This window comes from Streptomyces sp. NPDC002867 (genome assembly GCF_053591895.1).
This window is the reverse complement of record NZ_JBSFUR010000052.1, coordinates 1-41,244: the sequence shown is the minus strand read 5'-3', so window position 1 is coordinate 41,244 and position 41,244 is coordinate 1. Positions and strand designations below refer to the sequence as shown.

General features: G+C 73.6%; 35 protein-coding genes and 4 pseudogenes. 29 read left to right on the top strand and 10 right to left on the bottom strand.

The window, feature by feature from the left end; genetic code table 11:
• Nucleotides 1-44: 44 nt before the first annotated feature.
• Nucleotides 45-1,518 (bottom strand): annotated as a pseudogene (locus tag ACWD0A_RS30365) (amino acid permease).
• Between the two features lie 501 nt (nt 1,519-2,019).
• Between ACWD0A_RS30365 and ACWD0A_RS30360 the strand changes: the two are divergent.
• From ACWD0A_RS30360 to ACWD0A_RS30310, 11 genes are all read left to right on the top strand, one after another.
• Entirely contained in the window at nt 2,020-3,492 is a 1,473-nt protein-coding gene (locus ACWD0A_RS30360; RefSeq protein ID WP_451303278.1) for an NAD-binding protein, read from the top strand.
• 630 nt (nt 3,493-4,122) lie between these two features.
• The gene (locus tag ACWD0A_RS30355) at nt 4,123-5,085 is read left to right on the top strand and encodes a UDP-glucuronic acid decarboxylase family protein (RefSeq protein ID WP_451303276.1); all 963 of its coding nucleotides are present in this window, start codon (nt 4,123-4,125) and stop codon (nt 5,083-5,085) included.
• Nucleotides 5,086-5,160: 75 nt separating this feature from the next.
• Nucleotides 5,161-6,825: a carbamoyltransferase family protein gene (locus ACWD0A_RS30350; RefSeq protein WP_451303274.1), complete on the top strand. Its 1,665-nt coding sequence runs from the start codon at nt 5,161-5,163 to the stop codon at nt 6,823-6,825.
• The gene (locus ACWD0A_RS30345; RefSeq protein ID WP_451303272.1) at nt 6,822-7,895 is read left to right on the top strand and encodes a glycosyltransferase family 2 protein; all 1,074 of its coding nucleotides are present in this window, start codon (nt 6,822-6,824) and stop codon (nt 7,893-7,895) included. The genes ACWD0A_RS30350 and ACWD0A_RS30345 overlap by 4 nt, the downstream gene beginning before the upstream one ends.
• The gene (locus ACWD0A_RS30340) at nt 7,892-8,545 is read left to right on the top strand and encodes a D-glycero-alpha-D-manno-heptose-1,7-bisphosphate 7-phosphatase (protein ID WP_451303270.1); all 654 of its coding nucleotides are present in this window, start codon (nt 7,892-7,894) and stop codon (nt 8,543-8,545) included. Before ACWD0A_RS30345 ends, ACWD0A_RS30340 begins: the two co-directional genes overlap by 4 nt.
• Nucleotides 8,542-9,627 (top strand): glycosyltransferase family 9 protein, encoded by a 1,086-nt coding sequence (locus ACWD0A_RS30335; RefSeq protein WP_451303268.1) that lies wholly within the window; start codon nt 8,542-8,544, stop codon nt 9,625-9,627. The genes ACWD0A_RS30340 and ACWD0A_RS30335 overlap by 4 nt, the downstream gene beginning before the upstream one ends.
• Nucleotides 9,624-10,589 (top strand): glycosyltransferase, encoded by a 966-nt coding sequence (locus tag ACWD0A_RS30330; RefSeq protein WP_451303266.1) that lies wholly within the window; start codon nt 9,624-9,626, stop codon nt 10,587-10,589. The genes ACWD0A_RS30335 and ACWD0A_RS30330 overlap by 4 nt, the downstream gene beginning before the upstream one ends.
• Complete coding sequence (locus ACWD0A_RS30325; RefSeq protein ID WP_451303264.1) at nt 10,586-11,830, top strand: glycosyltransferase; 1,245 nt, start codon at nt 10,586-10,588, stop codon at nt 11,828-11,830. Before ACWD0A_RS30330 ends, ACWD0A_RS30325 begins: the two co-directional genes overlap by 4 nt.
• A gap of 115 nt (nt 11,831-11,945) precedes the next feature.
• The gene (locus tag ACWD0A_RS30320) at nt 11,946-12,578 is read left to right on the top strand and encodes a D-sedoheptulose-7-phosphate isomerase (protein ID WP_451303262.1); all 633 of its coding nucleotides are present in this window, start codon (nt 11,946-11,948) and stop codon (nt 12,576-12,578) included.
• Nucleotides 12,575-13,978, top strand: coding sequence for a D-glycero-beta-D-manno-heptose 1-phosphate adenylyltransferase (rfaE2, locus tag ACWD0A_RS30315; RefSeq protein WP_451303260.1), 1,404 nt, complete (start codon nt 12,575-12,577; stop codon nt 13,976-13,978). Before ACWD0A_RS30320 ends, rfaE2 begins: the two co-directional genes overlap by 4 nt.
• A 54-nt stretch (nt 13,979-14,032) precedes the next feature.
• Nucleotides 14,033-15,112: a glycosyltransferase family 9 protein gene (locus ACWD0A_RS30310; RefSeq protein WP_451303258.1), complete on the top strand. Its 1,080-nt coding sequence runs from the start codon at nt 14,033-14,035 to the stop codon at nt 15,110-15,112.
• A gap of 84 nt (nt 15,113-15,196) precedes the next feature.
• Here the strand turns inward: ACWD0A_RS30310 and ACWD0A_RS30305 are convergent, their stop codons facing one another.
• Nucleotides 15,197-16,477 (bottom strand): MFS transporter, encoded by a 1,281-nt coding sequence (locus ACWD0A_RS30305; RefSeq protein WP_451303256.1) that lies wholly within the window; start codon nt 16,475-16,477, stop codon nt 15,197-15,199.
• Nucleotides 16,478-16,999: 522 nt separating this feature from the next.
• Here ACWD0A_RS30305 and ACWD0A_RS30300 point away from each other — a divergent pair.
• Nucleotides 17,000-17,746 (top strand): SDR family oxidoreductase, encoded by a 747-nt coding sequence (locus tag ACWD0A_RS30300; protein WP_451303254.1) that lies wholly within the window; start codon nt 17,000-17,002, stop codon nt 17,744-17,746.
• A 12-nt stretch (nt 17,747-17,758) separates the two neighbouring features.
• Nucleotides 17,759-17,977 carry a DUF2795 domain-containing protein gene (locus ACWD0A_RS30295; RefSeq protein WP_451303252.1) on the top strand — a complete coding sequence of 73 codons (219 nt, stop codon included), beginning with the start codon at nt 17,759-17,761 and terminating at the stop codon, nt 17,975-17,977.
• Between the two features lie 103 nt (nt 17,978-18,080).
• Here ACWD0A_RS30295 and ACWD0A_RS30290 read toward each other — a convergent pair whose 3' ends face one another.
• Entirely contained in the window at nt 18,081-19,193 is a 1,113-nt protein-coding gene (locus tag ACWD0A_RS30290; RefSeq protein ID WP_451303250.1) for an MGDG synthase family glycosyltransferase, read from the bottom strand.
• Between the two features lie 242 nt (nt 19,194-19,435).
• Between ACWD0A_RS30290 and ACWD0A_RS30285 the strand changes: the two genes are divergently transcribed.
• From ACWD0A_RS30285 to ACWD0A_RS30275, 3 genes are read left to right on the top strand one after another with little or no spacing between them, the layout of a single operon-like run.
• A complete protein-coding gene (locus tag ACWD0A_RS30285) occupies nt 19,436-20,224 on the top strand; it encodes an SDR family NAD(P)-dependent oxidoreductase (RefSeq protein ID WP_451303248.1) in 789 nt (262 codons plus the stop codon).
• Nucleotides 20,221-21,099, top strand: coding sequence for a DMT family transporter (locus ACWD0A_RS30280; RefSeq protein WP_451303246.1), 879 nt, complete (start codon nt 20,221-20,223; stop codon nt 21,097-21,099). Before ACWD0A_RS30285 ends, ACWD0A_RS30280 begins: the two co-directional genes overlap by 4 nt.
• Nucleotides 21,093-21,845: a polysaccharide deacetylase family protein gene (locus tag ACWD0A_RS30275; protein WP_451303244.1), complete on the top strand. Its 753-nt coding sequence runs from the start codon at nt 21,093-21,095 to the stop codon at nt 21,843-21,845. Before ACWD0A_RS30280 ends, ACWD0A_RS30275 begins: the two co-directional genes overlap by 7 nt.
• 46 nt (nt 21,846-21,891) lie before the next feature.
• On the opposite strand, the gene ACWD0A_RS30270 is transcribed toward ACWD0A_RS30275, so the two are convergent.
• From ACWD0A_RS30270 to ACWD0A_RS30260, 3 genes are all read right to left on the bottom strand, one after another.
• Nucleotides 21,892-22,296, bottom strand: a complete 405-nt coding sequence (locus ACWD0A_RS30270; protein ID WP_451303242.1) for a ChaB family protein — start codon at nt 22,294-22,296, stop codon at nt 21,892-21,894.
• A gap of 154 nt (nt 22,297-22,450) precedes the next feature.
• Complete coding sequence (locus tag ACWD0A_RS30265) at nt 22,451-23,284, bottom strand: SCO2400 family protein (RefSeq protein WP_451303240.1); 834 nt, start codon at nt 23,282-23,284, stop codon at nt 22,451-22,453.
• 224 nt (nt 23,285-23,508) lie between these two features.
• A complete protein-coding gene (locus ACWD0A_RS30260; protein ID WP_451303238.1) occupies nt 23,509-24,117 on the bottom strand; it encodes a TetR/AcrR family transcriptional regulator in 609 nt (202 codons plus the stop codon).
• A gap of 119 nt (nt 24,118-24,236) precedes the next feature.
• Here ACWD0A_RS30260 and ACWD0A_RS30255 point away from each other — a divergent pair, with 119 nt between their 5' ends.
• Nucleotides 24,237-24,983, top strand: coding sequence for an SDR family NAD(P)-dependent oxidoreductase (locus ACWD0A_RS30255; RefSeq protein ID WP_451303236.1), 747 nt, complete (start codon nt 24,237-24,239; stop codon nt 24,981-24,983).
• Nucleotides 24,984-25,352: 369 nt separating this feature from the next.
• On the top strand, nt 25,353-25,715 hold the full coding sequence (locus tag ACWD0A_RS30250; protein ID WP_451303234.1) for a hypothetical protein: 363 nt from the start codon (nt 25,353-25,355) through the stop codon (nt 25,713-25,715).
• Nucleotides 25,716-25,873: 158 nt separating this feature from the next.
• On the opposite strand, the pseudogene ACWD0A_RS30245 reads toward ACWD0A_RS30250, so the two are convergent.
• Nucleotides 25,874-26,242 (bottom strand): annotated as a pseudogene (locus ACWD0A_RS30245) (SDR family NAD(P)-dependent oxidoreductase); the annotation flags it as partial.
• Nucleotides 26,243-26,273: 31 nt separating this feature from the next.
• Here ACWD0A_RS30245 and ACWD0A_RS30240 point away from each other — a divergent pair.
• The 6 genes from ACWD0A_RS30240 to ACWD0A_RS30215 all read left to right on the top strand — a co-directional run bounded on the left by ACWD0A_RS30240 (nt 26,274) and on the right by ACWD0A_RS30215 (nt 33,454).
• The gene (locus ACWD0A_RS30240) at nt 26,274-27,251 is read left to right on the top strand and encodes an MFS transporter (protein ID WP_451303232.1); all 978 of its coding nucleotides are present in this window, start codon (nt 26,274-26,276) and stop codon (nt 27,249-27,251) included.
• A gap of 184 nt (nt 27,252-27,435) precedes the next feature.
• A complete protein-coding gene (locus tag ACWD0A_RS30235) occupies nt 27,436-28,914 on the top strand; it encodes an ABC transporter substrate-binding protein (protein ID WP_451303230.1) in 1,479 nt (492 codons plus the stop codon).
• A 35-nt stretch (nt 28,915-28,949) separates the two neighbouring features.
• Nucleotides 28,950-30,641: an ABC transporter permease subunit gene (locus ACWD0A_RS30230; protein WP_451303228.1), complete on the top strand. Its 1,692-nt coding sequence runs from the start codon at nt 28,950-28,952 to the stop codon at nt 30,639-30,641.
• Entirely contained in the window at nt 30,631-31,569 is a 939-nt protein-coding gene (locus ACWD0A_RS30225; RefSeq protein ID WP_451303226.1) for an ABC transporter ATP-binding protein, read from the top strand. Before ACWD0A_RS30230 ends, ACWD0A_RS30225 begins: the two co-directional genes overlap by 11 nt.
• Nucleotides 31,566-32,246, top strand: a complete 681-nt coding sequence (locus ACWD0A_RS30220; protein WP_451303224.1) for an ATP-binding cassette domain-containing protein — start codon at nt 31,566-31,568, stop codon at nt 32,244-32,246. The genes ACWD0A_RS30225 and ACWD0A_RS30220 overlap by 4 nt, the downstream gene beginning before the upstream one ends.
• Complete coding sequence (locus tag ACWD0A_RS30215; protein WP_451303222.1) at nt 32,246-33,454, top strand: MFS transporter; 1,209 nt, start codon at nt 32,246-32,248, stop codon at nt 33,452-33,454. The genes ACWD0A_RS30220 and ACWD0A_RS30215 overlap by 1 nt, the downstream gene beginning before the upstream one ends.
• Before the next feature lie 418 nt (nt 33,455-33,872).
• On the opposite strand, the pseudogene ACWD0A_RS30210 reads toward ACWD0A_RS30215, so the two are convergent.
• Both ACWD0A_RS30210 and ACWD0A_RS30205 read right to left on the bottom strand, forming a co-directional pair.
• A pseudogene (locus ACWD0A_RS30210) lies at nt 33,873-34,675 on the bottom strand (ABC transporter permease subunit); the annotation flags it as partial.
• Nucleotides 34,676-34,778: 103 nt separating this feature from the next.
• Nucleotides 34,779-35,621 carry a hypothetical protein gene (locus ACWD0A_RS30205; protein WP_451303220.1) on the bottom strand — a complete coding sequence of 281 codons (843 nt, stop codon included), beginning with the start codon at nt 35,619-35,621 and terminating at the stop codon, nt 34,779-34,781.
• 559 nt (nt 35,622-36,180) lie between these two features.
• On the opposite strand from ACWD0A_RS30205, the gene ACWD0A_RS30200 reads away from it, so the two are divergent.
• The 4 genes from ACWD0A_RS30200 to ACWD0A_RS30185 all read left to right on the top strand — a co-directional run bounded on the left by ACWD0A_RS30200 (nt 36,181) and on the right by ACWD0A_RS30185 (nt 39,293).
• Nucleotides 36,181-36,762 carry a hypothetical protein gene (locus tag ACWD0A_RS30200; RefSeq protein WP_451303218.1) on the top strand — a complete coding sequence of 194 codons (582 nt, stop codon included), beginning with the start codon at nt 36,181-36,183 and terminating at the stop codon, nt 36,760-36,762.
• A 54-nt stretch (nt 36,763-36,816) separates the two neighbouring features.
• Nucleotides 36,817-37,182: a phage holin family protein gene (locus ACWD0A_RS30195; protein ID WP_451303216.1), complete on the top strand. Its 366-nt coding sequence runs from the start codon at nt 36,817-36,819 to the stop codon at nt 37,180-37,182.
• Nucleotides 37,158-37,838, top strand: coding sequence for a DUF3618 domain-containing protein (locus ACWD0A_RS30190; RefSeq protein ID WP_451303214.1), 681 nt, complete (start codon nt 37,158-37,160; stop codon nt 37,836-37,838). The genes ACWD0A_RS30195 and ACWD0A_RS30190 overlap by 25 nt, the downstream gene beginning before the upstream one ends.
• Before the next feature lie 711 nt (nt 37,839-38,549).
• The gene (locus tag ACWD0A_RS30185; protein WP_451303212.1) at nt 38,550-39,293 is read left to right on the top strand and encodes a hypothetical protein; all 744 of its coding nucleotides are present in this window, start codon (nt 38,550-38,552) and stop codon (nt 39,291-39,293) included.
• Between the two features lie 19 nt (nt 39,294-39,312).
• Here the strand turns inward: ACWD0A_RS30185 and ACWD0A_RS30180 are convergent.
• Nucleotides 39,313-39,748, bottom strand: a pseudogene (locus ACWD0A_RS30180) (CBS domain-containing protein).
• A gap of 197 nt (nt 39,749-39,945) precedes the next feature.
• On the opposite strand from ACWD0A_RS30180, the gene dnaK reads away from it, so the two are divergent.
• On the top strand, nt 39,946-41,244 hold a 1,299-nt coding region (gene dnaK, locus ACWD0A_RS30175), incomplete at its 3' end, for a molecular chaperone DnaK (protein ID WP_451303210.1).

Below are 41,244 nucleotides of genomic sequence, written 5' to 3'. Positions count from 1 at the left end.
GCACGTCCCTGGCACGTGCGGCGGCGTTGCTGAACATGAGGGCATCACCTTCGGTCGGAGAACGGTCCGTCGTCGCCAACTGCAGGGCGTGGCAGCCGGGTCCTGTCCCGGACCACGCCGATGCCCACGACGAACGCGGCGGCCAGGAGGGACAGCACGACCTGCCGGCGACCGGAGTCGTCGAACAGCATGTAGACGAGCACGAACGAGATCATGGCGATGGTGGCCCAGGTCAGATAGGGGAAGAGCCACATCCGGACGACGAGCCTGTCCGGGACCTCGCGCAGGATGATGCCGCGCATCCGCAGCTGGGTGAAGCAGATGACCAGCCAGACGAACAGGGCGACGGCACCGGAGGCGTTGAGCAGGAACTCGAAGACGGTGTCCGGCCACTTGTAGTTGAAGAACACGGCGAGGAAGCCGAAGGCGACCGAGGAGAGGATGGCGGCCATCGGCACGCCGCGCGCGTTGGTGCGGGCGAAGGACCCGGGGGCGTCACCGCGCTGTCCGAGGGAGAAGGCCATGCGGGAGGCGGTGTAGAGGCCGGAGTTGAGACAGGACAGCACGGCGGTCAGGATGATCACGTTCATGATCTTGCCGGCGTGCGGGATGCCGATGGAGTCGAGGGCCGCGACGTACGAGCCGTCCTCCACGATCGACTTGTCGTTCCACGGCAGCAGTGTGACCACGACGAAGATCGAGCCCAGGTAGAAGACGGCGACACGCCAGATCACGCTGTTGGTGGCCTTGGAGACAGCGCGCTGGGGGTCGGCGGACTCGCCCGCGGCCAGAGTCACGATCTCGCTGCCCATGAACGAGAAGACGACCATCAGGATGCCGGTGAGGATGGCGCCGTAGCCGTTGGGGAAGAAGCCCCCGGCGTCGGTGAGGTGGGCCAGACCGGCACCGGGGTTGTCCGAACCGGGCAGCAGTCCGAACACGGCGAGACCGCCGACGACCACGAACGCCCCGATCGCGACGACCTTGATGCCCGCGAAACCAGAACTCGAACTCGCCGTAGGAGCCGACGGAGACGAGGTTGGTGGCCGTCAGGACGACCATGACGATCAGCGCCCAGCCCCATTGCGGGACGGCGGGCACCCAGCCTTCGAGGATCTCGGCGGCGATGGTGGCCTCGACGGCGAGGACCACGACCCAGAAGAACCAGTACAGCCACCCGATCGAGAAGCCCGCCCAGCGGCCGAGTGCCCGGTCCGCGTAGGCGGAGAAGGATCCGGAGCTGGGGTCGGCCGCGGCCATCTCGCCCAGCATCCGCATCACGAGGACGACCATCAGGCCCACGAGGGCGTACGACACGAGGATGGCCGGTCCGGCGGCGGCGATGCCCTGGCCCGAGCCGGCGAACAGGCCCGCTCCGATCACGCCGCCGATGGCGATCATGGACAGGTGGCGGTTCTTGAGACCGGCCTTCAGACCGTCAGGGGACGCATGGTGCCGTCCGTCCCCGGGATCGCCGCCTGCCGCGGTGGCGGTCGTGGTCGTCGGTTGCGCGCTCATGGGGTTCCTCGACTTTCGCAGGACTGAAGGAGGTGCGTGAAGCAGGCGGATCGGCGGGCCGGCACGGGGAGAGGACGGCACACGCACACCACACGGAGGGGCCGCAGGCTCCCGAGGCTCTGCGGCGGGCTGTCACGGCGCTTCTGCGCTCACAGCCGGAACTGCCGGTTCGGCGGTCCGGATCGTAGGCACAGGTTTGGCCGGACGGCCAGGGCACGGGAGGGATTTCCCGTTACGGGAAGCGAAACGGTCCCCGCTTTGTGCATCTGTCTGACCTGGGCGGATGAGCGTGTGACATTTGTCTGTGGTGCCGCCTGCGGGCCCCTCCTACCTTCGGGAGACACCGAACGACGCGTCAGGGCGACCCCCGCGCTCGTCCTTCGCCTTGCGGCGCCTCTATCGGAGGTCGCTCCCCGCCCTGTACCGGGGCCGCCCCTCGGCGTACTGCCGCAACGCGATCGGCTGGTCCGTGCGGCTGTCCCTGCGACCTCGACGGGATCGATGACTGCAACCACCGCCTCCGAACCCTTCCGCACCGGTGACTTCACGGAGCGGCGCACACTCCACACGGCCGGATCCCCGCTTCCCGAGAGCGGTGAACCGGGTCGGCGTTTCGTCGTGATCGGCAGCGACGTGGCGCGCAAGGTGTGCGGCTCCCTGCAAGCGGCCGGACACGACGTGCACCATCTCACCCAGCCCACGGACGAGGATCTCCGTCGAGCCCTGAAGGAGGAAGTGGCGGGTGTGGCGATCCTGCTCGACGACGACGTCGAGTCCCTGCGCTACGCACTCGCCGTCGAACACATCCGTCCCCGCGTCATGCTGGTGGTCACCGTCTTCGACCGGACCGTCGCCGAGCAACTCGTGCGCGTGGTCCCCAACTGCGAGGTGACCTCACCGGCCGATGTCGCGTCGCCGGTTCTGCTGGCAGCCTGCCTCCAGCCCGAGCTCCTCGCCCTCAACCGCACGCCCTCCGGCCATGCCGGTGCGCACTGGGCGGGGGAGGGCGTACGGCTCGAGCCGTACCGGCCGCCGCGGTCGCTGAGGTACCGGGCGCGGCTGGGCAAGATCCGGGGCCAACTGCGGCCCCACGACGGCAGTTCACGCATCATGCTGACCGGCCTCGCCGGCCTGCTCGCCGTCCTGCTGTCGGACTGGGCCTGGTTGGTGGCCCTGCACCACCGCCCGCCCGTCGAGGCGCTCTTCGAGGCGACGCGCACGGTGTCCACCGTCGGGCCCGTGTCGGTGCACGGCGAGGACGTCGCGTACCCGGTGTTCGCGATCGTCGCGATGCTCGTCACCATGGTGTTCACCGCCGTCTTCACCGCGGGCATGATCGACCGCCTGCTCGCCCCGCGCTCCGTCGGCATCGTGGGGCCGCGGGCGCTGCCGCGCGCGGGCCACGTCGTCGTCGTGGGCCTCGGGCAGGTGGGGCTGCGGCTGTGCACCCGGCTGCAGGCCCTCGGCATCGGTGTGATCGCGGTCGAGCGGGACCCGGAGGCTCCCAACCTGCGTCTGGCCAGGGCGATGGGCCTGCCCGTCGTCGTCGCCGACGCGAAGGACAGGTTCGTCCTGCGCAGGCTCGGCCTGCACAAGGCGCAGGCGATGGCGGCGGTGGCGTCGGACGACCTGGACAACATCGCGGTGAGCGTGGCGGCGTTGGCGGTCGCGCCCGAGCTGCGGGTCGTGATGCGCGCGGGCGACCACGAGGCGATCGCGGAGACCCGTTCGCTGTTCAAGATCGGCATCGTCCACGACCTCGGCAGCCTGAGCGCCGCGTACACGACCGCGAGCCTGACCGGGCTCCGCCCCCGAGGAGTGCTGGCCCACGACGGGAGGCTCCTGGTGGAACGCGGGGACGGTCGCTTCACGCCCTGGCCGCACCCGGGCCGCTGCGACCACCCCCAGGACCACCGTGCCCGGTGGCCTGGCGCGTCCCCGCCGCCGGATCGCGGGCCCGACGCCGACGGCTGAAGTCACCCCGCGCGGGTTCCGCCTCGTTGCGGCGAGGCCGCTCTTGAGGGGTGCTGTGCGCCGGGGGTGTGCTCGTTGCGGGCTCCGGGCGCGGGAGGTGCGGTCGCCGCCTGCTGGGCGGGCGGGCCCAAGCGCGGGAGCGTGGCCGACACGGCTGAGTCGCCCCGCGCGGGTTCCGCCTCGTTGCGGCGAGGCCGCTCTTGAGGGGCGCTGTGCGCCGGGGGTGCGCTCGTTGCGGGCTCCGGGCGAGGGATCGCGGGCCCGACGCCGACGGTTGAGTGGCCCCACGCGGGTCGGGCCCGTTTGGCCCGCCACAGCCGGCGTTCTGCCAGGCGGGCGGACCGGGGCCACCTTTCGTGGACAGCCGACGGCAGTAGCGCACGATCGGCAGGCCGTGACCAAGCCTGTGACCGGCCACAACACAGGGACGGACCTGCGTAAACCAACTCTTCGTCCCGCATTCCTTCACGCACCGTCATTCATCCGAATGCCTCGCCGCCGTGCCGTCCGCGGCGTCGCCCGGCAGGGTGATCGCAGGTCTCGTGACCGGCCCCCCGCCGGTCGGGGCCCCGCGCCGGTCGGCGCCGACGACGGCCCAGGCGATCGCCGCCCATGCCAGAGGAGACGGACATGACCAACGCTTTCTCGCCCCCCTGGGAGCACGCCGTCGTCACCGGCGGCGCGGGGTTCGTCGGTTCGCACCTGTGCACGGCGCTGCTGGAGGCAGGCACTGCCGTCACGTGCGTGGACGACTTCAGCACCGGACGGCCCGAGAACATATCCGAGCTCCGCGACCGCCCCGGATTCACACTGGTGGAGGCCAACGTCTCGGAGCCGCTCACCGTCGACCGGCCGCCCGACCTCGTACTGCACTTCGCGTCGCCGGCGTCCCCAGCGGACTACTTGCGTCTGCCCCTGCACACGCTGGAGGCCGGCAGCCTCGGTACCCGCAACGCCCTCGCTCTCGCCCGCGGCAGCGGCGCACGGTTCGTCCTCGCCTCCACCTCCGAGGTCTACGGCGACCCCCAGCAGCACCCGCAGAACGAGCGGTACTGGGGCAACGTCAACCCCGTCGGCCCGCGCAGCGTGTACGACGAGGCCAAACGCTTCGGCGAGGCGCTCACCACCGCCGAGTACGACGCCCACGGCGTCGACACCGCGATCGTGCGGCTCTTCAACACCTACGGCCCCCGCATGCGCGGCTACGATGGGCGCGCGGTGCCGACCTTCGTCCGGCAGGCGCTCACGGGTCAGCCCCTGACCGTGACCGGCGACGGGCTCCAGACCCGCTCGCTGTGCTACATCGACGACACCGTGCGCGGCATCCTGGCGGCGGCCGCCCACGGGATGCGCGGCCCCGTCAACATCGGCAACCCCGCCGAGATCACCATGCTCGAACTGGCCCGTCTGGTCATCGAGCTGGCGGACTCGACCTCGGAGATCCGCTTCATCGAACGACCGACGGACGATCCCGCCGTGCGCTGCCCGGACATCACCCTCGCCCGCGACAAGCTCCAGTGGGAGCCGCGCGTCGCCGCCGAGGAGGGTCTGCGGCGCACCATCGCCTGGTTCCGCGCCCACACGGACAGTTGATCCGGCCGAGCCCTCCGGCCGCCTCCCCACCGCGCGGCCGGCTCCGCCCCGATCCGCCGAAAGGCCTGGCACTCCATGCGCATTCTTGGAATCAACGCTCTCTTCCACGACCCCGCCGCCGCCCTCGTCATCGACGGCCGATGCGTGGCCGCCGCGGAGGAGGAACGTTTCTCCCGGCGTAAGCACGGCAAGCGACCGGTGCCGTTCTCGGCCTGGGAACTCCCGGAGAAGGCCGCCGCCTGGTGCCTCAAGAGGGCCGGACTGCGCCCCCAGGACCTCGACGCCGTGGCGTACTCCTTCGACCCCGCCCTCGCCCGGCCCGCGGACGCCATGGGCCTGGACGACCCCTGGGACCACCTCAGGCTGACCTACGCCCGCCAGGCACCGGGGTTCCTCGCGGAGGCGCTGCCCGGACTCGATCCGCAGGCAGTGCGATTCGTCCCGCACCACATGGCGCACGCCGCGTCGAGCGCCTTCGCCGCGCCCGGTGCCGAGACGTCCTCGGTGCTGGTCCTCGACGGCCGCGGCGAGCGGGCCTCGCACCTGGCGGCGCACCGCGTGGGCGACCGCATCGAGGCCCTGCACGCACAGGAGCTGCCGCACTCCCTGGGCCTGGTCTACGAGGAACTCACCGAACACCTCGGATTCCTGCGCTCCTCCGACGAGTTCAAGGTGATGGCACTCGCCTCGCACGGCACCCCCCGCATGCTGCCCGAACTGCGCCGGTACGTGTACCCCACCGGTGACGGAGGCTTTCACGCCACGGCCGTCCCCTGGTCCCAACTGTGCGCGCCGCGAGGCCCGGACGAGCCCTGGACCCAGGACCACGCCGACGTCGCGGCCGGCGCGCAGGCCGTCCTGGAGGAGACCCTCCTCGACCTCGTGCGCTGGCTGCACGGACGCACGCACGACAGCGTCCTCACCCTCGCCGGCGGCGTCGCGCTCAACTGCGTGGCGAACTCCCGGATCGCCCGCGAGGGCCCCTTCTCCCGCGTATGGGTGCAGCCCGCCGCCGGCGACGCGGGCACCGCGCTCGGGGGCGCCCTGCTCCTCGCGGCCGGACAGGGCGACGATCCGCAGCCCATGACCGGTGCGGACCTCGGCAGGGACTGGTCGGACGCGGAACTGGGCGCCTGGCTCAAGACGGCGGCCGTTGCTTTCGAGCGGCCCGCGGACATCGCCGCGACCGTCGCCCGGGCACTCGCCGACAACGCGATCGTGGCCTGGTTCCAAGGGCGTTCGGAGTACGGCCCCAGGGCTCTGGGCCACCGCTCGCTGCTGGCCCACCCCGGGCACGCGGGGAACCTGGAACGGCTCAACGACGTCAAGGGCAGGGAGCAGTTCCGGCCGGTCGCGCCCATGGTGCTCGCCGACCGCGCAGCCGACATCTTCGACGGCCCGCTGCCCAGCCCCTACATGCTGTTCGTCCACGACGTGGCGGACGCCTGGAGGGAACGGATCCCGGCCGTCGTGCACGTCGACGGCACCGCCCGTATCCAGACCGTCGATCCCGCGAGCGAGCCGCTGGTCGCCCGCATGCTCGGCGAGTTCGAGCGGCTCACAGGCCTTCCCGTGGTGGTCAACACCAGCCTGAACACGGCCGGCAGGCCCATGGTGGACGACCCGCGCGACGCCCTGGAGTGCTTCGGCTCCGCACCGGTCGACCTGCTGGCCATCGGGCCGTACGCGATCCGGCGCGCCGGTCTCTTCCAGAGCACCGACGAGGGGGCCATGCGATGACCGCCTCCGGACCGCGGTCGTCCGAGACCGCCTACGCCGTGGTCGTCCCGACCATCGGACGCCCCAGCCTGAACGTCTGCCTGCGCGCGCTGGCGGACGCCTCAGGACCGAAACCGGCACGGGTGGTCCTCGTCGACGACCGGCCGGCCGCCGGCGCCACGCCTCTCCTGGTCGAGATACCCGCCGCCCTGCAGCCCGTGACCACCGTCGTCCCCGGCCGCGCGCGCGGGCCCGCCGCTGCCCGCAACACGGGGCGCCAGGCGGCCGGTCCCGTGCCCTGGATCGTCTTCCTCGACGACGACGTGGTGCCCGGGCCCACCTGGGGCGAGGACCTCACGCGCGACCTCGCGGCCACGACGTACCGGACCGCGGGGGTCGCGGCCCGCATCACCGTGCCGCTCCCCGCGGACCGCCGGCCCACGGACTGGGAGCGCAACACCGCGGGTCTGGCCACCGCCCGGTGGATCACCGCCGACATGGCGTACCGCAGGGAAGCCCTGGACGCCGTCGGCGGGTTCGACGAACGGTTCCGCCGCGCCTTCCGCGAGGACGCGGATCTGGCCCTGCGGGTCCTCGCCGCGGGCTGGACGCTGAACACCGGCACCCGCGGCACCACGCACCCCGTCCGCCCGGCCGACCGGTGGGTGTCCGTACGCCTCCAGGCGGGCAACGCGGACGACGTGCTGATGAACCGGCTGCACGGTCCCGACTGGTGGAGCCGCGCGGACGCCCCGCGCGGACGCCTGCCCCGCCACCTCGCCGTCACGGCCGCCGCCGTGGCCGCCCTGTCGTGCGCGGCACTGCGGCGGCCCGCGGCGGCCGCTGGCTGCGCCGCCGCCTGGCTGGCCGGCACCGCCGAACTGGCCGCGGCACGCGTCGCGCCGGGCCCGCGGACCCGCCACGAGATCCTCACCATGGCGCTGACCAGCGTCCTCATTCCCCCCGCCGCCACCTGGCACTGGCTGCGCGGCCAGGTGAGGCACCGCGCCACACCGCCGTTCGACCCGGTGGCCACGACGAGGCCGCCGCGCGCTCCGCGCGAGGCGTTCCGGCAGCGGGTGCTGCCATGACCTCGCCCTCCACGGTGCGCCCCCGGCGGCCCGCGACCGGTCCCTGGCTCTTCTACGGACCAAGGGGCGCACGCCCGCACACCCCCGCGTCACGGCGGGGTACGGGTGCTCACGGCCCCCTTCCGCAGGCCGTCCTCTTCGACCGGGACGGCACGCTCATCGCCGACGTCCCCTACAACGGCGATCCCGCGCGGGTGACACCCATGCCGGCCGCTACGGAAGCCGTCGCCGCCCTGCGCTCGCTGGGAATCCCGGTCGGCGTCGTCAGCAACCAGTCGGGCGTCGCCCGGGGCGTGCTGACGCGGCGCCAGGTCGAGTCGGTACGGCAGCGCGTCGACGCCCTCTTCGGCCCCTTCGCCGTCTGGGCCGTCTGCCCCCACGGACCGGACGACGGCTGCGGCTGCCGCAAACCGGCGCCGGGCCTCGTGCTCGCCGCCTGCGAACGGCTCGGAGCGACCCCCGAACGCACCGTCGTCATCGGGGACATCGGCTCGGACATCGCGGCCGCCCGCGCGGCAGGCGCGCGCGGTGTGCTGGTGCCGACCCCGGCGACGCGGCCCGAGGAGATCACCGCCGCCGGGGAGACGGCCACCGACCTGATCGACGCCGTCCGCCTGGTGCTGGCCCGTTCACGGGGTGGCCGCCGATGACGGCCCCCCGGACCCTCGTCGTCCGCCTGGACAGCGCCGGCGACGTCCTCCTCGCCGGACCCGCCGTGCGCGCGGTGGCGGCGGGCTCCTCGCACACCGCCCTGCTGTGCGGGCCGCACGGCGAGCAGGCCGCGCGGCTCCTGCCCGGCGTGGACGAGGTCCTCGTGTACGACGCGCCCTGGGTCGGGCTGGAACCGGCGCCCGTCTCGCACGAGGAGACACGCGCCCTGCTGACGGCCCTGTCCGCCGGCCGCTACGACCGCGCCCTCGTACTCGTCTCCTACCACCAGAGCCCGCTGCCCGTCGCCCTCCTGCTGAAGCTCGGCGGTGTCCGCTGGACCGCGGCCGACAGCGAGGACTACCCCGGCTCCCTGCTGGACCTGCGCCACCACCGGCTGTCCCGCCGTCACGAGGCCGAGGCCGCCCTCGACCTGGCCCGGGACGCCGGGTTCCCCCTGCCCCCTTCGGACTCCGGGGCGCTGCGCGTCTGCGACCCGCCGGACACCACCCACCTCACGGGACCGGAGCCGTACGTCGTGCTGCACCCCGGGGCGGCGGTACCGGCCCGGTCGTGGAGTGCCGGGCGGGCGGCCCGTGCCGTGGCCGCGCTCACCGCCGCGGGACACCGCGTCGTCGTCACCGGCGGCACCGGGGAGAAGGTCCTCACCGCCCGCGTCGCCGGCGACCACGCCCTCGACCTCGGCGGTGCCACCGACCTCCCTCACCTCGCGGGCGTCCTCGCGCGGGCGAGCGTCGCCGTGGTCGGCAACACCGGGCCCGCGCACCTCGCCGCCGCCGTGGGGACCGCGGTCGCCTGCCTGTTCGCGCCGGTGGTCCCGGCCGAGCGCTGGCGTCCCTACGGCGTTCCGCACGTGCTGCTCGGCGACCAGCACGCGCCGTGCGCGGGCAGCAGAGCCCGCCGCTGCCCGGTCCCCGGCCACCCCTGCCTCGACGCCGTCACCGACAGCGCGGTGCTCGACGCCGTCACCGCGCTCGGCGGCGGCCCGGACACCGGAGCCGCTCCGGCCCGAGCGGCCGTCCCGGGCCGGGCATCCGGAACCGAACGAGGAGCGAGCGTATGAACATCCTGCTGTGGCACGTTCACGGATCCTGGACGACCGCCTTCGTCCAGGGCCCCCACACGTACCTCGTTCCCGTCACACCACGCCGCGACCCGGACGGTCTCGGCCGCGCCCGCACCTTCTCCTGGCCCGACTCGGTCCGGGAGGTGACGCCGGAGGAGCTGGGCGGGACACAGGTCGACCTCGTCCTCCTCCAGCGCCCGCACGAGAGGGACCTCGCCGAACGCTGGCTCGGCGGACGCCGCCCCGGCCGCGATGTGCCCGCCGTCTACCTCGAGCACAACGCGCCCGACGGGAACGTCCCCGACACACGGCACCCCTTCGCCGACCGCGACGACCTGACGCTCGTCCACGTCACCCACTTCAACCGGCTGTTCTGGGACAACGGCTCCACCCGCACCCACGTCGTCGAACACGGCATCGTCGACCCGGGGCACCAGTACACCGGGAACCTGGCCCGCGCGGCCGTCGTCGTCAACGAGCCGGTCCGGCGCGGCCGGTACACCGGTACGGACCTGCTGCCGGCCCTGGCGGACGCGGCCCCCCTCGACGTCTTCGGCATGCGTACCGAGGGCCTCGCCGCACACCTCGGCCTCCCCGCCGACCGGTGCCGCACGGCCGATCTGCCGCAGCAGGAGCTGCACACCGCCCTCGCGGAGCGCCGGCTGTATCTGCACCCGGTGCGCTGGACCTCCCTGGGACTGTCCCTGCTGGAGGCCATGCACCTGGGCATGCCCGTCGTGGCCCTCGCCACCACCGAAGCGGTGGAGGCGATCCCGCCCGGCGCGGGCACGCTGTCCACCCGGCCCGAGGTCCTGGCGCGGGCCGCCCGCCGCTACCTGGCCGAACCGGAAGCCGCGGCCGAGGACGGCGCGCGCGCCCGCCAGGCAGCCCTCGAACGGTACGGGCTCAAACGCTTCCTGACCGACTGGGAGCGTCTGATCACGGAGGTGCGCTCATGACATCCCTCGGCCCTCTCCCCGTCGGCACACTGTCCATCGCGCTCGTCTCCGAACACGCGAGCCCGCTCGCCACCCTGGGTGGCGTCGACGCGGGCGGACAGAACGTGCATGTCGCGCGCCTCGCCTGCGCACTCGCCGACCGGGGCCACAGCGTCACCGTCTACACCCGCCGGGACGCCCCCGACCTCCCGCAGCGCGTCCGGCTGCGCGACGGCGTCGAGGTGCACCATGTGCACGCGGGACCTCAGGAGAAGATCCCCAAGGACGAACTCCTGCCGCACATGCTGGCGTTCAGCCGCCACCTCGTCCGCGAGTGGCAGGCGCGCCCGCCCGACCTCGTGCACTCGCACTTCTGGATGTCCGGCCTCGCCTGCCTGGAGGCGGTCGCGGATCTCCGGATCCCGCTGCTGCAGACGTACCACGCGCTCGGCACGGTGAAGCTGCGTCACCAGAGGCAGTTCGACACCAGCCCGCCGGCGCGCATCGCCTGCGAGAAGGAAGTGGGCCTGGCGTGCGACCGGGTGGTGGCCACCTGCCGCGACGAGGTCGTCGAACTCGGCAGGATGGGCATCCCGGCCCACCGGATCAGCGTCGTTCCGTGCGGCGTCGACACCGATCAGTTCACGCCGCACGGGCCGGTCGCCGACCGGGGCCCGTACCGCCACCGGCTGCTGCATCTCGGCCGCCTCGTGCCGCGCAAGGGCGCGGCGGTCTCCATCGCCGCCCTCAGCCGGCTGCCCGGGGCCGAACTCGTCGTGGTCGGCGGCCCTCCGGCGGACCGGCTCGACGACGACCCGGAGGTCCGCCGGCTGCGCCACATCGCGCAGTCGGAGGGAGTCGCCGACCAGGTCACGTTCACGGGCGGAGTCCCCCCGGAGGAGGTCGCACCGCTGCTGCGGAGCGCCGACGTGGTGCTCTGCCCCGCGGACTACGAACCGTTCGGCATCGTGCCCCTGGAGGCGATGGCCTGCGGCAAGCCGGTCGTCGCCAGCGCGGTGGGCGGCCACCTCGACACCGTCGCCGACCCGGCCACCGGCCGTCTCGTACCGCCCGGCTCGCCCGACGCCCTCGCCCACGCCACGGCCGAACTCCTCGCGGACACCGCCCTGCGGGAGGCGTGCGGGGCGGCAGGCCGCCGCCGTGTGCTCAGCCGCTACGGCTGGCCCAGGATCGCGGCAGCCACCGAGACGGTGTACGCAACGGTGCTCGCCGCCCGCTACGCCGTCACGCGAGCGACCTGAGAGGCGGACAGGAGCGACCTGAGACGCACGCCATGCGAAGACTCGCGCAGCACCGACGCCCGAAGGAGGTGCGGGTCAGGCCGTCGTCCCGTACGACGCGCCGCCCCCGACGACGATGAGCGAACACCTTGCACTCCAGGACGCGCACCAGCACTGCCAGTCGCTGCAGGACGCGCTCGGCCGGTTCCGCCGGCACGGCATCGGCCGGATCGCGGACTGGGCCGCACACCTCGCCGCGGTCCTCCCCGCCGGCGGCCGCCTGCTGGCCGCGGGCAACGGCGGCAGCGCCGCCCAGGCCCAGCACCTGACCGCGGAGCTCGTGGGACGGTACCGGCAGGAACGTCCCGCCTTCTCGGCCATCTCCCTGCACGCGGAGACGTCCAGCGTCACCGCCATCGGCAACGACTACGGGTTCGACCAGGTGTACTCCCGGCAGGTGTCCGCGCACGGCCGCCGCGGCGACGTCCTCGTCCTGCTGTCGACGTCGGGGCGCAGTGCCAACCTGATCTCCGCCGCCGAGACCGGCCGGGCGGCCGGACTGCGCGTCTGGGCGATGACCGGGCCGGGCCCCAACCCGCTGGCCGAGGCGGCCGACGACGCGCTGTGCATCGACGCACCGTCCACGGCGACCGTGCAGGAGGCCCACCTGGTCGCCGTGCACCTGCTCTGCGAATGCTTCGACGCGGCGTCGCCCGTCGCCGGGACGGTCGTGATACGGCCCGTGGCCGTCCACCGGAGGACACCGTGACCGGGCCCGGGCCGCTCGTGGTCGTCGGCGACGTGCTGCTGGACGAGGACGTCGACGGCGTCGCCACCCGCCTGTCGCCCGATGCGCCGGCCCCGGTCGTCGACGTCACCGGCGACCGGCGACGGCCCGGCGGAGCCGGTCTGGCCGCCGCGCTGGCAGCCCGTGCCGGCCGAGACGTGACCCTGGTGACCGCGCTCGGCGACGATCCGGCCAGTGAGGTCGTACGGGCCGCTCTGCGGGACCGCGTACGGCTCGTGGAACTGCCGCTCGAAGGCTCGCTGCCCGTGAAGACCCGCGTTCTGGCGGGCGGCCGGCCCCTCGTACGGATCGACCGCGGCGGCGGCACCCCCGGCGCGCCGGACGGTGCCGTCCGCGACGCGCTGGAGCGGGCCCGTGCCGTCCTCGTCGCCGATTACGGGCGGCACACGGCGCGAGTCGTACGCGACGAGCTCGCCGCCGCGGCCCGTCGCGTACCGCTGGTGTGGGACCCGCATCCCCAGGGGGACGCGCCCGTGCCCGGGGCCCGGATCGTCACGCCCAACGCGGCGGAGACCCGCGCCCTGTGCGACGCCGACACGGGTGACTCGCTGCGCGCGCACGCCCGTCGGGGCTCGGAGCTGGCGGACCGCTGGCGGGCCGCCGCCGTCGCCGTGACGCTCGGCGAGCGGGGCGTGATGCTGACACTGCCGGGCGGCGGGACGCCGATGCTGGTGCCCGTCCCCTACCGGGCCGAGGGCGACCCGTGCGGCGCCGGCGACTGCTTCGCCGCCACGACCGCCGCGGCACTGGCCGACGGCGCCCTCCCCGAGGAGGCGGTGCAGCGGGCCGTGGCCGAAGCGGCCGCGTTCGTCGCGGCGGGCGGCGCCGGGAACCCGGCCCTGTGGCGTACGGCGGCTCCGGCCGCACCCCCGCGGACCCGCGAGACCGACCCGTTCGCCCTGGCCCGCGAGGTCCGCGCCCGCGGCGGCACGGTCGTCGCCACCGGCGGCTGCTTCGACCTGCTGCACGCGGGCCATGTGGGACTGCTGGAGAGCGCGCGGCGGATCGGCGACTGCCTGATCGTGTGCGTCAACTCCGACGCGTCCCTCGCCCGCCGCAAGGGTCCGGGCCGGCCGCTCAACCACCTGGCGGACCGCGTGCGCGTCCTGGCGGCGCTCGGCAGCGTGGACGCGGTCGCGGTGTTCGACGAGGACACCCCGGAGGCGCTGCTGGGCAGACTGCGTCCGGACGTGTGGGTGAAGGGCGGCGACTACGCGGTGGAGGCCCTGCCCGAGGCGGAGGTCCTTCGGACGTGGGGCGGCCAGGCGGTCGTCCTGCCCTACCTCGACGGCCGCTCGACGACCCTGCTGGCCCGCCGCGCGGCGCAGGCCGCCATACGGTCCGGCCCGTCCCCGGCCTGATGGCCCGGGCAGTGCGGGTCCGGGCCGCCCTCACGCGAGAGAGGTGTACGTGACGTGAGTACGCCCCGCAATGCGGCTCCCTGGGACGACGGTGACCGGGCGGCGGCAGCGCGCCCGCGCGTGCTGGTGCTGCGCGCCCTCGGCCTGGGCGACCTGCTGACGGCGGTGCCCGCGCTGCGTGCGCTGCGCCGGCACCTGCCCGGTCACGACCTCGTGCTCGCCGGACCCCGCAGGCTGTCGGCGGCGGCCGCTGCCACCGGCTTGGTGGACCGGCTGCTGCCCACCACGGCGACCGGGCGGGACGTTCCTGCCGAGCTGGCCTGGAGCGGACCGGAACCCGATGTCGCCGTGGACCTGCACGGCAACGGCCCGCCCAGCCACCTGCTCCTCCAGCGGCTCGGCCCCCGACGCCTGTTGGCCTACGCGCACCCCGGCACGCCCGGGATCGAGGGACCGGTGTGGCGGGAGGACGAGCACGAGCGGGACCGCTGGTGCCGGCTGCTCGCCTGGTACGGCATCGCCGCGGACCCCGGCGAGGTGTGGATCCCGCCCGCGCCCGTCCCCTCCCCGGCCCCCGGCGCCGTCGTGGTCCACCCCGGCGCCGACGCGGGCGCCCGCCGCTGGCCGCCCGAGCGGTTCGCGGCCGTGGCGGGAGAGCTGCACCGCTCGGGCCACGACGTCGTGGTGACCGCCGGTGCGGGCGAGGGGCCGCTCGCACACCAGGTGGCGTGCGCGGCGGGCCTGCCGCCCGGGGCGGTGCTGGGAGGCGGGGACGACGTCCCCTTCGAGCGGCTCGCCGCGCTGGTCGGGCAGGCGCGCTGCGTGGTGGTGGGGGACACCGGGCTCGCCCACCTCGCGACGGCGCTGGGCACGCCGTCCGTGGTCCTGTTCGGCCCGGTGGCGCCGCGGCTGTGGGGGCCGCCCGCCGCCGCACGGCACCGCGTGCTGTGGCACCCCGGCGGGTACGACTCGCCCCGCCCGGGGGACGCCCACGGGCGGCTCCCGGACGAACGGCTGCTGAGGATCGGTGTCGACGAGGTCGTCGACGCGGTCCGCGCCCTGCCCGAGCCGGACCCGGCTCGCTCACGCGGGCCGGCGGTGGGGCCCGGAAGGACCCCGGTGGCGCAGGCGTGAGGCCGCCGCCGAGGCGGCGGGCGCCCCGACCGCGGCGGCGGCACGGGCGGCCGGCGGTCGGCGGGGGTGATCAGGCCGTGGTGGTCAGGCGGCGGTGGTCAGGGCCGGACGCTGTTCGGCCGCGGCGGTCTCCTCCGTGCGCAGGACCACGGTCGGAGCCGTACGGCGACGGTGCAGGAGGCGGCCCGCGCCGATCGCGCCCGCGATGAGCAGTCCACCGGTGACGAGCGCGCCCCGCGCCCCGGCGAGCTCCATGAGCAGGCCGAGCGCCGGCGGTCCGGCCAGACCCCACAGGGTGCGGATGCTGCCCCAGACGCCGAGGACACGGCCGCGCAGATGCGCGGGCGGGTCCGTCTGGAGGACGGTCGTCCCGGCGGTGTCCGACACCGATTCGACCACGGCCATGGGCAGGACGAGGACCAGCAGCACGGCCAGCGACGGCGACAGGCCCGCCACCACCTGGAGCAGGGCGCCCGCGGCGGCCAGCGTGCCGACCAGGCGTACGGAGGGCTTGCGCAGCCGGGCGCCGAGCACGGCGCCGACGATGCCGCCCACCGCGAGAACGGTGGACACCGTGCCGAACGCCCCGGCGCCCCCGGCGAGCGGGCCCGTGACGAGGACCGCCAGGGTGAGGCCGTAGTTGCGTCCGAACATGGCACTGATGCCGGTGATGCCGGCGAGCGCGACCAGGCGCGGGCGGCGCATGAAGAACGCCAGGCCCTGACGCACCGTCATATCGTCCTGGGGTGCCGCACCCCCGTCCGCGCGCCGCGGCTCGCGAACTGCTCCGCGTTCCGCGCGCGGCCGCGAGACCGTCTTGTGCACGGGACGCAGGAAAGGGATGACGCAGGCGACGAACACGAACGAGAGCCCGTTGGCGGCATAGGCGGCGCCGGTGCCCAGGAAGCCGACCGTCGCGCCCGCGAGCGCCGCGCCCGCGAGCCGCCCGGCGTTGTGCACCAAGGAACCCACGCCGATGGCGGAGGGCACGTCCTCGGTGCGGACCAGGTCGTTGCCCAGCAGCGCACACGCCGGCCCGTCGACCGTGGCGATCACACCGGTGACGGCGGCGAGCGCCATCAGGATGCCGAGGTTGAGCTGGTCGAAGGCCACCAGGAACGCCGTCAGGAACGCCACGGCACCGAGCAGCGCCTGGCTGGCGGCCGCGGTCAGTTTGCGGGGCCAGCGGTCGACGGCGGCGCCGCCCGCGACGCTCATCAGCAGGCCGGGCGCCGCCTGCACGGACATGGACAGACCCGTCGCCGCAGCGGAGCCCGTGATCTGCAGGACCAGCAGGTTCTGCACGGTCAGCTGCATCCATGTACCGGCGTTGGAGACGAAGTTCGCGACGGACCACCAGCGCATGCTGCGGTACCTGAGGGAACGCCAGGGCGAGCGGTCGGTGGCGGATGCGGACGTGCCGGAGCGGACGGCGGAGGAAGAAGACACAGTGAAGTACCGGGAGGCAGGTGCGGCATACGGCGGACGTCGGACGGCCGGCTGCTCTGCGCGGCTGATCCACCGGATCTGTCGGGTGCCGTGGCGCCCGGGGGCGGTTCACCCCGGGAGACGGCGTCGACCATCGTGGCAGACCGGAACGGACAAGAGCCGCCGCGGGGCGGCGCGGTGACGGCGGCCGGTCCGCCGATCCCTTGTGCCGCCTGGGAACGCGTACTTCTCGTGTGCTTGCTCACAGGGCCGGCCGGGACGGCGGGGCCGGTGCGCCCGGGGCCGGTGAAGGTGACGGCGGCCACTCCCGCGGGCCCCGTGAGGCGGCCTAGTACGGCGTGCCGCGGGCACCCGGCGGCGTCACAGTGAGAGACGGACCGGTTTCCCGGCGCACACGGTGGTTACCGGGGACGGTGCAGTCAAGGAGAGGCAGGGGACATGGGCAGCGCAGTGCAGGTCGATCTTCGGGGCAAGCAGGCACTGGTGACCGGGGGCGCCCGGGGCCTGGGAGCCGCCGTCTCGCGCAGGCTGGCCGGGGCGGGAGCGTCGGTCCTCGTGGCGGACGTACGGAAGGAGACCGCACGGGAGCTGTGCGAGGACCTGACCCGGGCCGGTCACGACGCCCGTTTCGTGGAACTGGACGTCTGCGACTCCGCGATGGTCGCGGACGTCTTCCGCGATCTGGACGCCGAAGGGCAGGCGGTGGACATCCTGGTCAACAACGCCGCCGTCGACGTCTCCAAGCCGATCGAGCACCTGACGGCGGACGAGGTGACCCGCGTCGTCACCACCAATCTCCTGGGCCCCATGTACCTGTGCCTGGAGACGTATCGCCGCATGATCGCGTGCGGCGGCGGACACATCGTCAACATCCTCTCGACGGCGGCGAACCGCACCTGGACCGAGGCCGGACCGTACTCGGCGGGGAAGTCGGGCCTGCGCGCGTTCACACACACCCTCTTCAAGGAGGCGCAGCGGGACTGTCCGGGGATCGGCGTCACGGGCATCATCGCCGGCGGCATGGAGACGCCGTTCATCCTGGAGCGGTTCCCGGACGCGGACGTCTCGATGCTGCAGAGCCCCGACATCGTGGCCGACACACTGCTGTACGCCCTTTCTGTGCCGCCCGGCAGCGCGGTCTCCGAACTGGTCGTCGTTCCGCGCAGGGAGCCGTCCTGGCCCTGACCACCGCACAGCGTGCTCCGGCGCCGGGCGACCGGTTCGTATGGGTCGGAGTTCGCCCGGCACCTCGACCGGACGGTGTTCCCGGCGGACCGCCGTGCCGTGCTGCGCGCCCTGGAGGAGAGCCACGCGCCCGAACCGGTGCTGGAAGAGGCGCGCCGGCTCCCGGAGGACGGCACCTTCCACAACGCGGACGAGATCGTCAGGGCGCTCGGTCACCGGCCCACCACCTGAGGAACCACGAGAAGGACCACGACCCAAGGAGTGCACGACGGCCCCGCCGACCGCCCGCGCACGCCGTCGGCGGCCCCGGTCCGCCCCCACTCGGCGGACCGGGTCACGAAGGGCCGTGGCCCGCGGGCCCGGGGAGGCAGAAGTCACTGATCAGTGCGGCGGCGTCGGCGGTGAACGCCGCCGCGCCGCGGGCGCGCTGCCGGTCCCGGGCGGCTCCGGCGGACGCCAGCCGGTCCACGGCCCGCAGCAGTTCCGGCAGATCCCGGGCGTGGACGGAGAGGCCGGCCGCCGCCATGCTCCGTACGCCCTCGGCGCCGTGGCCCGGGATGGGCCGGTAGCCGATGACGGGAACGCCCGAGGCGAGCGCCTGCACCGCGGTCTGCCCGGCCGCATTGTCGATCAGGACCCGCACCGACGCGAAGAGCTCGGGCATGTCGGGAACCCATCCCTGCCCCAGCACGCCCGGCAGCCGGGCCGTGCGTCGCATCAGGGCACGATCCCGCCCGCACAGGACGACGGGCAGCCATCCGTGGCCCGCGAGTGACCGCGCGGTGTCCGGGACCGCCGAGCCCACACCCCACGCGCCCGTGGACAGCAGCACGGGCGCCCGGCCGGGCGCCAGCCGCGCGAAGTCGGACTCCCAGTGAGAGGGCGTGCGGGCCCTCGTACGGAACCGGGGCGCGACGACCGGTCCCGACACCAGCGCGGTCCGCCCGGTCTCCGCGCGGACCGCCGCCGCGGCCTCCTCGGTGACACACACGTACAGGTCGTTGCCGGGGTGCAGCCACCCCCGGTGCACCGCGAAGTCCGTGAGGAAGACGGCCGCGGGTACCGACAGCGTCCCCTGGGCGCGCAGCCGTCCGGTGATCTCGGCGGCCAGGTGGAACGTGGAGACGACCGCGTCCGGCCGCCACAGCTCCACCAGCTCCATGAGTCTGCGCTCCGCCGCCGCGGCCAGCGGCGTGCTGCTGGGCCGCGGTCCCTCGGCGGGGGACAGGAACAGGGCGTAGATCCCCGCGTACAGCCGGGGAATGTGCCGGACGGTCGCCTCGTAGAAGGAGCGCACGGCCGCGCCCGCGCCCGGGGGAAGGAGCCTCAGCACGTCCCGCACGACGGCGTGGTCGCCGCGCTCGCGCAGCCTGCGGGCCAGCTCGGCGGACACCGCGTCGTGGCCCGCGCCCATGCCGGCGCTGAGGAGCAGGAATCGCCGCCGCATGATCCTCCGGTCCTCCGAGGGAGCGTCCGGGCTTCGTCAGGGGCTCCATGCCGTGGCGGGCGGACACCGAATCGAGCCGTTCGGGTGACTCGGCGCCGGGAGGACCGTTCGTGGACGGGCGGTTGCCCGCCGCAGCGCCGAAGCTGGCAGGGGGCCAGGCCGTCGAGAGATCCGGAGGACTGCCGGTGCGTGGGACGAGGCGCAGGACCAGTTGCCGGGCTCGGCACGGCGCGGGGCAGGGCATGTCGCGGCGCGTCGCCCGCTCGGGCGGGGTGCCGCCGGTCGTTCTCGTCACCGGGGCGTCCTCGGGCATCGGCGAGGCCGTCGCGGCCGCCCTCGCGGCCGAGGGCGGCTGGCGGCTGCTGCTCAGCGGCCGTGACCGCGACCGTCTCGCGGCGGTCGCGGGCCGCACCGGCGGCCACGCGCTGCCCGCCGACCTGGCGGTCCCTGCCGAACGCGACCGGCTGGCCCGACAGGCGCTGGACCACGCGGGCCACGTCGACGCGCTGGTCGCCTCGGCGGGCATCGGCTGGTACGGCCCCTTCACCGCGATGCCCGCCGAGGCCGTCGACCGGCTGCTGACCGTCAATCTCGCCGCGGTGCTCCACATGGTGCGGCTGCTGCTGCCGCAGATGGTGGCGCGCAGGACGGGGCGGGTGGTCCTCATCGGCTCGATGGCCGGATGCGTCGGGGTGCCCAACGAGGCCGTCTACGCCGCCGGCAAAGGAGCCCTGCTGGCCTTCGCCGAGAGCCTGCGCCAGGAACTCGCGGGCACCCGCGTGCGGGTGTCGGTGATCTCGCCCGGTGCCGTGGACACACCGTTCTTCGCCCGTCGCGGGGCCCCGTACCACCGCGCCCGGCCGCGTCCGGTGCCCGCCGAGCGGGTCGCCGACGCGGTCAGGGAGGCACTCGTACGGGGCCGCAGCGACCTGTTCGTGCCCGGGTGGCTGGCCGTGCCGGCGCGGCTGCACGGTGTCGCGCCGGGCTTCTTCCGCTACCTGGCCGGACGGGCCGAACCGGCGGCGCGATGATCGCGGTCTCGATCGTCCTGGCCCTGCTCGCCGCCCTCGGCAACGCGGCCGCGTCCGTACTCCAGCGGCGCGCGGCCGCCGAGGAGGCGGACCCGTCCTCCGAGCCCGCCCGCCCGTGGTCGTGGGCGGTCCGGCTGGTCCGGCGGCCGATCTGGATCTGGGGCGCGGCCCTGCTCGCCGTCTCGGGGCTGTGCCAGGCGGCCGCCCTCGCCACCGGCCCGCTGTCGGTCGTGCAACCCGTCATGACCACGGAACTGCTCTTCACCCTGGCCGTCGGCGGCATCGTGTTCCGCCGCCGCCCCGACGGCCGCACCTGGTGGGCCTTCCTCGCCATGGCCACGGGCCTCGCCGTCTTCCTCGCACTCCTCGAACCGTCCGGCGAGCGGGCGACCGTACCGGGAGTCCGGTGGCTGTGGACGGCCGTCGCCGTCGCGACGGCGGTCGTCGCGCTCGTCGCCGTGTCACCGCGGCTCCCGTCCGCGCCACGGGCGGCCGTCCTCGGTACGGCGACAGCCCTCGGCTTCGCCTGCACCGCCGCGCTGATCAAGGACGCGACGGGACGGCTGGACGAAGGCATCGCCGCCCTGTTCGCCGCGTGGCAGTTGTACACCGCGTTCGCCGTCGGACTCGGCAGTTTCCTCCTGCTCCAGGTGACCCTGCGGGCGGGCACGCTCGTCGCCTCGCAGCCCGCGCTGACCCTGGGCGACGCCCTGCTCAGCGTCGTCCTCGGCTCGGTGCTGTTCGGCGAACACGTCGAACTCGGACTGCGGATCCTGCCCGAGGCGGCCGCACTGGCCGTGCTCCTCGCCGGCACGGCGCAACTGGCCAGGTCGCCCCTGCTCGCGGGCGAGGAAGACAAGGAGGCGGCGTGGTGACCACACCACACGCGGCCGCGCCCGGCGGGCGCAGGACCGCCGTCCCGGCCGCCGCGGCGGCGCTGGCGGTGACGGCATGGCACATCGGACCGGCGGCCACCTGGATCCCGTCCGTCCGGGCGGTGCTCGGGGCGACCCTCGACGGTCGTGGGGACCCCCGCCGGGTGGCCCTCACCTTCGACGACGGCCCCGACCCCGGCAGTACCCCCGACTTCCTCCGCGCCCTCGACCGGCTCTCCGTGCGCGCCACGTTCTTCGTGCTCGGCAGCAGGCTCGCGCGGCATCCCGAGCTGGGGCGCCGCATCGCCGCCGAGGGCCATGAACTGGCCGTGCACGGCTGGTGCCACGAACGGGGCTGGGCGCCCCGCCCCGTCCGCGACGCGCACGACGTGGCCCGGGCCGCGGACGCCGTCCACGGAGTCTCGGGCGTGTACCCGCGCTGGTACCGGCCCGCCTACGGTGTCCTCACCGGCGGACGCTGGGCAGCGGCGCGCCGCGCCGGGCTGACGCCGGTGCTCTGGTCGGCCTGGGGGCGCGACTGGACCGCATCCGCCACCCCCGGCAGAGTCCTCGCGGAGGTCACGAGCACTTTGCGCGGGGGCGCGACGGTGCTGCTCCACGACACCGACGCGTACAGCGCGGCCGGATCGTGGCGGGTCACGCTGGCCGCGCTGCCCTTGGTGGTGGAGGCGTGCCGGTCCCGCGGACTGACGGTGGGACGGCTCGCCGACCACGGCATCGGCTGACCGGCGAGGCCGGCCGGGGACGGCGCCGTCACCCGTCTCACCCGTCTCACCGTGAACGAGCCTGGCGGGTCTTCGAGCGGTTCTCCTTGCGAATGGCCTCCAGCAGCTCGGACCTGCTCATCCGGGACCGGCCCGCGATGTCCAGGCGCTGGGCCAGGTCGTACAGGTGCTGCTTGGTGGCGTTCTCGTCGACGCCCTCACCGCTGCGGGCGGGCCGCTGCCGCGGCGTCCGCGCCCGCGGGTCCGACGGTCCCTTGCGGCCGTGTTCCTTCCGCTCCCAGTGGTCGGCGACCTTCTCGTGCGTGTGCTTGAGCGCGCTGAAGGCGACCCGATGGGCCCGCTCGCCTTCGCCGTACTGCTCCACGGCGGAATCGTGGGCCTTGATCCATGTGCGCTGTGCGTCCTTGGACGAGCGCTCCAGCGTCGAAGGGAGCTCTTCGCGTCCTGGCATGGTTCACCTCCGGTGCGACGCAGGCCGTGTGCCCTCTGCGCTCGGGACGAAACGGTGCCGCGCGGGGAAGCGCCGACGACCGCGCAGAGACTGCGCGATCGTCGAGGGGACGCCGGTTCCGGCGTCACGAGTCGGAGTGACGCCCGTCCTGCCGTCAGCCGAGGCAGAGGACGAGCAGGCACACCTCGCTCGGTGACGTGGTCGCCGTTTGCGACGGCGTCGCCTCCGGACGGTCCTCGCCCGATGTGCCCGAATCACCCGTGTTGCCCGAGGTGCTCGGCTTCTGGGTGGCGGAGTCGTCGGCGGTGGGCCGCGGGGCCGGGGCCTCGGAGCGCTGCGCCTCCGGCCGTGCGGCCGCCTCGGTGGCAGGGCGCTGCGGCGGAGGCGTGGCCGCGGGGCGGGCCACGGTGATCGTCGCGGTCCGCTGCCGCGGGACGGTGGTCGGGGAGGGACGGGTGTCCGGCTTCCGCGTCGCCTGCTTGGCCGGCTCCGCGGACGGCGAGACGGGCTCGCTCATCCGGGCCGCGTTGGGGGTGACGGTCTCGGGCGCCGAGACCGCGTTCATCCTGCCCTTGGAGGACCCGGAGGGCAGCGCCGCGATGGTGAGGCCGCCGCCGACGAGGGCGATGGCCGTTCCGGCCACGGCGCGGCGCCGGTTCTTCTTCCAGCGGGCGAGCTGCCGCCGCCGGGCCGCACGGCCCGGCGCGCCGGAAGCGGTGGACCCGGAGGCCGTGACCGGTCCGTCGCCCGCGGAGCCGTCCGGCACGGCCGTCCCCGCTCGTGCGCCGGCGACGACCCGGGAACCGGGGCCGGTCGGCGACTTGGGGGCGGGTGACCGCTCCCCGCGCAACGGGTCCCACTCCGCCGTGGCCGTCGTCGCCTGGTCACCGCGGTGAGGGGGCGGGGCGATGTCCGGTGCGTACGCGCCGCAACCCGGGCACACCAGAGCTCCGTTGAGGTGCCGACGACATGACGAGCAGTAGTCCATCTGCAAACTTTCTGTGCTGCCGGAGCTGCCAGAGACATCGGCGCCTTGTGCGCTGTCGCGCATGGGTTCGGTCGGCCAGCAACGCTAGCCGCGATCTCGGCAGGCGCTGCGCATTACTTGTGATGCTTCTGCAAAGATCGGCCGCCGGCCGTGACCTCGCGGTGGTGCCGGGGCATGCGGGCGCAGGAGCCGGCGGCCGGGCGGGGGAGCCGGCTGCTGAGGCGTCAGCCGGTCCCGGTCACCACGTCCCACGACGCCGTCGCGAGGTCGGCGGTACGGTCCAGCTCCGCCTGCGAGGCGCCGTCGCGCGCCCGTACGGACATGCCCTGGAGGACGGCGGTGTAGTACGCCGCGACCGCTTCCGCGTCAGCGTCCGGATGCACATCGCCTTCGCGGACGCCCTGTTCCAGGCGGCGTACGAGCTTGTCCATGCCGTCGCGCCGCCGTGCCGCGAGGTGTTCGCGCACCGGGGAGTTGGCCTCCGAGCAGTTGGTCGCCGAGAGGACGATCATGCAGCCGGGGGGACCACCGTCCGCGGTGCGGGCTCGCGCGTTCGCCCTCAGCAGGGCGGCCACGGCCTCGCGGGCGGTCGGCGCCTCGTCGAGGGCCCGCGCCGCCGCGCTCCCGTCGGTCGCGTCGTAGAGGGCCACTGCCTCGAGGAAGAGCTGCTCCTTCGACCCGAACGCCGCGTAGAGGCTGGGCGACGCAATGCCCATCGCCGCGGTCAGGTCGCTCATGGACGCCGCCTCGTAACCGCGCTCCCAGAACACCCGCATCGCCTGCGCGAGGGCCTTCGTGCGGTCGAAGCTCCGGGGCCGGCCGGGTCCCGCCATGCTGGGCCGCCTTTCTGTGCCGAGCGTTCAATATACCGCTTGACCTGCGGCCCGCGTGCGTGTGAGGGTTTCTGTGTCGATCGATACATAATCAACGGGCGAACGATGGTGGGGACGTCATGGGTGAGTTGGCGGGCAAGGCGGCACTGGTCACGGGCGGGAGCAGGGGGATCGGCGCGGCGATCGTCCGCAGGCTGGCGCGTGACGGCGCCGACGTGGCCTTCACCTATGTCAGCGAGAGGGGGGAGGAGCGAGCCGCCGAGGTCGTGGCCGAAGTCCGGGGCATGGGGCGGCGGGCGCTGGCGATGCGGGCCGACGTGGCGCTCGCCGACCAGGTCACGGAGGCCGTGGAGCGTGCTGCCGCCGAGTTCGGGCGGCTGGACATCCTGGTCAACAACGCGGGCGTGTTTCCGAGCGGACCGATCGAGGACGTCACCCTCGAGGAGGTCGACCACACGCTGGCCGTGCACGTGCGCGCGGCGTTCCTCGCCGCACAGGCCGCGGTACGACATCTCCCGCGCGGCGGGCGGATCATCAGCACCGGCAGCAACCTCGCCGCGCGGGTGCCGTTCGCCGGTGTCGCGCTCTACAGCATGAGCAAGGCGGCGCTGGACGGCCTGACCAGGGGGCTCGCCCGCGACCTCGGCCCGCGCGGTATCACGGTGAACGTCGTCCACCCGGGCTCGACCGACACGGACATGAACCCGGCCGACGGCGCGGGCGCCCAGGCGCAGCGGGACCTCACGGCCCTCGGCCGCTTCCTCGAACCGGACGAGGTGGCCGCGACGGTGGCCCACCTCGCGGGGCCGGGCGGCCGCGGCATCTCGGGTGCGGGGATCACGGTCGATCTGGGCACGAACGCGTGAGGGTGCGGACCGGCGCGTGATCCTGTGGGCGGCTGACGGAGTCCCGCCCGTGGGACGCTCACGCCGGACCCGAGGGGCGCATTTCGGGGGAGCCCGCCCGCGTGGGGCCCGAAGCGGAGCCGTCGCGCGGCCGGGCGGCGTTGCGGGCCGATCGGTCTTGGGCGACGGGAATTCTCGTAGTCGTCGATATCGGGCCTGTCCGGCCTTCGTGTAACGCTTCGTCCGCGTGCGGCGCAGTTTCGGGCAGGGGCGCGACGAGCGCCCTGTATGCGGTCACGGCCGGGATTTCTCCCGCTGCGGGAATTCCCTTTGCGCAGTGACCGCACTTCCGTGCCGTCGAGGCGGTGTACGCGTCAGATTGGGACTCCAGTGAGTAACACCGAACCCCTGCCGGACCAGCGGCAGTACGACTTGAACCAGGGCGGCGAACCACGCCGCTCCCGTGACGGGGACGGGTCCGCCGCACGCCGGGCCGCCCTGGTCATCCACACGATCGCCGACGTCGCCGCGGTGGTCCTGGGACTGTGGATCCTGCTCTACCTGCTCGAGGCCAACCGTTCGAACATCTTCGTCGAGTTCGTCGAGGGGATGGCCGACTGGCTGGCGTGGTGGTCACAGGACATTTTCACGATGGACACGGACGGTCTCCGCGTTCTCCTCAATTACGGACTGCCCGCAGTGATCTATCTGCTGGTCGGTCACGGTATCTCCTCGCGAGTCCGCCGCCTCTGACCTAATTCCCGATGGCTTCACGGCCCGTTCGGGTTTGTGGAGAAAAGGAAAACGCCGAGCGAAGGACGTGCAACTCTTTTCGCTGCGGGCCGGCCCGCACACCGGGGCCGAAAGAGGGCCGGCGTCCGCAGGGACGCCGGCCCCCTCGCGTCGGCCGCTCAGGTGCGCAGATACGAGGCTCCGTTGACGTCCAGGACCGTGCCCGAGCACCACGTGGCTTCGGGCGAGGCGAGATGGAGCACGGCGGAGGCGATCTCCTCCGGGGCCGCGACGCGGCCGAAGGGACTCTGCGACCGGATCTGCTCGCCCTCCGCGCCGCTGAGCCTGTCGGCGACCCGCTCGGTGGCGACGAGACCGGGCGCCACCGAGGCGACCGCGATGCCGTGCGGCGCGAGCGAGACGGCCGGCGACTGACCGAACGCGTGCAGCGCCGCCTTGGTGGCGCCGTACGCCGGATGGTCGGGCTCGCCGCGGAACGCGCCGCGTGAGCCGATGTTCACGATGCGCCCGGCCCGGCCGCCGTCGATCCTGCGGCGGGTGGCGCAGTAGCTGACGTCATTGGCTCATGGACATGCCTGGCACCCCGACAGCGCCGCGCGCCTCGCCGCCGAACGCGCCACCGAGGAGGAGGTCGCCGAGCTGGACAGCATCGTCGACACGATGGCGGCGGAACACGCACCGCCCGGCAAGCGAGGCCGTTACGCCGCCCTGCCGCAGGTCGGCTCCCCGGTCGGCACCCTGCTCCCCTCCGGCGCCTTCGCCCTCGTCCTGCTCCTGCCCGACGAGCAGTTCGACTCCTGGGGCTGGCGCCTGCCGTTCCTGCCGGCCTTCCCGCTGCTGGTCATCGCCGTCTACATCCGTCGCAAGGTCGAGGAGTCGCCCCTCTTCGATGAACTGCTCAAGCAGGACGAGCGGGCGAAGATCCCGGCCCTCGAGGTCTTCCGCACCGCGTGGGGACGCCTGCTCGTGGCGATGGCATCCGCGATGCTGGGCGTCGGCGGCTTCTACGTCCTGACCACCTTCGTGATCAGCTACGGCACCACGACGCTCGGCATGTCGCGCGGCCTCATGGTGAACGCGACCCTGATCGCGGCCGTCGTCGAGATCGCGGTGATCCTCGTCATGGGCCGGCTCGCCGAACGCGTCGGTCCCGGCCGGCTCACCCTGTGGGGCGGTCTGATCAGCGCGGTCTGCGCCTTCCCCGTCTTCTGGCTGATCGACACGCGGAACCCCGCGGCGATCGTGCTGGCCGTGGCTGCCGGGATCGCCGTGCTGTCCGTCGCGTACGCCGTCTCGGGCGAGCTGCTCACCGAGCTGTTCCCCGCGCACCTGCGCTACAGCGGTGTGGCTCTGGCGTACAACTTGGCGGGCGCGCTGATCGGCTTCCTGCCGTTCCTCGCGACGGCCCTGCTGAAGACCAGCGGCGGCGCCTCGTGGCCGGTGGCCCTGCTGCTGGTGGGCATCTCGCTGGTCACGGCGCTCGGCGGGTTCCTGGGCGAGCGGCTGCGCGTGAAGGACAACGTCGTGGGCGCCTGACGGGCCTGCGCACAGCGGTGTCCCGCCCTCGGGGGGCGGGGCACCGCGGCGCTGGGCAAGGACCTGAGCCCGTTAACGAAAACGATTATCATCGTGCTAGGGTCGGGCACTCCCTCCGCAACGCGCCTCCCAGGGGTTTTCCTTGCCTTCGTTCGAACGTTCACGTATACGCCGCCGGGGACTTGTGCTCCCGACCGCCCTGGGAGCCTGCTCGGTCCTGCTCACCGGCTGCTTCGCCGGCACCGGATCCCCGGGCGCCGGCCCCGGCGACGGCGGGCCCGGCCGCGTGCGGGTCGCGATGATGCAACCGCCGCGCTCCGGGCTCTCGCCGCTGTCCGACGACGCCTTCAAGCTGTCGCGCTGGTCCACCGCCGAGACGCTCGTCGAGCTGGACCGTGACGGCAACGCCGAGCCCGGGCTGGCGACCGGCTGGAAACAGTCCGGGAAGACCTGGACGTTCACCGTGCGCGAGGGGGTGACCTTCCACGACGGGACCGGCCTGACCGCCCACTCCGTCGTCACGTCGCTGCGGGCCGCCGCGAGCGCCTCGCCCAAACCGCGCATCCTCGACGGCGTCGACCTCTCCGTGAAGGCGCTCGGCCCCCGTACCGTCGCCGTCACCACCGCCGCGGCCGACCCGCTCCTCCCTCAGCGGCTCAGCTCGCCGCAGCTGTCGGTCCTGGCCGCCAAGGCGTACCGGGGCAGGACAGTCGATCCCGTGGGCGCCGGCACCGGCCCGTTCGAACTCGTGAAGGTGAACGGCTCCGCGTCGGCGACGCTCGACCGCTACGACGGCTACTGGGGCGGCAAGGCGAAAGCCGCCGGCATCGACGTGACGTTCGTCCCCGACGGCACGGCGCGCGCTGCGGCCCTGCGCAGCGGCGAGGCCGACATCGTCGAGGCGGTACCGGTCTCCCAGGCCCGCCTGCTCGACGAGAAACTGATCACCGAAGTGCCGATGCCGCGCACCAACACCCTCTACCTCAACACCCGTTCGGGCCCCTTCGAGGACCCCGGACTCCGGGCGGCGGCGCGCGAGGCGATCGACGCCGAGGAGATCGTGCGCAGTGTCTACGAGGGCAGGGCCGACGTCGCGAAGGGCCTGCTGGGGCCGGCCCTGCCCTGGGCCGCGAAGCTGCGCCAGGACGTCCGGCACGGCGCGGCGGGCGAGCCGGACGGCACCGAGATCACGATCGGCACCTTCACGGACCGCGCCGAACTGCCCGAGGTCGCCCAGATCCTGCAACAGCAGCTCCAGGCCGCCGGTTTCAAGGTCAGGCTCGACGTGCGCGAGTACGCCAACATCGAAGCGGACGCGCTCGCGGGCGAGTTCGACGCGTTCGTCCTGTCCCGGGCCACCGTCCTCGACTCCGGCGACGCGGCGGCGTACCTCTACAGCGACTTCGCGAGCGAGGGTTCCTTCAACATCCCGCAGCTCGCCGACCCGGCCGTCGACAAGGCCCTGACCGAGGCGTCCGGGACCGCCGTCGGCGACGCCCGCCGCAAGGCGATCATGGGCGCCGAGGCGGCCGTGCTCGCCACCGACGCGGCCGTACCGATGCTGCACGAACGGGTCGTCCAGGGCGACGCGGCCGGGGTGACCGGCGCCGCGCACGACCCCCGCGAGCGCGAGCTCGTCACGACCGACACGTACGTCAGGTGAGGGCCCAACTCTCCCGGGCGCTTTGCCTGGCCGGCGTGCTCGTCGTCGTCGGACTGCTGCCCTGGCTCTCCGGCAAGGACCCGGCGCTGAGTTTGCTGCGTGCGAGGTCCGCCGAGCAGGAGCCGACCCCCGAGGCGCTGGCCGCCATCCGCGCCGACCTCGGCCTCGACGCGGGGCCGCTGGGCCTGCTCGGCCAGTGGGCGGCCGGGCTGCTCCGGGGCGACCTGGGCGTCTCCTGGGTCTCGGGTGCCGAGGTGCTGCCCTCGGTGGTCGCCGGCCTCCAGGTGTCCCTGACGCTGATGGGCGCGGCCCTGGCGGTCGCGCTCCTGGTGGCCGCCGCCCTCGTCGCACCGGTCCTGACACGGGGGCGGGGGACGTCCGGCGCATGCGCCGCCGTGCTCACGGCCGTGCCCGAATTCCTGCTGTCCACCGTGCTGTTGATCGTCGTGGGTGTGGGCCTCGGCTGGCTGCCGACCTCCGGGTGGGCCGGTCCGGCGCACCTCGTCCTCCCCGCGCTCGCCCTCGGCCTTCCCGCGGGCGGGCTGCTCGGCCGCCTGGTCGCCGAAGCACTGCCCGGCATCCTCGACGAGCGCTGGGCCCACCTGTGGCGCGGCGCGGGCGTCGGCCGCGCCCGGGTCGCCGCGGCCGCCCTGCGGCGCGTCCTTCCGCCGCTGGCGGGGCAGTTCGGGATGGTCGCGGTCGGTCTGACCGGCGGGGCGGTCGCGGTGGAGACCGTCTTCGCGATACCCGGCCTCGGCCGCACCACGCTCGGCGCCGTCAAGTCCCAGGACGTGCCCCTGCTCCAGGGCTCGCTGCTCTCCCTGCTGATCCTCGGGCTGCTCGCGGGTGCCGGCGCGGCCGCGCTGCGCCGGAGGCTGCTCGGCCCGGCTCTCCGGGAAGCAGGTCTGAGCCTGCCGGCGCCGCGCCCCGTGCGGGTGCCCGCACCAATCCCTGTGGTCCTCGGCGCCGTACTGGTCGGCGTGACCGGCTGGGGCCTGCTGCGCGATCCGTACGCCGTCGACACGGCCGCGCGGCTCGCCGCGCCGTCCGGGGCACACCCGCTCGGCGCGGACGCGCTCGGCCGTGACGTCCTGGCCCGGCTCGGGCACGGCGCGGCGGCCACGGTCGGCATGGCGGCCGCCGTCTGTCTCCTCGGCCTCGTCACCGCTCTCGCCCTCGGCTTCCTGCCGCACCTCGCCACCGGAGCGGCCGACATCGCCAACGCCCTGCCTCCCGTCATCGTCGGTGTGCTGGCCGCCGCCGTCGTCGGCCCCTGCGCCGACGGGGCTGCACTCGCCGTCGCCCTCGTGTCCTGGCCGGCGCTGACGGCCCACGCGGCGGCACTGGTCCAGGAGGTGCGCGCCTCGCAGTTCCTCCACGCCCAGAAGGCGATCGGCGCGAGCCCCGCCTGGATCCTGACCCGGCACGTCCTGCCCTCGGTGGCCGCCCCGGTCGCCCGGCACGCCGTGCTGCGCCTGCCCGGCATCGCGCTCGCCCTGGCGTCGCTCGGCTTCCTCGGGCTCGGCGCCCAGCCGCCGTCCCCCGAGTGGGGGCTGCTCCTCGACGAGTCCGCCGACTACGTGGAGCGCGCTCCGGTCGCGGCACTGGCCCCGGCCGTCGCCCTGGCCCTCCTCGCCGCGCTCGCCGTCACCCTGTCCGCGTACACCGGACCCCGGCACGCCGTACGGCCGGACCTGCGAAAGAGGACGACTTCCGTTGCCGTCTGACCCCCTCCTCTCGGTACGCGATCTGCGCGTCGCCTTCGGCGGCGCCGAAGCCGTCCGCGGTGTCTCCTTCGCCGTACGGCCCGGTGAAGTCCTCGCCCTCGTCGGCGAGTCCGGGGCCGGCAAGTCGCTGACCGCGCGGACCCTGCTCAACATGGCTCCCCACGACGCGTCCGTCACCGGCAGCGTGCTGCTCCGGGGCGAGCCCGTCACCCCTGCCGACTGGGGCCGGAGCGTCGCGTTCGTGCCGCAGGACGCCCTGTCGGCCCTGTCTCCCGTGCACCGCGTCGGCACCCAACTCGCCCTGGCCGTACGCTCCGTGCAGGCAGTGCCGAAGCGTGAGGCGCGCGCCAGGGCCGAGTTGGCCCTGGAGCAGGTCGGCATCCGGGGCGACCGCCTGGACGCGTTCCCGCACGAGTTCTCCGGCGGGATGCGGCAGCGCGCCGTCATCGCCATGGCCACGGTCAACGAGCCGGACCTGATCGTCGCCGACGAGCCGACCACCGCGCTCGACCCCGGGATGCGCGCCCAGGTCCTGACGGTGCTGGCCGAGCGGCGCGACGCGACGGGCGCCTCGCTCGTCCTGGTCACCCATGACCTCGACGCCGTGCGCGAGCACGCCGACCGGACGGCCGTCATGTACGCGGGGCGGCTCGTCGAGTACGGCCCCACCGACAGGATCCTGGCCCGGCCGCGGTCCCCGTACACCGCCGCGCTCCTCGCCTCCGTCCCGGCGGGCGACACTCCGCGCAAGTCCCGGCTGCCCGCCCTGCCCGGCCGCCCGCCGGCGCCGGGTGGCATCCCGCCCGGCTGCGCCTTCGCGCCGCGCTGCGCGCACACAACGGCCCGCTGCCGCACCGAACTCCCCGCGCCGCGGTCTCTGGAAGGGCGCGAGGTCGCCTGCCATCTCGACGTCCTGGAGTCCGTATGAGCACCCGGCCGCCCCTGCTGGACGTCAGCGACCTGGTCGTCCGGTACGGAGCGACGACCGCCGTCGACGGCGTGTCGTTCTCGGTCGACGCGGGCGAGACCGTCGGGCTGATCGGCCCCTCCGGCTGCGGCAAGTCGTCGACCGCCGCCGCCGTCCTCCAACTGCGCCGTCCGGACGGCGGCCGGGTCCGGTTCGCCGGCACCGACCTGACCGCGCTCGGCGAGAAGGAGCTGCGACGGACCCGGCCCCGCATCCAGCCCGTGTTCCAGGACCCCTACGGCACGCTCAGCCCCCGCAGGCGCGTCCGCGACCAGATCGCCGAACCCCTGCGCGTCCAGGGCCGCTGGGCCCGGGCGACCGGACCCGGCCGGGTCGAGGAGCTCCTCGGCATGGTCGGCCTCGACGCGTCCCACGGCGACCGGCTTCCGCACGAGCTCTCCGGCGGCCAGTGCCAGCGCGCCGGGATCGCCCGCGCGCTGGCGAGCGAGCCGGACCTGCTCGTGCTCGACGAGCCCGTCTCCGCTCTCGACCCCTCCCTGCGCGCCGCGATCGTCAACCTCCTGCTCGACCTCCAGGAGGAGCTGGGCCTCGGCTACCTGTTCATCTGCCACGACATGCCGGTCGTACGGCACTTCTGCGACCGTGTCCTGACCATGCGGGACGGCAAGCTCACCTGATGTCCCCGCTCGCGCGCCTGCTCGTCGCCAGTCAGTTCGCCTTCAACGTGGGCTTCTTCGCCGTACTGCCCTACCTCGCCGACCACCTGGGCGGCACGCTGGGTCTCGGCGGCGCCCTGGTCGGGCTGATCCTGGGGCTGCGCACCTTCAGCCAGCAGGGCATGTTCGTGGTCGGCGGCTCACTGACCGACCGCTACGGCCCCCGGCCCGTCGTCCTCGCCGGATGCGCGCTGCGGGTGGCGGGATTCGTCTGGCTGGGCACGGCCGAGTCCGCCTGGTCCGTGACCGCCGCCGTGGTGCTGGTCGGCTTCGCCGCGGCGCTCTTCTCACCCGCGGTGGAGAGCGAGATCGCGGGGGAGGCCGTACGGATGGAGCAGGCGGGCGGCCCCGTGCGCACGCGCGTGCTGGCCACGTTCTCGGCCGGCGGGCAGGCGGGAGCCCTGATCGGACCCCTCGTCGGCACGCTCCTGCTCGGCGAGGGCTTCCGCGGCGCGTGCCTGGCCGGTGCCGCCGTCTTCGCCGTGGTCCTGGCAGGTCACTGGCGGCTGATGCCCCGTGCCGAGGCCGCGGCCACACGCGAACGCCCCGCACTCCGCCCCCTCGTGCACAACCGCCGGTTCCTGTGCCTCGCCCTCGCCTACTCCACCTATCTGATCGCCTACAACCAGCTGTACCTCGCCCTGCCCGCCGAACTGGACCGTGCCACGGGCTCGCAGCAGGCGCTCGGCTGGCTCTTCGCACTCTCCTCGGCGATGGTCGTCTTCGGCCAGGTGCCCCTGGAGCGCCGGGCGTCGGCCCGGCTCGGCCTGACCGCGATGATCCGCTGCGGCCTGGCCCTGATCGCCGCCGCCTTCGCCGTGACCGGCGTCCTCCTGCCCCTGCGGGGGCTCTGGCCGGCCGTCTCCTTCGTCGTCCTGCTCACGCTCGGGCAGATGCTGGTGGTGCCCGCGGCCCGGGCATGCGTTCCCGAACTGGTCGACGCGCGCCGCCTCGGTCTGTTCACCGGCGCGCTCTCGTCCGTCTCCGGACTGCTCGTCCTCGCGGGCGGCGCACCGGCGGGAGCCCTCCTCGAACTCCGCGGCACGGTCCCCTGGCTGGCGCTGGGCACCGTCCCTCTCGTCGGTGTGCTGCTCGTGCCGCGCGTCGGCAGGGTGGGGGACCAGGTCGCTGAGAAGTCGTCAGAGAACCGGTCCTGTCAGAAGCGTTGACGAATCCCGGCACCGCGGGTCGGCCGGCGGGGCACCGGGGCCGGAGGTGTAGTGCTTCGGGCCCTGCACCCCCGACCTTTCCCAGGCGTGGGTACGGCTCCACGTCCCACCCCCGCTTGTCGAAGCCCTGGGCCCCGCCGTGCAGGCTGTTCGTGCCGTCGTTCACGGACAGCCGGTGTGTGGTGCCGTCCAGAGTGAAGCGGCCCCCGCGCCGCCGTTGGCGAGCGTCCAGCGGTACACCTTCGTGCCGTCGGGAAGCCTGCCGAGCAGTTCCCTCCCCCGGCCGCGGCCCGGCGAGGCGTACGAGGTGCCAGGGGCGCTCACCGCCGCGGTGGCCAGGCCCGCGGCGGCGGCAGCTGTCAGTAGGGTGCGTCTGCTCGTTTCCCTGCCCAGCTCCTGAATGCGGTAGAGGGGGTGACTAGCGGCCGACCTTGCGCTTGTTCCACACGTCGAACCCGACCGCGGCGAGCAGCACGAGTCCCTTGATCACCTGCTGGTGGTCCGTGCCGATGCCGACGAGCGACATGCCGTTGTTGAGCACGCCGGGGACCAGGCCGCCGATGACCGCGCCCATGACGGTGCCGACGCCGCCGCTCATCGAGGCGCCGCCGATGAACGAGGCGGCGATCGCCTCCAGTTCGAAGTTGAGGCCCGCCTGCGGGGTGCCGGCGTTCAGGCGCGCGGCGTACACACAGCCCGCGAGTGCCGCGAGGACACCCATGTGGACGAAGACGAGGAACGTGACGCGCTTGTCCTTGACGCCCGACAGCTTCGCGGCCGCCTTGGTGCCGCCGAGCGCGTAGACGTGCCGGCCGACGACCGCGTTGCGCATCACGTAGCCGAGGCCGATGCAGCGCGCACATGATGAGCATCGACGAGCACGCCGTGGAAACTCGCGAGCGTCAGCGTGAAGGCCACCACCGCGGCCGTCATCGCCACGCACTTCGCCGCCCACAGTCCCGTCGGCAGCACGTCGAGTTCGTAGGCGAGCTGCCGCTCGCGGTCCCGCCACTCGCGCAGCAGGAACGCGATGGCGACGAGCCCGGGGACGAGGGTCGGGTTGTGGTACTGCGTGTACGGACCCATCTCGGGGATGATCCCCTTGGCGATGTTCTGGAAGCCGTACGGAAAAGGGGCGAGGGACTGGCCCTCCAGGACGATCTGCGTCAGACCGCGGAACAGCAGCATGCCGGCCACCGTCACGATGAAAGACGGGATGCCGGACGCGGGGAAGGGCACGGCCGCCGCGTTCGGCGGCTGACACCGGCGATACGCGTCCGCCCGCAACGGCCGGGCCACCGCCCGGCCGTTGCGCAGGCCGGTGTCAGCCGGTGGGCGCCTGGTAGAGGCCGCGGCCGGCGCGGTGGGCGCGTGAGGTGGCGACGAGGCGGTCCAGGGTGCTGCGCACAGTGTTGATGGCGCCCGCGCTCTCGTCACGGCCGAGAGCCTGCGCGACGTCCCGCGCCCGCAGCGGGGTGCCGGCCTTCCCGGACAGGATGGCGATGACCTGCTCGGTGAGCCCGCCGTTGTCCTGCGCGACCGTGACAGCCGCCTGGGGCGATGCGGCCTGCTTGCCCTTCGTGGCCTGCTTGTCCAGTGCGGTCTTCGTGGTCTTCGCGGGCTTCGCTGCGGGCTTTGCGGTCTTGGTGGCCTTCGCGGTGGTGCGCTTCTTCGCCGGCCGGCGCGTGGCCGCCTGCGGAGCAGCGGCCTTGGGCGCGGCCTTCCTCTTGGCCCGGCTCGTGGCCTTGCGCGGCGTGGGAGAAGCGCTCTCGGCTCCGTCCGCGGGTGTTGTGGTGTCGGTGGTGTCGCTGTCACGGCTGACGTCGGCGGACTCGGCAGCCGGAGCGGGCTCCTGGACCGGTTCGGTCAGCGGTGCGGATTCCTGGGCGGGCTCCGGCGCGGGCTCCTCCGTTGCGGTGAGGGCCGGTGGTTCGTCGGCCACGGTCGGCGCGGCTTCGGCCTGCTGCTCCGAAGCACGGGGCCGCGGCACGGTCGTGGCAGCCAGCGCGCTGAGCGCCGACAGGGCGCTGCGCACGGATTCGAGCCGCTCGGAGACCACGGCGAGTTCCTTCTGGAGCGCCACCTGATGCTCTTCGAGGCGGGGAAGTTCCGCCTGCAGCAGTGCGGTTGTTGTTTCGATGGTGTCGGTGCTGGGTGTCGTCGGCATGACGCCCTCCTGGTCAGTTGGGGGGTGTGGCGTTCGGGTCGTTGTGATGCAGGGTACGGCCGATGTTGCGCGGCGGTCACCTTTCCTGAACATCCCCTTTCGCACAACGCACGACGGAGCAGGAAGTCACGATCCCAACGACGTCCGATTCCACGGCAGTTCGCCGACGGGGCCCGGGCCTGGGCGAAGACGGCGCCTGCGAACATTCGTTGCCCCGTCTCGCGTTCGCGGTGCCTGTTGTCGTCCGGTCGGGCTGTTGTCGTCCGGTCGGGCTGTTGTCCCCGCCGCTTCGGCCTCGGCGCAGGTGATGGCCCCGTGGGGGCCGCGGCCGGCCGGGGGAGTGCACGAGGTCCGGTCGGCGGCCCGGCAGGCCCACGGAGGCCGACCCACCTGGTCCGCGTCTCGGTCTGCAGTGTTTCACGGGCATACGGGGTGGTACCCGCGGCCCCAGGGAATCCGGAGGCGCCGTCCCGTCGCCCGGCCGGCTTGCGACCCGGGTGACGGCCCGCGAGGGGCGGGGTACGGCGCGGAGATCCGAGACCTGAAGGAGGAATGGTCCATGAGCGATGTCGGGCGTGCACAACAGACGGGACAGGCCGCCAGGGAACAGGCGTCGGCCACCGCCGGCCAGGCCGGCCAGGCGGTCGGCCAGGTGGGCGGGGTCGCCGCCGAGAAGGCCAGGAATGTGGCCGGCCAGGCCCGTGAACAGGCCGGTACGGCGGTGCGTGACCTCCAAGGGCGACTGAGGGAGGAGGCACGCGGGCAGACCGAGCGGTTCGCCGGAACGATGCGGCAGTGGGCCGACGACCTCGCGGGGCTGGCCGAGAACGCGCCGGGGGACTCCCCGGCCCGCAGCCTGGCGGCGCAGGCGGCGGACGGCGGCCACCGCGCGGCGGACTACCTGGACAAGCAGGGCGTGGAAGGACTGTTGGGCGATCTTCAGGCCTTCGCGCGCCGGCGGCCGGGAGCGTTCCTCGGCGGAGCGGTGCTCGCGGGACTGGTGGTGGGCCGCCTCGCGAAGGCGGGGACCCAGCAGAGCCGGTCCGCCGACCGGCAGCCTGCGGCCCAGGCCCGCGACGAGACGCCGCTGCCGCCGGCAGCCGCACCACGTGTCGGACTGCCGGGCCCTCCGGGAGTGTGACCCATGACCTCGATCTCACCGCACTCGGCGCGGCCGGGCGCACAGGACCGGTCGGTGGGCGAACTTCTCACGGCCGTGACCTCGGACGTGCAGCAGTTGTTCCGGCAGGAAGTCGAGCTGGCCAAGGCGGAGGTCCGTGAGGAGGCGACCAAGGCGGGCAAGGCCGCCGGGATGTACGGAGGAGCCGGGTTCGCCGGCTACATGGTGGCGTTGTTCGCTTCGCTGGCGGCGGTGTTCGGCCTGGCCAACGTGATGGACGCCGGCTGGGCGGCACTGATCGTCACCGGCGTGTGGGCGCTCGTCGGCGCTGTGCTGTTCGTGAAGGGCCGCGCGCGCATGCGGCAGGTGTCGCCGAAGCCGGAGCGGACCATGGAGACACTGAAGGAGGATGCGCAATGGGCACGTCACCCGACCAAATGAGGGCCGGGATCGAATCGACCCGGCGGCAGCTGTCCTACGACGTCGACCAACTGGCCGACCGCACCAGCCCGCGCCGGATGGCGCGACGCCGCAGTCGGCGCCTGCGGGGCGCGCTGTCCGGAGCACGCGACCGCGTGATGGGCACCGCCTCGCACGCCACGAGCCGCGCTCAGGGCGGAATGCAGGAGACCGCCCAGTCGGTGCAGGAAAGCGCGGGCCAGGCGGCGGACACCGTGCGCGACGCGGCCGGACAGGCGGGCGACGCGGCGAAGAGGGCCCCCGAGCAGGCCATGAGGCAGACACAGGGCAACCCGCTGGCGGCCGGACTGATCGCCTTCGGCGCAGGGCTGCTGGCAGCATCGCTGCTGCCGGCCTCAGAGGCGGAGCAGCAGGCCGCCGCCCAGCTGTCCGAGCAGGCCGGGGACGCGATCGAACCGGTCAAGCAGGCCGCCGTGGAATCCGCGCAGCGGCTGAAGGAGGACGCCACACAGGCCGCACAACAGGCAGGCGAGCAGGTCAAGGAGACGGCAGCGGAGGCGGCGCGCACGACCGGGGAAGAGGCACGTGACCGGGCCGCGCAGGTCGGCGAACAAGCCCGGGATTCCGGGAAGCAGGTCGCGGACGAGGCCCGCGGGCAGAGCCCCGGCACCATGTGAGGGCCATGAGCGTCTCCGGGCGCCGACAGCCGTTGCGCAGGCCGGGCGCCTCCTTCCCCGGCCTGCGCAACGGTGCACCGGCGGCCGACTTTCACAGCAACAGGGCCCGGCCACCGGCCTTGCCCCGCCCTACGGGTCCGCGCGGTCCGCTTCCCGCCCATGTCGTCAACACCCCTGTCGCCGCGCAGGAATCTGATGCGGTGCGCCCGGCACCCGGAGGCAGACGCGTGAGCCCGGCGGACACGGGCCCCGAGGACCCGGGCAGCGAGCCGGCGCCGCCGCTGTCCGCGCTGTCACCCAGGCGGTCCCGTGCCGCCGTGACGCGCCTGCTCTCCCGGGCGTTCGAGGGGCCCGTTGTCGTGGAGTCCTGCGAACAGCTGGTGCCCTGGGCCGTTCTGCGCGCACGCCTGGCCGACCCGGGGCCCGGCCGGCCCTCGACGGTGATCGTGAAGTGGGCGCGTCACAACGCCGTGGGACGTCGCACCGAGCCCGACCGGATCCGCACCGAGTTCGCGGCCCTGTGCTTCCTCGCCCGGGACCTGTGTCTGTCCCTGGCACCGCGTCCCCTCGCCCTCGACCCCGCCGGCCCGCTGATCGCGCTGGAGGACCTGGGGCCGCGCCATTCGCTGGAGACGGTGCTGCGCGAGCGAGGAGCCGGGGACGCGACGATCCCACACCTGATCGCCTTCGCGGAGGCGTTGCGAAGGCTGCATGCCACCGACGGCGGGCGAAGCGGCCCGGTTCCGCGAGCGCATGCCGGAGGCCGGCGGCGTCGAACGCGGCTCGGAAGGCGAGGCGCCTTCCGAGCGGACCGTCCGCGCAGCCGTCGCGTTCGCCGCGTCGATGGGCGCCGGCGTCACCGGCCCCGCCGAGGCGGACCTCGCGGCGGCACTGGAGGAGTTGGCCGATCCGGGTCCCTTCCTCACCCTCACCAACGGCGGCTCCGGTGTGAACAACTTCCTGCTCGGTGACACCGGCGGCCGCCTCATCGACTTCGAGGCCGCCGGCTTCCGGCACGCCCTCACCAGCGCGTCGAACCTCCATGTGCCCGGCCCGCGGTGGATCACGGTGGCCGACCCCGTCGCACTGGGCGTGGAGGACGCCTACCGCACGGCGCTCGGGGCCACGGTCCCTCAGGCGCTCGACGACCGCTGGTTCGGCTTCGGCATGGCGGCAGCCACTCTGGCGCACGCCCTCCAGCGGCTCGGCCGCCTGCCGGTGCTGCTCCGCCGCGCCCCGGACGCCAGTCATCGGCAGATGATCTCCACACTGGAGACGGCCGCGCGTGCGGCCGAAACACACTGCGCGTTGCCCGGCCTGGCAGGCTGGGCCCGGCGCGTCGCGGACATGCTCCGCCGCCGCTGGAGACACGCAGATGCCGATTTCACCGCCTGTCCGGCGTTCACTCCGCGATCGACACCATGGGCCGGCCCCGAGGGACCGGCCGCACCGTGACGGACTGTCGGGCGATTCTCTACGTGGCCGCGTAGACGTGGGTCGCGAACTCCGCGATCTGTTCGTCGCTGAGGTTCTTCGCGACGTTGGCCTCGGTGATCATCCCGACCAGGCGGTGGCCGCCCGCGACGTCGATCACCGGCAGGCGCTTGATGTGATTGCTCTCCATGACCTCCAGGACCTCGGAGGCTTCCGCCTCTGCGTCGATCCAGTGCAGGGTCCCGCCCAGCGAACCGGCCTGAACGGTCGCCGGGTCGATCCCCTCCGCGCAGCATGTGACGACGATGTCGCGGTCGGTCACCAGGCCGATGAGCCTGTTGTTGTCACCGCAGATGGGCAGGCATCCGACGTTCAGATCGCGCATCATCCTCGCCGCGTTGTGCAGCGAATCGTGCGCCCCCCACGCAGTGCACTCCGCTCGTCATGATGTCTCGGGCTCTCAGCTGTCCGGCCATGTTTCCTCCCGGTGTCGTCAGCGTGTTCCGCCCACACTTCGATGAGACCACGCCCCGCGCCGGGGTGCTCCCGGGCGCAACGCACGGTCCCGGGCGACGGAGCGACCGTCGCAGCCGGATCTCCGTCCGTCTTGACTTGATCGGAGACAGGATTTACGCAGGACATACCGGCAGTTCCTGTCTCCGAGGAGGCTGCGATGACACGAGCAGTGGGCATCGATTTGGGAACGACGAATTCCGTGGTCTGTGTCCTGGAAGGCGGCGAGCCGACGGTCGTCACGAACACCGAGGGCGCGAGGACCACGCCGTCGGTCGTGGCGTTCGCCAAGAACGGCGAGGTGCTCGTCGGGGAGCTCGCCAAGCGGCAGGCCGTGACGAACGTGGAGCGCACCGCCCGGTCCGTCAAGCGGCACATGGGCGAGGGCGGCTGGCACTTCCCGGCGTCCGGGGACATCGACGGCAAGCGGTACACCGCCCAGGAGATCTCGGCCCGCGTGCTGCAGAAGCTGAAGAGGGACGCCGAGGCGTATCTCGGCGAGGACGTCACGGACGCTGTGATCACCGTCCCGGCGTACTTCAACGACGCGCAGCGCACCTCCACGAAGGAGGCGGGGCAGATCGCGGGTCTGAACGTCCTGCGGATCATCAACGAACCGACGTCCGCCGCTCTCGCCTACGGCCTGGACAAGGGCAACGACCAGACGATCCTCGTCTTCGACCTCGGGGGCGGCACGTTCGACGTGTCGCTGCTGGAGATAGGTGAGGGTCTGGTGGAGGTGAAGGCGACCAACGGGGACACGCACCTGGGCGGTGACGACTGGGACGAGCGGATCGTCGACCACCTGGTGAAGCAGTTCAAGAACGGCTACGGCGTCGACCTGTCCAAGGACAAGATGGCGTTGCAGCGTCTGCGCGAGGCGGCCGAGCGGGCCAAGATCGAGCTGTCGTCGTCGACCGAGACGACGATCAACCTGCCGTACATCACGGCGTCCGCCGAGGGGCCGCTGCACCTGGACGAGAAGCTCACCCGTGCCCAGTTCGAGCAGCTGACGGCGGATCTGCTGGAGCGCTGCAAGACCCCGTTCCACAACGCCGTCAAGGACGCCGGGATCAAGGTCTCGGACATCGACCATGTGATCCTGGTCGGCGGTTCGACCCGTATGCCGGCGGTGACGGAGCTGGTGAAGGAGCTGACCGGCGGCAAGGAGGCCAACAAGGGTGTGAACCCGGACGAGGTCGTCGCGATCGGCGCCTCGCTCCAGGCCGGTGTCCTCAAGGGTGAGGTCAAGGACGTCCTGCTCCTCGACGTGACGCCGCTGTCCCTCGGTATCGAGACCAAGGGCGGCATCATGACGAAGCTCATCGAGCGCAACACCACGATCCCGACCAAGCGCTCGGAGGTCTTCACGACGGCCGAGGACAACCAGCCGTCGGTGCAGATCCAGGTCTACCAGGGCGAGCGCGAGATCGCGGCGTACAACAAGAAGCTCGGGATG

Bases quoted from the DNA above. Each gene is read 5' to 3' on its own strand.
- ACWD0A_RS30360 (WP_451303278.1), top strand. From the start codon at position 2,020: ATGACTGCAACCACCGCCTCCGAACCCTTCCGCACCGGTGACTTCACG.
- ACWD0A_RS30355 (WP_451303276.1), top strand. From the start codon at position 4,123: ATGACCAACGCTTTCTCGCCCCCCTGGGAGCACGCCGTCGTCACCGGC.
- ACWD0A_RS30350 (WP_451303274.1), top strand. From the start codon at position 5,161: ATGCGCATTCTTGGAATCAACGCTCTCTTCCACGACCCCGCCGCCGCC.
- ACWD0A_RS30345 (WP_451303272.1), top strand. From the start codon at position 6,822: ATGACCGCCTCCGGACCGCGGTCGTCCGAGACCGCCTACGCCGTGGTC.
- ACWD0A_RS30340 (WP_451303270.1), top strand. From the start codon at position 7,892: ATGACCTCGCCCTCCACGGTGCGCCCCCGGCGGCCCGCGACCGGTCCC.
- ACWD0A_RS30335 (WP_451303268.1), top strand. From the start codon at position 8,542: ATGACGGCCCCCCGGACCCTCGTCGTCCGCCTGGACAGCGCCGGCGAC.
- ACWD0A_RS30330 (WP_451303266.1), top strand. From the start codon at position 9,624: ATGAACATCCTGCTGTGGCACGTTCACGGATCCTGGACGACCGCCTTC.
- ACWD0A_RS30325 (WP_451303264.1), top strand. From the start codon at position 10,586: ATGACATCCCTCGGCCCTCTCCCCGTCGGCACACTGTCCATCGCGCTC.
- ACWD0A_RS30320 (WP_451303262.1), top strand. From the start codon at position 11,946: ATGAGCGAACACCTTGCACTCCAGGACGCGCACCAGCACTGCCAGTCG.
- ACWD0A_RS30305 (WP_451303256.1), bottom strand. From the start codon at position 16,477: ATGCGCTGGTGGTCCGTCGCGAACTTCGTCTCCAACGCCGGTACATGG.
- ACWD0A_RS30300 (WP_451303254.1), top strand. From the start codon at position 17,000: ATGGGCAGCGCAGTGCAGGTCGATCTTCGGGGCAAGCAGGCACTGGTG.
- ACWD0A_RS30290 (WP_451303250.1), bottom strand. From the start codon at position 19,193: ATGCGGCGGCGATTCCTGCTCCTCAGCGCCGGCATGGGCGCGGGCCAC.
- ACWD0A_RS30285 (WP_451303248.1), top strand. From the start codon at position 19,436: ATGTCGCGGCGCGTCGCCCGCTCGGGCGGGGTGCCGCCGGTCGTTCTC.
- ACWD0A_RS30280 (WP_451303246.1), top strand. From the start codon at position 20,221: ATGATCGCGGTCTCGATCGTCCTGGCCCTGCTCGCCGCCCTCGGCAAC.
- ACWD0A_RS30270 (WP_451303242.1), bottom strand. From the start codon at position 22,296: ATGCCAGGACGCGAAGAGCTCCCTTCGACGCTGGAGCGCTCGTCCAAG.
- ACWD0A_RS30265 (WP_451303240.1), bottom strand. From the start codon at position 23,284: ATGGACTACTGCTCGTCATGTCGTCGGCACCTCAACGGAGCTCTGGTG.
- ACWD0A_RS30260 (WP_451303238.1), bottom strand. From the start codon at position 24,117: ATGGCGGGACCCGGCCGGCCCCGGAGCTTCGACCGCACGAAGGCCCTC.
- ACWD0A_RS30255 (WP_451303236.1), top strand. From the start codon at position 24,237: ATGGGTGAGTTGGCGGGCAAGGCGGCACTGGTCACGGGCGGGAGCAGG.
- ACWD0A_RS30220 (WP_451303224.1), top strand. From the start codon at position 31,566: ATGAGCACCCGGCCGCCCCTGCTGGACGTCAGCGACCTGGTCGTCCGG.
- ACWD0A_RS30215 (WP_451303222.1), top strand. From the start codon at position 32,246: ATGTCCCCGCTCGCGCGCCTGCTCGTCGCCAGTCAGTTCGCCTTCAAC.
- ACWD0A_RS30205 (WP_451303220.1), bottom strand. From the start codon at position 35,621: ATGCCGACGACACCCAGCACCGACACCATCGAAACAACAACCGCACTG.
- ACWD0A_RS30200 (WP_451303218.1), top strand. From the start codon at position 36,181: ATGAGCGATGTCGGGCGTGCACAACAGACGGGACAGGCCGCCAGGGAA.
- ACWD0A_RS30190 (WP_451303214.1), top strand. From the start codon at position 37,158: ATGGGCACGTCACCCGACCAAATGAGGGCCGGGATCGAATCGACCCGG.
- ACWD0A_RS30185 (WP_451303212.1), top strand. From the start codon at position 38,550: ATGCCACCGACGGCGGGCGAAGCGGCCCGGTTCCGCGAGCGCATGCCG.